The organism is Tessaracoccus luoxuelianae (assembly GCF_055326245.1).
Genome location: NZ_JBUZNO010000005.1, coordinates 288,358 through 346,028 on the forward strand (window position 1 = coordinate 288,358; position 57,671 = coordinate 346,028).

At 69.8% G+C, this 57,671-nt stretch carries 40 protein-coding genes (2 of these 40 only partly in view); 21 read left to right on the forward strand and 19 right to left on the reverse strand.

Annotated elements, in window-relative coordinates; translation table 11 throughout:
- On the reverse strand, positions 1-496 hold the start of the coding sequence (locus tag ACZK39_RS09670; protein ID WP_463613185.1) for an ABC transporter substrate-binding protein. It extends 740 nt beyond the left edge of the window; 496 of the gene's 1,236 nt are visible here — the first part of the coding sequence; it begins with the start codon at positions 494-496; its stop codon lies beyond the left edge, outside the window.
- A 783-nt stretch (positions 497-1,279) separates the two neighbouring features.
- On the opposite strand from ACZK39_RS09670, the gene ACZK39_RS09675 reads away from it, so the two are divergent.
- The gene (locus tag ACZK39_RS09675; RefSeq protein WP_463613186.1) at positions 1,280-1,765 is read left to right on the forward strand and encodes a pyridoxamine 5'-phosphate oxidase family protein; all 486 of its coding nucleotides are present in this window, start codon (positions 1,280-1,282) and stop codon (positions 1,763-1,765) included.
- A 24-nt stretch (positions 1,766-1,789) separates the two neighbouring features.
- On the opposite strand, the gene ACZK39_RS09680 is transcribed toward ACZK39_RS09675, so the two are convergent.
- On the reverse strand, positions 1,790-2,638 hold the full coding sequence (locus ACZK39_RS09680; protein WP_463613187.1) for a thermonuclease family protein: 849 nt from the start codon (positions 2,636-2,638) through the stop codon (positions 1,790-1,792).
- A gap of 315 nt (positions 2,639-2,953) precedes the next feature.
- Here ACZK39_RS09680 and ACZK39_RS09685 point away from each other — a divergent pair, with 315 nt between their 5' ends.
- Both ACZK39_RS09685 and ACZK39_RS09690 read left to right on the forward strand, forming a co-directional pair.
- Entirely contained in the window at positions 2,954-3,568 is a 615-nt protein-coding gene (locus ACZK39_RS09685) for a peroxidase-related enzyme (protein ID WP_463613188.1), read from the forward strand.
- Between the two features lie 285 nt (positions 3,569-3,853).
- The gene (locus ACZK39_RS09690) at positions 3,854-4,459 is read left to right on the forward strand and encodes a hypothetical protein (protein ID WP_463613189.1); all 606 of its coding nucleotides are present in this window, start codon (positions 3,854-3,856) and stop codon (positions 4,457-4,459) included.
- A 192-nt stretch (positions 4,460-4,651) separates the two neighbouring features.
- Here ACZK39_RS09690 and ACZK39_RS09695 read toward each other — a convergent pair whose 3' ends face one another.
- A complete protein-coding gene (locus ACZK39_RS09695; RefSeq protein ID WP_463613190.1) occupies positions 4,652-5,554 on the reverse strand; it encodes a polysaccharide deacetylase family protein in 903 nt (300 codons plus the stop codon).
- A 94-nt stretch (positions 5,555-5,648) separates the two neighbouring features.
- Here ACZK39_RS09695 and ACZK39_RS09700 point away from each other — a divergent pair, with 94 nt between their 5' ends.
- Both ACZK39_RS09700 and ACZK39_RS09705 read left to right on the forward strand, forming a co-directional pair.
- Positions 5,649-7,310 carry an NERD domain-containing protein gene (locus tag ACZK39_RS09700; protein WP_463613191.1) on the forward strand — a complete coding sequence of 554 codons (1,662 nt, stop codon included), beginning with the start codon at positions 5,649-5,651 and terminating at the stop codon, positions 7,308-7,310.
- Between the two features lie 344 nt (positions 7,311-7,654).
- Complete coding sequence (locus ACZK39_RS09705; protein ID WP_463613192.1) at positions 7,655-9,055, forward strand: N-acetylmuramoyl-L-alanine amidase; 1,401 nt, start codon at positions 7,655-7,657, stop codon at positions 9,053-9,055.
- Between the two features lie 45 nt (positions 9,056-9,100).
- Here the strand turns inward: ACZK39_RS09705 and ACZK39_RS09710 are convergent, their stop codons facing one another.
- The 5 genes from ACZK39_RS09710 to ACZK39_RS09730 all read right to left on the reverse strand — a co-directional run bounded on the left by ACZK39_RS09710 (position 9,101) and on the right by ACZK39_RS09730 (position 13,634).
- A complete protein-coding gene (locus ACZK39_RS09710) occupies positions 9,101-10,384 on the reverse strand; it encodes a class I SAM-dependent methyltransferase (protein WP_463613193.1) in 1,284 nt (427 codons plus the stop codon).
- Positions 10,381-11,772: an FAD-binding oxidoreductase gene (locus ACZK39_RS09715; protein ID WP_463613194.1), complete on the reverse strand. Its 1,392-nt coding sequence runs from the start codon at positions 11,770-11,772 to the stop codon at positions 10,381-10,383. Before ACZK39_RS09715 ends, ACZK39_RS09710 begins: the two co-directional genes overlap by 4 nt.
- 72 nt (positions 11,773-11,844) lie before the next feature.
- On the reverse strand, positions 11,845-12,297 hold the full coding sequence (locus ACZK39_RS09720; RefSeq protein ID WP_463613195.1) for a DUF309 domain-containing protein: 453 nt from the start codon (positions 12,295-12,297) through the stop codon (positions 11,845-11,847).
- Positions 12,298-12,392: 95 nt separating this feature from the next.
- Positions 12,393-12,872 (reverse strand): hypothetical protein, encoded by a 480-nt coding sequence (locus tag ACZK39_RS09725; RefSeq protein ID WP_463613196.1) that lies wholly within the window; start codon positions 12,870-12,872, stop codon positions 12,393-12,395.
- A gap of 102 nt (positions 12,873-12,974) precedes the next feature.
- The gene (locus tag ACZK39_RS09730) at positions 12,975-13,634 is read right to left on the reverse strand and encodes an SDR family NAD(P)-dependent oxidoreductase (RefSeq protein ID WP_463613197.1); all 660 of its coding nucleotides are present in this window, start codon (positions 13,632-13,634) and stop codon (positions 12,975-12,977) included.
- Positions 13,635-14,004: 370 nt separating this feature from the next.
- Here ACZK39_RS09730 and ACZK39_RS09735 point away from each other — a divergent pair, with 370 nt between their 5' ends.
- The 8 genes from ACZK39_RS09735 (at position 14,005) to ACZK39_RS09770 (ending at position 25,540) form a co-directional block, all read left to right on the forward strand.
- Positions 14,005-16,026, forward strand: coding sequence for an AAA family ATPase (locus tag ACZK39_RS09735; RefSeq protein ID WP_463613198.1), 2,022 nt, complete (start codon positions 14,005-14,007; stop codon positions 16,024-16,026).
- Positions 16,026-16,871, forward strand: a complete 846-nt coding sequence (locus ACZK39_RS09740; protein ID WP_463613199.1) for an HNH endonuclease family protein — start codon at positions 16,026-16,028, stop codon at positions 16,869-16,871. Before ACZK39_RS09735 ends, ACZK39_RS09740 begins: the two co-directional genes overlap by 1 nt.
- 2 nt (positions 16,872-16,873) lie before the next feature.
- Positions 16,874-18,757: a hypothetical protein gene (locus ACZK39_RS09745; protein WP_463613200.1), complete on the forward strand. Its 1,884-nt coding sequence runs from the start codon at positions 16,874-16,876 to the stop codon at positions 18,755-18,757.
- Between the two features lie 274 nt (positions 18,758-19,031).
- The gene (locus ACZK39_RS09750; RefSeq protein ID WP_463613201.1) at positions 19,032-19,574 is read left to right on the forward strand and encodes a hypothetical protein; all 543 of its coding nucleotides are present in this window, start codon (positions 19,032-19,034) and stop codon (positions 19,572-19,574) included.
- A gap of 149 nt (positions 19,575-19,723) precedes the next feature.
- Positions 19,724-20,857, forward strand: coding sequence for a lycopene cyclase family protein (locus ACZK39_RS09755; RefSeq protein WP_459055609.1), 1,134 nt, complete (start codon positions 19,724-19,726; stop codon positions 20,855-20,857).
- A gap of 185 nt (positions 20,858-21,042) precedes the next feature.
- Positions 21,043-21,990, forward strand: a complete 948-nt coding sequence (locus ACZK39_RS09760) for a hypothetical protein (RefSeq protein ID WP_459055610.1) — start codon at positions 21,043-21,045, stop codon at positions 21,988-21,990.
- 122 nt (positions 21,991-22,112) lie between these two features.
- Positions 22,113-23,981, forward strand: coding sequence for a dynamin family protein (locus tag ACZK39_RS09765; protein ID WP_459055611.1), 1,869 nt, complete (start codon positions 22,113-22,115; stop codon positions 23,979-23,981).
- Positions 23,978-25,540 carry a dynamin family protein gene (locus tag ACZK39_RS09770; RefSeq protein WP_463613202.1) on the forward strand — a complete coding sequence of 521 codons (1,563 nt, stop codon included), beginning with the start codon at positions 23,978-23,980 and terminating at the stop codon, positions 25,538-25,540. Before ACZK39_RS09765 ends, ACZK39_RS09770 begins: the two co-directional genes overlap by 4 nt.
- Here ACZK39_RS09770 and ACZK39_RS09775 read toward each other — a convergent pair.
- The 4 genes from ACZK39_RS09775 to ACZK39_RS09790 all read right to left on the reverse strand — a co-directional run bounded on the left by ACZK39_RS09775 (position 25,430) and on the right by ACZK39_RS09790 (position 31,356).
- Complete coding sequence (locus ACZK39_RS09775) at positions 25,430-26,062, reverse strand: hypothetical protein (RefSeq protein ID WP_463613203.1); 633 nt, start codon at positions 26,060-26,062, stop codon at positions 25,430-25,432. The two genes, ACZK39_RS09770 and ACZK39_RS09775, sit on opposite strands and share 111 nt — an antisense overlap.
- A gap of 23 nt (positions 26,063-26,085) precedes the next feature.
- On the reverse strand, positions 26,086-26,907 hold the full coding sequence (locus ACZK39_RS09780; RefSeq protein WP_459055614.1) for an IniB N-terminal domain-containing protein: 822 nt from the start codon (positions 26,905-26,907) through the stop codon (positions 26,086-26,088).
- Positions 26,908-27,019: 112 nt separating this feature from the next.
- Entirely contained in the window at positions 27,020-29,392 is a 2,373-nt protein-coding gene (locus ACZK39_RS09785) for a LuxR C-terminal-related transcriptional regulator (protein ID WP_463613204.1), read from the reverse strand.
- Between the two features lie 35 nt (positions 29,393-29,427).
- Entirely contained in the window at positions 29,428-31,356 is a 1,929-nt protein-coding gene (locus ACZK39_RS09790; RefSeq protein ID WP_463613205.1) for an Hsp70 family protein, read from the reverse strand.
- Between the two features lie 420 nt (positions 31,357-31,776).
- On the opposite strand from ACZK39_RS09790, the gene ACZK39_RS09795 reads away from it, so the two are divergent.
- Positions 31,777-32,019: a BRCT domain-containing protein gene (locus tag ACZK39_RS09795; RefSeq protein ID WP_182800289.1), complete on the forward strand. Its 243-nt coding sequence runs from the start codon at positions 31,777-31,779 to the stop codon at positions 32,017-32,019.
- A 20-nt stretch (positions 32,020-32,039) separates the two neighbouring features.
- Here the strand turns inward: ACZK39_RS09795 and ACZK39_RS09800 are convergent, their stop codons facing one another.
- A complete protein-coding gene (locus tag ACZK39_RS09800; protein WP_463613206.1) occupies positions 32,040-32,711 on the reverse strand; it encodes a LysR substrate-binding domain-containing protein in 672 nt (223 codons plus the stop codon).
- Between the two features lie 35 nt (positions 32,712-32,746).
- Here ACZK39_RS09800 and ACZK39_RS09805 point away from each other — a divergent pair, with 35 nt between their 5' ends.
- Positions 32,747-33,151: a DUF5997 family protein gene (locus tag ACZK39_RS09805; RefSeq protein WP_463613207.1), complete on the forward strand. Its 405-nt coding sequence runs from the start codon at positions 32,747-32,749 to the stop codon at positions 33,149-33,151.
- 65 nt (positions 33,152-33,216) lie between these two features.
- Here the strand turns inward: ACZK39_RS09805 and ACZK39_RS09810 are convergent, their stop codons facing one another.
- From ACZK39_RS09810 to ACZK39_RS09820, 3 genes are all read right to left on the reverse strand, one after another.
- Complete coding sequence (locus ACZK39_RS09810; protein WP_463613208.1) at positions 33,217-34,446, reverse strand: exonuclease domain-containing protein; 1,230 nt, start codon at positions 34,444-34,446, stop codon at positions 33,217-33,219.
- A 260-nt stretch (positions 34,447-34,706) separates the two neighbouring features.
- Positions 34,707-34,922, reverse strand: a complete 216-nt coding sequence (locus ACZK39_RS09815) for an alpha/beta hydrolase (RefSeq protein ID WP_463613209.1) — start codon at positions 34,920-34,922, stop codon at positions 34,707-34,709.
- A gap of 91 nt (positions 34,923-35,013) precedes the next feature.
- Complete coding sequence (locus ACZK39_RS09820) at positions 35,014-38,166, reverse strand: hypothetical protein (protein WP_463613210.1); 3,153 nt, start codon at positions 38,164-38,166, stop codon at positions 35,014-35,016.
- Between the two features lie 172 nt (positions 38,167-38,338).
- Here ACZK39_RS09820 and ACZK39_RS09825 point away from each other — a divergent pair, with 172 nt between their 5' ends.
- The 3 genes from ACZK39_RS09825 (at position 38,339) to ACZK39_RS09835 (ending at position 49,810) form a co-directional block, all read left to right on the forward strand.
- On the forward strand, positions 38,339-40,075 hold the full coding sequence (locus ACZK39_RS09825; RefSeq protein WP_463613211.1) for a sensor histidine kinase: 1,737 nt from the start codon (positions 38,339-38,341) through the stop codon (positions 40,073-40,075).
- Positions 40,063-40,719 carry a response regulator gene (locus ACZK39_RS09830; RefSeq protein WP_463613212.1) on the forward strand — a complete coding sequence of 219 codons (657 nt, stop codon included), beginning with the start codon at positions 40,063-40,065 and terminating at the stop codon, positions 40,717-40,719. Before ACZK39_RS09825 ends, ACZK39_RS09830 begins: the two co-directional genes overlap by 13 nt.
- Before the next feature lie 250 nt (positions 40,720-40,969).
- Positions 40,970-49,810: a SpvB/TcaC N-terminal domain-containing protein gene (locus tag ACZK39_RS09835; RefSeq protein ID WP_463613213.1), complete on the forward strand. Its 8,841-nt coding sequence runs from the start codon at positions 40,970-40,972 to the stop codon at positions 49,808-49,810.
- A gap of 78 nt (positions 49,811-49,888) precedes the next feature.
- On the opposite strand, the gene ACZK39_RS09840 is transcribed toward ACZK39_RS09835, so the two are convergent.
- From ACZK39_RS09840 to ACZK39_RS09850, 3 genes are all read right to left on the reverse strand, one after another.
- A complete protein-coding gene (locus tag ACZK39_RS09840; protein ID WP_463613214.1) occupies positions 49,889-50,854 on the reverse strand; it encodes a DUF4349 domain-containing protein in 966 nt (321 codons plus the stop codon).
- A 237-nt stretch (positions 50,855-51,091) separates the two neighbouring features.
- Positions 51,092-52,402, reverse strand: coding sequence for a DDE-type integrase/transposase/recombinase (locus ACZK39_RS09845; protein WP_463613215.1), 1,311 nt, complete (start codon positions 52,400-52,402; stop codon positions 51,092-51,094).
- 717 nt (positions 52,403-53,119) lie between these two features.
- Positions 53,120-54,724, reverse strand: coding sequence for a peptide chain release factor 3 (locus ACZK39_RS09850; protein ID WP_463613216.1), 1,605 nt, complete (start codon positions 54,722-54,724; stop codon positions 53,120-53,122).
- A gap of 296 nt (positions 54,725-55,020) precedes the next feature.
- On the opposite strand from ACZK39_RS09850, the gene ACZK39_RS09855 reads away from it, so the two are divergent.
- The 3 genes in view from ACZK39_RS09855 to ACZK39_RS09865 are tightly spaced (each overlapping or abutting the next) and all read left to right on the forward strand, a layout consistent with a single transcriptional unit that may run on beyond the window.
- On the forward strand, positions 55,021-56,073 hold the full coding sequence (locus ACZK39_RS09855) for an ABC transporter substrate-binding protein (RefSeq protein WP_463613217.1): 1,053 nt from the start codon (positions 55,021-55,023) through the stop codon (positions 56,071-56,073).
- On the forward strand, positions 56,070-56,846 hold the full coding sequence (locus ACZK39_RS09860) for an ABC transporter ATP-binding protein (protein ID WP_463613218.1): 777 nt from the start codon (positions 56,070-56,072) through the stop codon (positions 56,844-56,846). Before ACZK39_RS09855 ends, ACZK39_RS09860 begins: the two co-directional genes overlap by 4 nt.
- Positions 56,818-57,671 carry the 5' portion of an ABC transporter permease gene (locus tag ACZK39_RS09865; RefSeq protein WP_463613219.1) on the forward strand. The gene runs 34 nt beyond the window's last position, so 854 of the gene's 888 nt are visible here — the first part of the coding sequence; it begins with the start codon at positions 56,818-56,820; its stop codon lies beyond the right edge, outside the window. Before ACZK39_RS09860 ends, ACZK39_RS09865 begins: the two co-directional genes overlap by 29 nt.

Below are 57,671 nucleotides of genomic sequence, written 5' to 3' on the forward strand. Positions count from 1 at the left end.
GCTCCAGGCTCTTCTCCTCGAAGGCCGCCTTGTTGTAGTAGAGGAGCATCGGCTCGGCGTCGTACGGCAGCGCCCGGACAGATCCGTCCACGGTCATGCCCTGCATCATGGCCTCGTTGTACATAGAGAGGTCCAGACCAGCGTTCTCGGCCAGTTCGTCCAGGGGCGCGAGGAGCTGGGACAGCTCCTGTGCCCGCGCAGCCTGGGTGGTCATGATGCAGGGTGCGTCCGACGCTGACATCCTCGTCCGGACAAGGGTCCAGTACTCCTGAAAGCTTGGGCCCTCCAGCGAGAGCTCGAACTCGGGATCGTCAAACTCCTTGACACCGGCGATGAAGGTCTCCCACTGCTCCCGATCGGACTCGTTGGAAACCCACGTGTACATCTGGTTTGCGCGCTCGCTGCCTTCTGCGGACCCGTCCCCATCCTGACCGCAGGCCGCAAGGCTGAGCGCTAGAACGCCAGCCAGCAGGCCAGCCGAAAACTTTCTTGACATCAGAACACTCCTTCGTTTTCTGAGGGCCGGACCCGTGAAATCGGCCTCCGTCGTTGGAGTCCTGAAGGGGTGGCCTTGTGTGTCACACGCTAACATTCTTTGTTAGCGCTGCCAAACGACAGGACATTTCGTTATCAAACCGTGACATTCGAAGTGTGCGCAGACCCGTGCTCGACAGCCGCGACACCTCCACAGCGTCCCCTCCACGCCGCGCCAGTCGCGGCCACAGGTGCACGGCCCCGTGGGGCGCCAGTCGATCCCGCAGCGTCTCACCCATGTCCTACTCCGACGGTGACCCGCTTCTACCCGTCGCTCGGTCGGGGGGACGACGCCGGTTTCCTTGCATCGAGGGCGGGTCTATCAAAGGTTGGGGGTGGATCCTTGCATGGATGAGCCAGGATCCGACGGCCAGGCTGGACAATCCGTGCGCGGAGTCTCAGGAGGAGTTGGGCAGGACTCGCGCAACCGAGCGAAGGTGAGCCCGTCGTCGAGGAGCCGCGGCACGCCTCGGCCATGCCGTCGGCCGTGCCGGACCCTGGCCGGTCGAAGTGGCCGATGCAGATCGAACCCGCTACTGCGGCGCCCATCGATGTTCCTGGACCGCTTCCTCGGCCTCGGGCACTCGGGGTGATTCCGCTCAAACAGCGTCAGCCGACCCGTCGGCCGAGGCACCACGCAGCGGCTTCGAAGCCCACGAATGCGCGCCGACAGGTCCGACCTCCCGGGATGACCCAACCTCGCAGAACTGGCACGGAGTCTCCGTCCCAGCCTTACAGTCGGCTGATGGACAACCAGCAGACAAGCACCACCGAACACCTGGAGAATTTCAACGGACTGGTCAAGAACCAGCGCTTCGTCATGTTCACCACCCGCAGCGCCGACGGAACGCTGGTCAGCCGCCCCATGACCATCGCCGAGCGCGAGGACGACTTGTTCCGCTTCGTCACCCAGGACGACAACGACGTGGCGACCCAATCGGACGGACAGCAGGTCAACCTGTCCATCATGGACGGCAACACCTACGTCTCCATGTCGGGCACCGGCCGCATCGAGCGGAGCGTCGCGATGAAGCAGGAGCTGTGGAACCGCATCCAGGAGGCCTACGCCGGTGACGCGGAGGATCCGTCCAACGTCATCCTGGAGATCACCGTCGAGACAGCCGAGTACTGGGACGGCGGCAGCCAGGTAGCGGCCCTGCTCGGGCTGGCCAAGGCGGCGGTCACGGGCGAGCGCCCGAACGACGGCGAGCACGGCACCGTCCAACTCTGACCTGGGCCGAAGCCCACCGGGCGGCTACTCGCAGGCCAAGCCGTCGCTGTCGCCGTCGCCATGGTGGCCCGTGCCGAACTCGAACCAGTTGTAGATGTCCAACTCAGCCGGGTCGTCCACGCTGAACGGTCCCTTCGGATGCCCGACGGTGTTCTTCTTCAGCTTGCTGCACGACCCGTACTGCTCCCACCACGGTTCCTCTGTCGCCACCGGCGCCGCCAGCGGCGCAAGGCTCTCCCGAGGCTCCTCGCGACAGACGATCGTGATCACCGAGCCGTCCGGACCTGCCGTGGCTATCTGGGCGGCGCGGTAGTCGTCTTGACGGGGGTGCGCGGGATAGCCGTCCGACGAGTCGTACCGGGCGATCGCATTGCCGGCCTCCACCTGCATCTGGCCCAGGTCAACTCCGCTCTCGGTGATGACGTAGCGGAGGAGGCGCCCGTACGAGTCGCGGTCGTTCTGCCCCTCCGGCAGTTCGAGCGTCACCGCATCACCCACGGACACGACACTGGCGATCGCCATCGATGCCTCGTCGTGGCCGCACTCATCCCGTTCAGGCGTGTCAATGCCGATCAGGCGGACGGTGCCCTGGCTTGTCTCGACGGTGTCGCCGTCGACGACTGACGCGAACGTCACCGGCACCTGCATGAGTTCGCTGATGACGGGCTCGCTGGCCTTCGGAACTGCAGACTGCGACGGCGACGGCGAGATGCGCTCCGAGCCAGCTGCGGCCGACGGGGCGCGGGCCGAAGCGCTCAATCCCTCGGCATCAGCCTGATCCCCAGCCTGACGTGAGTCAGGTGTGCAGCCGCCCGCACCCAACACCAACAACGCCACCACGATCGCCAAGCACCGCTTGCGAGCGCTTCTCATCTTCGCCACCCCCGTTGAGAGGTCGCCGCCCACGGTCAGCCGCTGGGCGGGCCCCCTGTGCACTCGACAGTAGTTCACGCAGCATGTATGCACTCGTAGATGCGGAGAGATGCGCACCTGCAGCGCTCGGGTTCCCGACGTCCCCGCGCCTCGCAGTCTGGCCGGAGATGCACACGCGACATGCGCTCGCAAAACGGTGGCGGCCTTGCTCGTAAAACGGTCGCACATGTGCTCGGAATTCGGTGGACGAAACCCGCCCCGTGGCCCGCACCGTAGATCCGGTCCCATCGCACAGACGGTGTATGACAATGGGGGATGTTCATCGATCCCATCTCAGAAGACGAGGCCATGGGCCCCCTCGCCGAGTGGTACGCCTCCCAGCGCAAAGCCTGGGGCCTACTGCCCGACTACGCCGGCTGCTTCTCCACACGCCCCGACGTGGCCCACGCCTGGGCCACCCTGAACCTCACCATCCGCGGCGGCATGGACCGACGCCGATTCGAGCTGGCTACGATCGCGGCCGCACGTGCGTACCGCTCCACGTACTGCTCCGTCGCCCACGCGGGCTTCCTGCGCGACGTCTGCGGTGACGCCCACACCCTGCAGCAGCTTGTCGAACACCCGGATGGCGCTGCCCTGAGCGAGCAGGACGCGGCGGTCTACGCATTCGCGACGAAGGTGGCGACGGATCCCAGCACCGTGGAGCAGGAGGACGTCGACGCCCTCGAGGCCCTAGGGCTCTCGGACGCGGACGTCGCCGACGTCGTATTCGCCGTCGCCGCCCGGGCCTTCTTCACCACGGTCCTCGACGGCCTGGGCGCGCGCCTGGATCCGGAGATCGCGGCCCGGTTCGACGCGGACACGCTGCGGGCCATGACCGTCGGCCGCCCCGTCGGCAGCTCGAAACCGAGCGAAGCCCACCGCGACTGAGCATGCCATCAGGTAGCGACGGGTCGGCGAAGGACCTACGGGCGTAGCCCGCTCCTTGCCGATCCACGACGCCCCCCCTGCAGACCAAGTCCCGGGCTCCCCACGGGTGCGCCGGTGCCTGTCAGACCCTGTCGATAGACTCCGGGAACTGGATCAATTGAGTCAGGGCACCCGCCGAGCGGTGCCCACTGACCCGCGGGACGCAGGCGTCCCACTTTTGACTCATGAACTGGCTGGGCACCCGCCCGGTGTGCCCAGAACTCACGGGAGTTGGGGGACCTTCACATGACATCGCTCTCAAGGAAGATCGTCGCTTCACTCATCGTCATCACCGTGGTCGGCGCCGCTGGATGGGCCTTCGTCTCGAATCTCCCGAGCATGCTGGCGCTCGGCAGCGAGTCCGAGTCGACCGACACGCGCGTCATCCAGTCCATCACCCGGGAGGAGCAGGTGGTGCTCCTCAGCCTGGGCATCCAGGGCATCTCCGAGAAGACCGAGCGGATGACCCTCCTCGGCGTGGACGTGCCGGGGAGCGGCAGGGCGTCGTTCGTGCAGTACTCCTTCAACGCCAAGCTGGGCATCGACGGGCGCGACGTGCGGATTGTCCCCACCGGGGAGAAGAAGTACCGGATCTCCATCCCCGAGTACATCTTCATCGGCCACAGCAACGAGGACTTCCGGCTGGTGGCTGAGAACAACGGCGCGCTCAGCTTCATCACGCCCGAGAACGACCCGGTGGAGATGATCAACAGCATCCTCAGCGAGGACACGCAGGCGGAGTACATCGCCAACAACGAGGAGATCCTTCGGGAGCAGGCGGTCATGTTCTACTCCGGCATCATCACCGGCATCGACCCGGAGATCGACATCACCTACGACTTCCGCCAGTGATCGCGGCCCCGTCGCGACCCGACGGGGCCGTCGCCAGGTACTTGTCTGGGTCCCCCGCGTCACCTCGCACACCATCGGCGTCCTTGCACACCCACGAACCGTGGGCGACTCTTCGCATACCCTCGGCGGCTTCGCACACCACATTGCCTGAGCGAAGAGGCCTCAGGTGTGCGAAGACGCCTGTCTCTCGGGCTAGTAGCCCGTCGTGAGCACGTCGCGCAACCGGGCGAAGGTGAGCCCGCCGTCGAGCAGGCGGGGCAGCGCCTCGGCCATGCCGTCGGCCGTGCCGGAGCCGGGCCGGTTGAAGTGCCCGATGCAGATCGAACCCGCCCCGGCGGCGGCCATCGACTGCCGCACCTGCGCGGGGGTGAACGTGGCGCCGGCGTCGGCGTTGACGTCGAAGTTGACCACCCGCTGACGCAGCTCGGCGGCGATCTCCACCGCCACGTCGTCGACGTGGGCCGTCCCCGACCGGAACCACAGCGGCGGCGCGCCCGTCAGCTCGATCAGCCGGGCGTGTCCGCCCATCACCTCGTCGAACACCTCCCCCACTGACGCCGTGCCGGGGATCCCGTACGCCTCCGCCCCGCTGACGGAGAGCGGCTTGTGCGCGGTGCCGTGGTTGGCCAGCTCGAACAGGGGATCGTCGGCGAGCTCGCGCGCGATGCCCGGGTTCGCGTCGATCCACCGCAGGTTGAGAAACAGCGTGGCGGGCACTTCCAGCCGACGGAGCACCGCGATGAGCGCCTCGTCGTATCCCGAGCCGTTGCGCCCGCCGCAGGCATCGAGCGTGACGACGGCGGGTTGGGCGTCGCTGCGCAGCACCACCCCGTCGACCTCTAACCCCCACTGGGTGGGCGTGCGGTCGCTGTAGCGGGCGACGATGTCGTCGCGGGTGGGAAGCGCCGCAGGGGCCGGTGAGGGGCTGGGCGAGGGCTCCGGGCTGGGCGAGGCCGCCGCGCTCGGCGACGGCAGGGCAGCGGACGGCGGGACCGACTCCGCCGGGCTAGGCGACTCCACGATCGACGGCGCCGCCACACAGCCGGCCAGTCCGGCCAGGCCGAGCCCGAGCACCCCTCGTCGCGCAATCCGCATGCGAGATTGTGTCACGGCGGCCCACCCCTCCCCCAACGTGGAAGTCAGGCTGTCGGGGCGCCCGTGCGCGACCCGGCGGGCTAGCGTGTCTCCCATGACCCCACGGCTGGTTCCCCCCGACCCGCGGTTCACCACCGAGTCCGAGCGCGTCGTCTGGGAGCGTCTCCGCGACACTCTCAGCCCCTCAGACACCCTCATCGCCAACCTCCGCCTCACCGACGTCCACAAGGACCACGAGGCGGACCTGGTGGTGGCCATGCCCGGCGTGGGCGTCGTCGTCGTGGAGGTCAAGGGGTCCGGCATCGCCTGCATCGACGGCGCCTGGACCATGACCCACGACGGCGTGAGCCGCCCCGTCGAACCCGTCGGGCAGGCCCGCGACACCAAGTACGCCATCCGCGACTACGTGGAGTCCGACCGCCGCTGGACAGACAGCTCCCACCCGAAGGCCCGCTTCCTGCACGCCGTCGTCACCCCCTTCACCGAACTCCCCGCGGACCTCCACCTCCCCGACTGCCCACGCTGGATGCTCCACGACCGCCGCGACCTTCCCCACCTCGCCGAGCGCCTCGCCCACGTCCCGGCCGGTTTCGAGACCCACCGTCGCCCCCCCTCCGAGGAACACTGCGCCACCATCGTCGACATCCTCACCGCCCGCGGCACCAGCGCCGTCGCCTCCGTGATCGACGACGCGGACGAGCGCCAGGCCCGCGCCGACCGCCTCACCGAGGACCAGGCCCTCGTGCTGCGCGTGACCCGGCTGCTCCGGCGGGTGGAGATCCGCGGCGGCGCCGGCAGCGGGAAGACCGTCCTGGCTCTCACGCAGGCGCGGCAGCTCACCGCCGGGCGCAACGGCCACCAGGAGAGGGTGGCGCTGGTCTGCTACTCGCTGGGCCTGGCCAGCCACTTCAGCCGCGAGGTGGCCACCTGGCCGTACAAGCAGCGGCCGGCGTTCGTCGGCACCTTCGAGGCCCTGGCCAACCAGTGGGGCATCGCCTCCGGCGACCGCGACGACCCCGACTTCTGGGAGCACCGCCTCCCCCTGCTCATGGCCGAGAAAGCGGCCGAGCTGCCACCCAAGGCGCGCTTCGACTCGTTCGTCGTCGACGAGGCCCAGGACTTCGCCGAATCGTGGTGGAAGCCGTTGGTGACGGCGCTGCGCGACGAGGAGGACGGCGGCCTGTTCCTCTACTCCGACGAGAACCAGCGCCTCTTCCAGCGCTTCGGCCGCCCGCCGGTGCCGCTCGTGCCGCTGGTGCTGGACCACAACCTGCGCAACACCCGCCAGATCGCGGAGGTGTTCAAGCCGCTCGCCCCGCTGCGCATGCGCCTCCAGGGAGGCGAGGGCCCGGAGGTGGTGCACGTCCAGGCAAGCCCCGACGAGGCCCTGGGTGTCGCGGACGACCAGATGGACCTCCTCTTCGACGAGGGCTGGGCGCCCGGGCACATCGCTCTGCTGACCACCGGCCGACGGCACCCCGAGCAGGTGTCGCGGCAGGACGAGGACCCGCAGCAGAAGACGTACTGGGACTCGTTCTGGGACGAGGACCTTCCCTTCTACGGACACGTGCTGGGGTTCAAGGGGCTGGAGCGTCGCGCCGTGGTGCTGTGCATCAACGAGGACGGCACCAGGGAGCGGTTCAGGGAGCGGCTGTACGTGGGGTTGTCGCGGGCCACCGACCGCCTGATCGTGGTCGGCGATCTGGACGCGATCGCGCACGCGGGCGACGACGTGGTGCGCGCCCTCCGCGGCTAGCGGTGAAGGGGACTTCGACACCTCGTCAGGGGCCTCGCTGGCTGTGATGTGCGCCTCGTTGGGAGCAGGCCGCTCCGGACCCCATTTTCGGTGTCGGATCCCGGAGGGTAGACCGACCCCGAGACACCACCCTAAAAGGGGCCTCCTCCCCCGGAGGAGTCCTGAGACCCCCGCCTAGGGCTCACATCCGCCGCACTGACCACCCGAGTCGTTCCTGCCCTCCCGCCCTCACTCCAGGCTGGCCCGATACGCTGTCGCTCGGCAGCGCGACTGTGCTGCGGGTTGACTTGGGGGACCAGATGTCAGTTGCTCGTAGGTTCGTCGCTCGTGTGTTGGCTGTCGTGGTGGCCAGCACCGCCATGACGGTGGGGTTGGTCGTCGATCCGCCGCTCGCCACCGCGGCCGGTCACCACCGGACGCTCAACGACACACGGGCGTTCGGCTCCGCTCCGGTCACTCCAGACCACGCGATCGACTACTTCGGTCTGGTCGCAGACCTCGACTCACCCAACGGCAGCCTCGTTGGTCAGGGCGCCTCCCCGTTCGGTGAGGTCCGGTTCCTGGTGGACGGCCGCTGGACGGCCTGGCAGTCGCTCGATCTGGACGGCGCCCAGGCGGAGGGCCAGTTCACCGGGTCCCTGATCGCGGTCGATCACGCCACCGCCTACCAGGTTCGCAACCTCCCCAAGGGCGCCCACAACTGGCGCGCGGCGGCCATCAACACCACCGACGGCCCGGTCGAAGCCGCCCCCGCTCAGGCGGCGAGCGAGGCGCATGCCGTCGCTACCTGCCGCTCGCGGGCAGACTGGGGCGCCGACGAGTCGACCACTGGGTGGGAGCAGGGCGATGTCCGCGAGTTCTTCCCTGCGCAGGTGCTGACCGTCCACCACACCGCGACCTCGAACACCTCGACGCAGGACTATTCGGCGACGATGCGGGCCATCCTCACCTACCACGTGAAGTCGAACGGGTGGTCCGACATCGGCTACCAGTACCTCATCGACCGGAACGGCATCGTCTACGAGGGACGAAGCGCCGGGACCAGCCTTTCCTGCCTGGACGGTGGCGGCGACGGCTCCGACTTCGCGCACCAGGCGGGCACCGGCAACATCGTGACCGGCGCCCACGTCGGGACCTACAACAGCGGCAACATCGGGGTCGCGCTCATGGGCTGCTTCAACGACTCGGGAGGATGCACCGGCGACACGACGGTGCCCGCCGGCAGTGTCGCCGGGCTGGAGTCGCTGCTGGCCGATCTCGCCGATCGGCACTCGCTGTCCCCCATGGGTACCGTCAAGTACGTCAACCCGGTCAACCAACTCAAGGCGACCATGCCCACGATCACGACGCACCAGGACTGGCCGTCGGCGGCCACTGCCTGCCCCGGCGACAACCTCCACCCCCAACTCCCGGAGATCCGTGAGAACGTTGCCCTGTTGGTTGCACCCCAGGCGACGACGGTTCCCGCAGCCCCATCCACCCTGACCGCCGCGGCGATCTCGAAGAGCCAGATCAAGCTCACCTGGGCGGACAACGCAAGCGACGAAGACGGCTACCTGATCGAGCGCTGCAAGGGCGCCACCTGCACGAACTTCGCGCAGATCGCGGCGGTCGGCGCAGTCACATCATTCATCGACAACGGCCTGGCCGCCCGGACGACCTACCGGTATCGGGTTCGTGCGACCAACACGGCCGGGCCGTCGCCGTACTCCGACATCGCCTTCGCCGCGACTCCGAGGAAGTGACCCGCCGGACCCGGTCACCCCACCACGCCGTCGCCCAGCTGAAGCTCACCAGGTAGGGCGCAGCGGGAACCCGTTCGAGCCGTCCTCCGACGTCCTGACCGCCAGCACCTGGTGCAGCTGCACGTTGTTGCGCTCGAAGTTGAGCCGCGACCCCGCCATGTACAGACCCCAGGTGCGCGCCGTCGGCTCGCCCGCCGCGGCCACGCAGCGATCCCAGTTGTCGACGAGGTTGCGGCTCCACGCGGTGAGGGTCCGGGCGTAGTGGTGGCGGAAGTTCTCCTCGTGCATCACCTCCAGGCCCGCGTCCTGCGCGTCCTTGATGATGGTGCCGGAGCCGCTCATCTCCCCGTCGGGGAAGACGTAGCGGTCCAGGAACGGGCCCATGTCGGCGTGCCGGTTGTGGCCGACGGTGATGCAGTGGTTGAGCAGCCGACCCTCGGGGCGGAGACGGTCGCGGAGGAAGGCGAAGTAGGCGGGATAGTTCCGCACCCCGATGTGTTCGGTCAGCCCGATCGAGCTCACCGCGTCGAAGCCGTCCTCGACGACGTCGCGGTAGTCCGAGTGGCGGACCTCGGCGAGGTCACCGAGCCCGTCGCGGTCGATGGCCTGGGCGGCCCAGGACGCCTGTTCCCGCGACAAGGTCACGCCCAGTGCCTTGACGCCGTAGTGCGTGGCCGCGTGGCGGACCATCCCGCCCCAGCCGCACCCCACGTCGAGCAGCCGCATCCCTGCCCGGAGGCCGAGCTTGCGGCAGATCAGGTCGTGCTTCTCGGCCTGGGCCTCCTCGAGGGTGGCGTCGCCGGTGGGGTACACCGCGCAGGTGTAGGTCATCGACGGTCCGAGGATGTACTCGTAGAAGGCGTTGGAGACGTCGTAGTGGTGCGAGATCGCGGCGGCGTCGCGCGATTTCGAGTGGCGCAGGCCCTTGACGGCGCGCCGCCAAGCCGGCGGGTTCTCCACCGACGGCGGGGGCGGCGGCCTGAGGGAGCCGAGCCCCAGCGCGCGCACCAGTTGGAGCGCCTCGGCAGCGGTGGGGATCCGGAACCGGAGATGGTCCTGCATCACCTTGAGCAGCTCGTAGGGGTTGCCCGGGTGGACGCCTCGCAGCACCAGGTCACCGGTGAGGTAGGCCCTCACCATGCCCAGCTCGCCGGGGGCCGTCAGCAGGTAGGCCAGGCCGCGTGGGGTGCGCAGGTCCAGTTCGATCGCCGCGTCTGGGGACCCGGCGGAGCTGCCGTCGTAGGCCGTGAAGCGCACCGGCATGCCGTCGCGCACCAGCGACGAGATGGCGTCCGCGATCGGCATCCTGGAGCTCTGTGTCGGGGTCATCGTCTTCGCACCGCCTTGTCGTAGAGGCTGGTCAGCCGGTTGTCTGGGTCGTAGCGGGCCTTGACTGCCCTGAGGTTCGGCCCGCCGTAGAGGCGGTCGAAGGTGTCCGGGTCGTAGAAGGCCTCGGAGTACAGCGACTTGTGCCCGCCGAGGGCGTGCACCCGATGCTCGATCGCCCGGTTGAGCGGGCTCCGGCCGGCGTCGGGTCCCACGCGTACCCCACCCCAGAAACCGGCGTTGACGTAGGTGGTGTCACGCTCCAGCGGATAGGTCGGCCAGGGGCGGGGGCCGACGACGCCCGCCCCGTCCGCAGTCCTCAGCCGCAACGGGCACAGCCACACCGGACGCATGCCGACGGCGTCGTCGAACCAGGCGAGGAACTCGGCGAGCCGGTCCACGGGCACCTCGACGTCCTGGATCACCCGCTCCATCCGCGGGCGGCGGGCGAGGGCGTCGAGCCGGTCGGTGAGGCGGAGCCTTTGGTCGATCCTCACCAACCGGTGGTAGACGTCCGAGCGGCGCCACCGCCGCGGCCAGAGCCGGCGGATCACCGGACGCTGCAGACCGAAGGCGCCCGAGCACCAGAACCAGTCGGTGTCCCAGCGCCATAGGTAGTCGTACATGCTCAGCTGGTCCGTCGCCCGGGCGCGGAGGGACACGTAGTAGGCGTTCTGGCCCGTGTAGTCGCTGAGCGGCCCCGCCGGTCGGTCGGTCCAGGTGGCGAGCGTCAGGTAGTACTCGCCCGGCTCGAACGCCACGCCGTCGATGGCGTCCACCCGGGTGCCGTCGTGGGCGCCAGTGGCGACGATGTCCTCGACGGTGGCCGCCAGCTCCGCCGCGACGCTGAAGCGGACGTGGCGGAGGGCGACATAGCCCGGCACCTCCTCCAGTTCAATGAGCAGGCGGGTGGCGTAGCCGAGCGAGCCGTACGAGTTCGGGAACGCGTCGAAGAGATCCTCGCCGGGATGGGTGGTGACCACCTCGCCGGCGCCGGTGAAGATGTCCATCTCGAGCACCGACTCGTGCGGCAGCCCGCTACGGAAGCTGGTGGATTCGATCCCGAGCCCACTGACCGCGCCTCCGAGGGTGATCGTGCGCAGCTGCGGGACGACGAGCGGGATGAGCCCATGCGCCAGGGTCGCGTCGACCAGATCCTCGTAGGTGCACATTCCCTGGACCTCTGCCGTGCGCGCCACTGGGTCGACACCCAGCACCCCCGTCAATCCGGAGACGTCGAGCCCCCGCGAGGTGGTGGCGGCCCGGGGCCGGAAGAGGTTCGAGGTGGACTTGGCAAGGCGCACCGGGGCTCCGGCGGGGATCGCCTCGTGCGACGATCGGAGCCGCCGCATGGCCTGCTCGTGCTCTGCCCGGGCGCGTGACGCTGTCACAGGGCCCAACCTAACCCCGATCGGTCCCCAGCTGGTCGCCCACGCTGAAGTGGCGGACCTTCCTCGAGCGGCTCAGTCCTCAGTGCTCTCGGCTGCCTGCCGCAAGGCGCAGGCCACGACCTCGCCGAGGTCCAAGCCGTAGGACGGCCCCCCGCGGGTGCGGTAGGCATCCACCCGGGAGGAACCGCGCTCAAGGAGCCGGGCACCACCGACGTTGTTTCCGCGGGCGGTGTGGGTCAGGCCGACGCAGATCTGGGCGAGTCCCTGCCAGAGATCACGCTCTTCGTCCGGGCCGGCCTTCCAGCGGGCCTCGAGAACCTCGTGTGCAGCGAACGGCCGACCCTCCGCGACCAGGCTCCTGGCCAGCTCCACCGACTCCAACGGAGGCAAGGGCTCCTCGGACACCGGCTCAACACCCGCGGCCCCATAGGGCAGGGGCCGGCCGAGCGCGTCACGAGGGCGGGCCTGGCGGGGCCGACCGGCGTCGTCGCGGTCGCGGATCATCGCCTTGTTCCCCCGGAGCATCCCGCAGCCATCCCACTTCTCATGGGGACCATGCTACGAGGAGGTCACGACCTCCGTTGCGGGGTCGATGTGCCCTCCGCCACGTCCGCGGACGGCTAATCGGGTTCTGGCTCCATCAGGAAATCCCACGTCAGGCCGTGGGCGAGCACCACCAGCAGGACCAGCAGCACGCCCCCGACGATCAGCGGGGTGAACCCGGCGGCTCGCGCCAGTTCGGGCGCCACGCCGAGCACGAGGATGGCCAGGTAGAGCACGATGGCAACCCACCGGAACCGCCGAAACGTGCCGACGACGGCGGCCGAACGCTCACGGCGGAGCAGCCCGACGGTGGACCACAGGCCCACCAGCGCGCAGCTGCCGAAGCTGATGCGCCACAGCAGCGGGGTGTCGGGGCTGATCTGCGCGAGGGTGGCCATCAGTCCGGGGAGCAGGAACGAGATGTAGGTGCCGGCGGCGAGGCGGCGACGGTCGGCGTCGGCCCTCCAGGCAGGGCGGCTCTGGACGACGACCCACCACAGGCCCACCAGGGTGAACGAGGTGCCGGCCAACAACGAGTAGAACGCTGACAGGTCCATGGGCGCGCCCTCCGGGTAGCAGTTGGTCCCAGTGTGAGCCAACAGGTCGCCTGAGGATGCGGCAAGCGTCGGATCCGCGCGGGGGGATGGCGCACCAGCCGGTCAGGCGAAGTCCGCGGCGAGCACCCTCGCCTCGTCGCGCTCGACGGCCTCCACCACACGCTCCGCGACGACGGCGGGGTCCAGCCCGCGCGGCATGGCCGGCGCCTGCCCGGCGAGCGGGCGGGTGGCCAGCCCCGTCTCGGTGTGCGGCGGCTGGGCGTCGCACACCAGTACCCCGGACCGTCGGACCTCCCGGCCCAACGCCGCGAGCCCTGCGGCCACGGCTGCCTTCGACGCGGAGTAGGCGGCCATGCCCGCCATCGGCTGCGACGCCACAACCCCGCTGAGGTGCGCCAGGAACCCGCGGGTCTCCATCAGCGCCGGGATCACGCGGCGGGCCAGCCACAGTGGCCCGATCGCGTTGGTGAGAAAGACCTCCTCGATCACCTCGTCGTCGGTGTCGGTCAGCGCACCGAACGTGACGACGCCGGCAGCGATCACCACCCCGTCGAGGCGGCCGTGGCGGTCGCGGGCGTAGGCGACGAGGGCGTCACCCGAGCCGGCGTCGTGCAGATCAACCACCACGTCGACGGCGTCGCGGCGACGGCCCGCCCGGACGACGGTGGCGCCACGCGAGGCGAGCACCCGGGCGATCTCAGCGCCGAGGACGCCCGTGGAGCCGACGACCGCGACGACACGGCCGTTCAGGGATCGGGCCATGAGCACTCCTTGTGGGTCGCGACGAGGTATGCCGATTGAACCACGACCCCGCCCGCCGCGGACCCTGCGCGGCGGGGTGTGCGTTTGAGCAAATGGCAAGGGTCGCGGGCACCTCCCCGCGGGAGCTGAGCGTGCCCCACTTCGCGACCCCTGCCATTTGCTCAACTCCCTTCCCCCGTCCCCGGGAGCAGGGAGCAGGGGGCGACGGGGTAGGGCCGAGGGCCGCACAGAGTGTCGGATCCTGGACGGTCTGTCCTCCGGAATCCGACGCTCACCGGGCCCTCGCCCCGCGACGCGTGAACCCTCGCCGTTCGACCCCTTCCCAGCGGGGCCCAACCCGGCAATAATCGCGGCAACAAGGGGGTACGCCATGTGGCTCCGCAGACCCGCCGAACCCGAGGTCCTCAGCGCTGACAAGGCGCGGCTCACCGAGGAAACCGCGCACGCCTGGCGGCAGAAGCGCTCGCGAGGGCCCGAGACCGACGCCCTCCTCCACACCCCGGAGATCCTCGATTCGTTGCTCGGCATGACGAACGGCACCTGCGCCTACTGCGAGCGCCCCCTCGAGGCGCAGGGCCCCGACTCCGCCGTCGTGACCCACCACCGCCCCACCTGGGGTGCGGTCGGCAGCGACGGCGACGTCGCGCTCCAGGCCTACTGGTGGCTCAGCTACGAGTGGGACAACCTCTACCCCGCCTGCGCCGACTGCGTCCGCTCCCGCGGCACGCGGTTCCCCGTCGCCGGGCCGCGCGCCACCGGTCCCGACGGTCTCCCCGACGAGCAGCCGCTCCTCCTCGATCCTCTCCTCGACGACCCCGACGAGCACCTGCGCTACCAGGCCGACGGCACCATCAGCGCCCTCACCGAGCGCGGCCGGGTCACCTGCGACATCCTCGCCCTCAACCGCGACTCCCTCATCAAGGCCAGGCTCGCCGCCCTGAACGCGGCCCCCGACAATGCCTTCCCCACACTTCACCGCCAGCTCGGCGGCTACGCCGAGTCCGCGCCCCCGGAGGCCGCCGCTCCCCCTCCGCCGCCCCCGCGACCCTCCGGCCCCGACCTCCCGCCCATGTCCGGCGCGGAGCCGGGCGCCCCCGCCTACGACCTCAACGCCACCCTGGGCGGCGCGGACCGCGGCAACTACTACCAGGCCACCCAGTGGATCGAGCGGGTGGTGATCAAGAACTTCCGCCCCATCCGCGAGCTCGAGATCGACCTGGCGAAGTCGACCAGCGAGCGCGGCCCGTGGACCGTCCTGCTCGGCGAGAACGGCTGCGGCAAGAGCTCCGTCCTGCACGCGATCGCGCTGACCATGATGGGCGGCGAGCAGCGCCGGGCGCTCGGCATCGACGCCCGCAAGTTCCTCCGCGACGGCGCCCGCAAGGGCTTCGTCGAGGTCTACCTTTCGGGCCGCACCGAGCCCCTCCGGCTCGAGTGGGCCAAGGGCGACCAGGAGTTCACCGGCCCCGAGCCCGTGGCGGCGCTGATGCTCGGCTACGGCGCGGTCCGGTTGCTGCCGCGCACGCCGGCGCCCCACAGCGACGACCGCGTGGTGCGCGTCGACAACCTCTTCGACCCCGTCGCCCCCCTCACCGACCCCACCTCCTGGCTGCTCACCCTCGACGACGACACCTTCGACGACGTGGCCAGCGGCATCCACGAAATGCTCGCTCTGGACCAGGACGCCCAGTTGCTCCGCGACGACGACCAGGTGCTGCTCAGGCAGGGCCGCACCCGCTCCGACATCGTCACGCTGAGCGACGGCTACCAGTCGATGGTGGTGATGGCCTGCGACATCCTGCGCTCCACCATGCGGCTGTGGAGGCAGTCGGCGCTGGCGGAGGGGATCGTGCTGATCGACGAGATCGGTGCCCACCTGCACCCGCGCTGGCGGCTCCGGATCGTCACCGCGATGCGCAACCTGATGCCGCGCATCCAGTTCATCGTCACCACCCACGACCCGCTGTGCCTGCGCGGGATCGTCGACGGCGAGGTGGTGGTGATGCGCCGCAACAGCGAGGGCGACGTCGTCTCGATCTCCGATCTCCCTCCCGTCACCGGGATGCGGATCGAGCAGCTCCTCACCTCGGAGCACTTCGGCCTGGGCTCCACGGACGACCCCGAGGTCGCCGAGCTCTGGGAGAACTACTACCGGCTGATGGGGCTCAAACGCCCCACCGGAGAGCAGACCGAGCGCCTCGCACGGGTCCGCGCCCGCCTCGACGAGCTGGAACAGTTCGGCACCACCGAGCGGGAACGGCTCCTGCTCACCTCAGCCGCCGACTACATCGCGCAGCGCCGCGAGACCGGCGACGCCGTAGCCCCCAGCAGCAAGGAGATGACCGCCAAGCTGTCGAAGCTGTGGGGCAAGTACCTGCCCGGGAGCTCGTGATGCGACGGGTGCCGCGGCCCAAGGAACCGCCCAGCCTTGCGGAGGAGAAGACCCTGAAGGAGCGCCAGGCCGCCCTAGACTTCTACGCCGCCTGGGACGGCGCAGCCAAGTACGACGGCTACAAGGCCTACAAGAACCCCGACATCCGCACCGCCCTCGAGGCGGCCTTCGGAGGCAAGTGCGCCTACTGCGAGACCTTCTACGCTGCCACCCAGCCCGTGGCCATCGAGCACTACCGGCCCAAGGGGGAGGTGACCATCGACGGCAAGCGCGTGCCACCCGGCTACTACTGGCTGGCCAGCGAATGGACCAACCTGCTGCCGTCGTGCACCGACTGCAACAGCCCCCGCAGGCAGGACCTCCCAGGCGAGGAGGCCAAGACGGCCGGCAAGGCCAACGCGTTCCCACTGGCCCCGGGATCCCCACGCGGCGCAACCCCGGGCGCGGAGAAGAGCGAGAAGCGGCTGCTGCTGCACCCCTACCTCGACTTCCCGGACAAGCACCTCGAGTTCGTGTGGGGCACCGGCACCGTCGACGACGGCTGGGTGACGCCGAAGCGCGGCAGCGCCAAGGGAGCCGCGACCATCACAGTCTGCGCACTCCAGCGCCGAGGCCTGCGCGCCGCCCGCCGCGACCGCCTCCTGGACCTCATCGCCCACCTGGAATCGGTGGTGGAGGCGCAGAACAACGCGGTCCGGCACCCCGACGACCCGGACCTGCTCACCCAACTGGAGCGACGGCTGGCCGAAGTGAGCCGGTTCGTCGCCGACCACGCCCCCTACAGCGCCATGTGCCGCCAGGTGGTGGCGAGCTACCACGCGAAACTCTTCGGACCCCAGGAGTGACCATGACCACAGCAGCGTCCACCAGCCCCTACGCCTCGCCGTCGCTGCGCTGCGACATCGTCATGAAGGGCGGCATCACCAGCGGCGTGATCTATCCCCGCGCGGTCTCGGAGCTGGCCAAGACCTACACGCTGACCTCCGTCGGCGGCGCCTCCGCCGGGGCCATCGCGGCGGCCGCCGCCGCGGCAGCCGAGCTCGGCCGTCACTCCGGCGGATTCGAGGGGCTCGACGAGATGCCCGACGAGCTGGCCGCCCTCGCGCCGGACGGTCAGTCGAAGCTCGCCTCGTTCTTCCAGCCGACGAGGACCGCCGCCCCGCTGTTCCGCCTGATGTTCTCGGTGGCCGGGAAGGAGGGCGGGAAGATCGGCGCCCTGGTGGCCGGCCTGCTGCGCAGCTTCTGGAAGGAGGCGCTCGTGGGAGCCCTGGTCGGGCTGGTCCTGATCGTGCTGAGCGCGCTCGGCGAGGGGATCGCGTCCGCGGCGGGCATCGTCGGGGGACTGCTGCTGCTGGTGCTCGGGGCGGCGGTCGGGGTCCTGACGGGCGCGCTGCGGACGTTCGGCCGCGTCGTGGAGGACGGCTTCGGCATGTGCACCGGCATGGAGGGCTACGGCGCCGGCGGCGCCAAGCCGCTCACCCCCTGGCTCTACGAGAAGATTCAGACGCTGGCAGGCCGGGCCGCCGGGGCCCCGCCGCTGACGTTCGGCGACCTCCGCAGTGCCGGCGTGACGCTGCGGGTGATGACCACCAACCTCACCCGACACCAGCCGATGGCGATGCCGTGGAGCACCCGCGAGTTCTACTTCGACGCCGACGAGATGCGCCGCCTCTTCCCCGCCGACGTGGTCGACTGGATGATGGCCCACCCGCCGGCCGGCGACGGCGGGGTTCCCATTCAGACGCGCAGCGACCGAGGGCGCACGCTGCATCCCTGGCCCGCGGCCGACGACCTTCCGGTGATCGTCCCCACCCGGATGTCGCTCAGTTTCCCGGTCCTCATCTCCGCGGTCCGGCTCTACGCCGTGGACTACACCCGCCCCGAGAACCAGGGGCCGGACGGCGCCGTCGGCCAGGCATCGGCCACCGGAGGGCCGAGCTTCTCCAGCGTATGGTTCACCGACGGCGGGCTCTGCGCCAACCTGCCGGTGCACTTCTTCGACTCCCCGCTGCCCAAGCACCCCACGTTCGCGTTCAACCTCGGGCCGTTCCCACCCGGGCGGGAGAAGTCCGAGGACCAGTCCGAGAACAGCTACCTGCCCACCACCAACCAGGCGGGCCTCCAGCGCCCCTGGTTCCCCCTGCCGACGAAGGGGCTCGGCGCCTGGGCGTCGTTCGGACTGCTCATGGTGCACACCGCCCGCGAGTGGGTCGACGGCGCCCAGATGGTGATGCCCGGGTACCGCGACCGGATCGTCACCGTGCACCACGACCACGCCGAGGGCGGCATGAACCTGTCCATGCCCCCGAAGGTAGTCACTGACCTCGCCGAACGCGGGAGGCTTGGAGCGGTCAAGCTGGTCAACGCCTTCGCGGGGCCTCAGCCCGGTACCCAGCCCACGTGGGGCTGGGACAACCACCGCTGGCTGCGGTTCCGCACCGCGACCTCCGGGCTCGCCGGATGGCTGCAGGGCTTCCGCTCCAGTTACCTGGACACGACCTCAGGCGGCACCCCCTACCCCGACCTCGCCGGGCCAGGCGCCGACGCTCCACTACCCTCGTACCCGCTCTCCGGAGTCAAGCGCGAAGCGTTGAACGAGCGCACAGATGGGCTGATCGGCCTGGCCGGAAACTGGGGCGGAGGGACGATCCCCCCGGCCCCCAAACCCGCACCGCGCCTGCGTCTGGTGCCCGACGACGGCACGGCCGCCGGCCTCGACCTCCAGGACTAGCTGGTCCTGGAGGTCGCGGTCTCAGACGCCGTTGGTGGGCTCAGTTGCCGGTCTTCGGCAGTCCCACCACGGCTTCTGGGCGGTCGGGCGGTGGTGCAGGTCCCAACGCCTGGCCGGCTGGCTGCGGGGTCTTCCCCTATATCAAATGCCCATCAGCTCAGGTAGTTTCTTTAGTTAGTGATGAGCCTTGGCCGGCCCGGAATTTCCGGGCATGGCACGGCCGCGGCGTGGGGGTCGCCGAGAGTCGTCGACCTGGATCAGGAGGTAGAGAGTCATGAAGAGCAGGACAGGAATAGCAGCCATATCGGCCGCGGGACTGATCGCGGCGCTGGGACTCTTGGGCGGGCTGACCGCCCAGGCCGACATCCCAGACGGGTCGGCTGCGAACCACCCGGAGGCGTGGGAACAGTATTTCGGCGTGGCAGGCATCGACTGCTACAAGGATGAGCCGGTCAAGACGCCCTTCACCGTCCCCAAGGCCGGCGAGGGCCGGGTGTGGTACGCCGTGATCTTGAAGGCGGGTTCAGAGAACTCCACCGACGAGCCCAGCGAGGTTTTCATGTCGGTGGCTGCCGGAACGAAGCTGCGACACTCCTCTGACAAGGACATTTCCCACGTCATCCTGTGTTCGGTGCCCAAGGTGACGACCAAACCCTCTCCGTCGGTGAGTCCCTCTCCGTCGTTGAGCCCGTCCCCGTCGATGAGCCCGTCCCCGTCGATGAGCCCGTCCCCCAAGCCGTCGCACAAGCCGACGACCTCCACCACCGCCCCGCCCACCAAGAAGCCCGTGGTGGGGCTGCCCAAGACCGGCAACTGACACCTGCACACGGGATCACGGCTGACGCTCCCGCCCTGCCTGCGGTTGTTGTTCCTCCAGATCAGGTCTCGAGCCCCCAGGGCATTCGAGCATCGGTCTGGAGGAACAGCAACCGCGGAGCCCTTCCGCGACATGGAACGATAGGACCCGTGACCGCCACCTCCTTCGACGTCGCCGTGGTCGGGCTCGGTCCCGCCGGGCGCTCCCTCGCGTCGCGGTGCGCGGCGCACGGGATGCGCGTTCTCGCCGTCGACCCCCGCCCCGAGGCGGTCTGGGGCCCCACCTACGGCATCTGGGGCGACGAACTGGGCGCGCTGCCGGAATCAGTGGTGCGGTCCCGTATCCTTCGCCCCGAGCTGAGGGCCCATGGCGCCTACCCCCTCCCCCGCGACTATCTCGTCCTCGACAACCCCGCCCTCCAGGCCGCCTTCCCTCTCGACGAGGTGGTGCTGCGCCGCGGCCGGCTGACCGACGACGAGGTCTCGGACCTGCGATCCGAAGCCCGCGTCGTCGTCGACGCGCGCGGCGCGAGGCCCGAAGGGATCATCCCCCGGGACCCCTCGCCGGCCCAGACTGCGTTCGGGATCGTCCTGCCTGCCGAGGTCGCGGCGCCGGCGCTGCAGGGTGCGACGGCGCTGCTGATGGACTGGCGCACCGACTGGTCCACGGATCCCCAGCCGCACGACACCCCCACCTTCCTCTACGCCATCCCCCTGGGGGGTGGCGAAGTGCTGCTCGAGGAGACCTGCCTCGCGGCCGCGCCCGGCCTACCCATCCCTGAGCTGAGGGCGAGGCTCCGGACGCGGTTGGTGTCGCGGGGGGTGGCCGAGTCCGCCGTCGAGCATCCGCTGAGCAGGGAAGTGGTGCGCATCCCGATGCGCGGGCGGGGCTGGAGCGCCGCCCCTGGGACGACGGCGGTCGGCACCGCCGGGCGCGGGGGGAACCTGGTGACGGGCTACTCCGTGGCCCATTCGCTGCTGCGGGCCGACGGCCTGGCCCGTGACCTGACGGCCGGTCGACCCATGACGGCCGACCCCCACACCCCCGCTGACCTGTTCCGCGAGATGGGCCTGCGTGCCCTGCTCCGCCTCGACGTCGACGGCACGCTGGCCCTGTTCGACGCCTTCGGTCGGCTCCCCGGCCAGGCTCAGCGCGACTTCATGTCGCGGGACTCCACCGCCACCGGGCTGGCCGCCGCCATGTGGGGGATGTTCGCCCGGATGCCGATGTCGGGCCGGGGGCAGCTGATCGCCGCGACGCTCGGCCCCGGGCGCCACGTCTGAGCCCGATCGGCGCGGGTTGTGAGGGCTTCGACTCCGGACCGATCCCCTAGCCAGTCGGGCATCCGCCGCGCGAATCCCCGTCAACCCCTATGGGGTTTGCGGGGTCACCCCCGATGCCCGGATCCGCAGTCGGATGAAGACTTACCTCAACACGCCAGATCGGCGGCCAGAGAAAGGTAAGGGTCATGCCCAACGACAACACCAACACAGCCGGCTTCCAGGCAGTTGCTGAAGAATCCTTCAACGACAACTCCACCAACACCAACCTCGACGCCGACCTCGAGGTCGAGATCGAAGACTCGCTGAACGACAACTCGGACAACTCCACCAACACCGAGATCGACACCGAGGTCGAGGTTGAGGACTCCTTCAACGAGACCGAGACGGACACCGAGATCGACGATTCCTACAACGTCGACAACTCCTTGGAGCACGAGGATTCCTACAACGACAACTCCGAGAACCTCGATGTTGAGGTGGAGATCGACGACTCCTTCAACCGCGATGAGTCGGTGAAGACGCAGGACTCGTTCAACATCACCAGCTCGTTCAACGAGCAGACGCTCAACGACAACTCCACCACGGTGGGCGTGCGCCAGTACCAGACCAACGTCGGCGACCTGAACCTCGGCGGCATGGGTGGGATGCTCGGCGGCAAGGCTGCCTACGGGCACGGCGGCGGCGCGGACCTCGAGCTGGACAACCGCTCGATGAACGTTGACCAGTCCGTCAACCAGATCATCAACGCCGGCGACGACGTGGATCAGGACTTCAGCCAGACGGCCAACGTGGCCTTCGGGGATCACTCGATGGCGGCCGGCGACGACATCGACATCGACAACTCCTCCATGAGCGTCGAGCTCGGCGACATCTCCATCGGCAACACCTGGATCGACACCCGCATCAACGACTCGTTCCAGGACAACTCGGTGGACAACGACTACGACTGGGAGATGGAGATCGACGACTCCTTCAACGACCAGTCCACGGACCTGGACGTGGAGGTCGACATCGAGGACTCCTTCACCAACGAGGTCACCGAACTCAACTCCTTCGAGTGGGAGAACGAGGGCAACGTCTTCAGCCCCGGCGCTGCCACCACCGGCGGCGAGGTCATCGACGTCGAGCTCTGATCCTGATCACACCCTCACACGGCGGTTGCCCGGTCACCTTCCACGGTGGCCGGGCAACTGGCGTGTGACCCGGGGAGGCCTACGATGAAGAAACCGACGATCGATCGCGGGAAGGAACCCGAATGAGTGATCCTGCTGGTGTCGTGGAGGGTGCAGTGGTGCTCCCCAATCAGAAGACGCTGATCGGGCTCGTGGAGGCGATGGGCACGATGGCCGCCAACGGCGGCCGCACCGATCTCTCCGAGCGCCTCGTGCAGACCAACGCCCGCCTCCGCGACCCCGAGGTGCGCGTGATCGTGGTCGGTGAGTTCAAGCAGGGCAAGAGCAAGCTGATCAACGCCCTGGTCAACGCGCCGGTCTGCCCCATTGACGACGACGTCGCCACCAGCGTCCCCACCGCCGTGGGCTACGGCGAACAGCCCGCCGCGACCATCCTGCTTCGCTCGGAGCCCCACGCCGGGAAGTCAGAGATCCAGCGGCAGCCGATCCGCTTCGAGGAGCTGGCCCAGTACGTCTCGGAGCTCGGGAATCCCGGCAACGAACGCCATCTCGTCTCAGCCGAGGTGGTGCTGCCGCGGGAGATCCTGCGGGGCGGCCTGCGCCTGGTGGACTCCCCCGGGATCGGGAGCCTGGACTCGTCCTCCGCGCTGACGACGCTGTCCGCGCTGTCCTCGGCCCACGCGGTGCTGATGGTCTCCGACGCGTCACAGGAGTACACCGAACCCGAGGTACAGCTGCTCAAGCACGCGATGCGCATCTCGCCCAACGTGGCGGCGGTACTCGCGAAGACAGACCTGTATCCGGACTGGCGCACCATCGAGGGCATCGACAAGGGACACCTCGAGGGGATCGGCGAGCTCCCGCTCTTCTCGGTCTCCAGCGACCTGCGGCTGCTCGCCGCCTCGGAGCAGGACCGCGAGCTCAACAACGAATCCGGCTTCCCGGACCTGGTCTCCCACCTGCGCCTCGACGTGCTGCGTCGCGCGGAGGTCATCAACACGCGCAGCGCAGTGCATGATCTTCTGTTCGTGGTGGACCAGATGACGATGGCCGCCCGCACCGAACTCACCGCCCTCCTCAACCCGGAGGACACCCCGCAGCTGATCCTTCAGCTGGAGGAGGCGAAGGCGCGCGCGGACGAGTTCCGCGGCCGGTCGTCGCGCTGGCAGGTGGCCCTCGGCGACGGTGTCGCGGACCTCATCTCGGACATGGAGCACGACCTGCGCGACCGCCTCCGCCGCGTTCAGCGCGAGGCGGAGGACGCCATCGATCAGGGCGACCCAGGGCCGATCTGGGAGCAGATCGCCGAATGGATCGACCAGCGCGTCGCCGCCGCCGTGTCGGAGACCTTCGTCTGGACCGACGAGCGGGGTAAGGCGCTCACCGAGGAGATCGCGGAGCTGTTCATCCAGGACGAGACGTCGCTGCCCGTCATCGCCGTCGGCGCCACGGACGGCGTGCTCGACGCGGTGGAGGAGATCCCTGACTATCACACCGGCCAGCTCGGCGCCGTGGAGAAGATCTACATCGGGGTCCGCGGCTCCTACGGCGGCGTCCTCATGGTGGGTCTCGCCACCGGCCTGATCGGGATGACTCTGATCAATCCGCTGTCGCTGCTCGCGGGCGTCCTCGTCGGCCGTAGGGCCTACCGCGAGGACATGAACTCCCGCCTCCTGCGCCGCCGGTTCGAGGCGAAGGGCATCGTGCGCCGCTACATCGACGAGGTGACATTCCAGGTGGGCAAGCAGCTGAAGGACCGCCTGCGGATCGTCCAGCGCACCGCCCGCGACCACTTCGGGGCCATCGCGGATCAGCTGCACCGCTCGCTCACGGAGGCTGTCATGTCGGCCAAGCAGTCGGCCGGCACCTACTCGGAGAAGCGCGACAAGCGCGTGCTCGAGCTTCAGGCCCAGCTCCGCCAGCTCGACAAGGTGCGCGCGCAGCTGCCGGAGCTGCCGCAGATGCGGGTCAAAGAGGTGCTCGGCCGGTGACATCGGGGGCATACGAGGATTCCGTCGCCCTCCTGGCGGCGGCGCGTCGCCTGCACGAGGGCGACCACGCGGCCGTCGAGACCATCGACGGGTTGAGCACGCGCCTGGCCGAGCCCCTCCGGGTTGCAGTCGCCGGGATCGTCAAGGCAGGCAAGTCCACGCTGCTCAACGCGATACTGGGCGAACAGATCGCGCCCACCGACGCCGGCGAGTGCACCCGGGTGGTCACCTGGTACCGGTACTCGGACACGCCGACGATCACCCTCCATCCGCGCTCCGGCGAGCCCCGCAGGCTGCCGATCGCCCGCGCCCACGGCAAGCTGGTCCTGGACCTGGGCGAGCTGCGCCCGGACGAGGTGGAACGCATCGACGTGGGCTGGCCCTCGCGGGTCCTGCGCTCGCTGATCCTCATCGACACCCCCGGCATCGAGTCCCTGTCCCACGACGTGTCGGCCCGGTCCGCGGCCTTCCTCACGCCGGACAACGCCCCGTCGTCGGCGGACGCGATCGTCTACCTGCTCCGCCACCTCCACCCGTCGGACCTCAAGTTCCTCGAGGCCTTCCGCGACACTGCTGCGGGCGCCTCGAGAACCGTCAACGCCGTGGCCGTGCTGTCGCGGGCCGACGAGATCGGCTCCGGACGGATCGATTCCCTCCTCTCCGCCCGCAAGGTGGCCCGCCGCTACGAGCAGCACGGGGATCTGGCCTCGCTGGCTCTGGCGGTGCTACCCGTCGCCGGACTGGTGGCCGAGGGTGCCCGCACTCTGAGGGAGGACGAGTTCGCCGCGTTCCGGGCGCTGGCCGATCTTGAGCGCGGGCAGCGGGAGAAGCTCCTGGTGTCGGCGGACCGTTTCGTGCGGCCCGAGCAGGTGGCCTCCCCCAGCGAGGACGTCAGGCGCCGCCTCCTGGGCCGCTTCGGCATCTTCGGCGTGCGCCTGGCCATCTCGATGATCAGGGCGGGTGCTTCCAACTCGGCCGAGCTCACCGAACGGCTCGTGGAGTACAGCGGACTCGACGAGCTCGGCAGTTTCATCAGCCTGCACTTCGGCGCCCGCGCCGAGGCGTTGAAGGTGCGCGCTGTCCTCGACGGCCTGGCCCAACTCCTGCGCGCGAACCCGCACGACGGCGCCTCCCCCATCCTCGGCGGGATCGAACGGATCCAGGCCACGGCGCACGGACTACGCGAGCTGTCGCTGCTGTCCGAGGCCAGGGTGTCCGGCCTCCCGCTCTCCGCGGACGAGGCGGCCGCGGCCGAGCGGATCGTCGGGGCCAACGGCACCACCACGACGGCGCGGCTGGGGGTGTCGGATGACGCGGACGGGGCCGCCCTGTCCGAGCGGCTCACGCAGGAGCTGGACAGGTGGCGGGCCAAGAGTCACTCCCCGCTCACCGAGCGGGCCGGCGTCGAGGTGTGTCGGGTGGTGATCCGGAGCCTGGAGGCGGTGGCCTCAGACCTCGGCTCCCGGGGAGGCGACGACGCCCTTGCGGACGTCGTGCTTGCGGGCGGTCCAGCGCAGGGCCCCGGGGAAGGTGCTCACCAGGATGGCGAGCAGCACTAGCCCGCCCTGCACGGCGAACATCTGCCGCAGGATCTCTCCGTGCTCCCCCTCGGCGACGAGCTCGTTTGCCACCAGGTACAGCGCCGCCTGACCGAGGACGGTGAAGAACATCCACCACCTCGCCCCGTCCTTGCGGTTCATGAAGGACACCAGCAGCGTGACCTGGATGAGGAGCAGAGCGACCAGGCCCCAGAAGGCGGACCAGTAGATGATGTCCGCCGCCGTGGCGTAGGTGCTGTCCTCGCGGGAGCCGTCGACGCCGCGGACCGCCTCGATGATCAGCGGCAGCTGGTCTTCGCGCACCACGAAGTAGTAGACCACCGCGACGGAGCCGGCCACGAGGCCCAATACCCACAGCAGCTGGGTCACCCGGATCGAGAAGGGCGGGGGCTGCTTGACGATCACGGGGGCGGCATTGGCGTTGTCCAGGGCTGGACGCTCGGGGCGCTTGCGCCCTGAATCAGCCTTTGGCCCGTCCGTTCCGGTGGGGAACGGGCGGGCCGTGGGGCGTTCGTCGGTCATGCGACTCAATTCTAGAACCCGTCTCAGATGTCGTCGTAGGCCGGTTCGAATTCCTCTTCATCAGGCGAGTAGTCCTCGTCGGTGGGCTGCTCCTCGTACTGCTCCTCCACGGCGGCGGCCGCCATGGGCTCGGGCTCGGGCTCGGGGGCCGCCATGGCCGCAGGTGCAGGAGCCTCGACCGAGGTGGTCGTGATCTCGGTCTCGACGACGGTGGTCTCCGTGTTCTGGAACGAATCGTCGACCTCCGTGGCCACCTCGACGTTGACGGGAGCCTCGTTGAACGAGTTTTCCGCCGACTGGTTGAGTGTCACGTCCGCGGTCATCGACTCGTCGTTGAACGACTCGTCGATCTCGACGTTGGTCTCCTCATTGCCGATGGAGACATCGCCGATGGTCGTGTCGTTGTGCGAGGAATCGACCGTGGCGTCGTTGCCGGCTGCCATCGACGCGTCGCCCACGGCGAGGACTGTCTCCTGGTCGAAGACCTGGAGCACGTCACCCTCCGCCCAGATGCTCTGGTTGACGGACTGGTCCACGATGGTGGACCGGTTGTCGACGTGGAAGTTGTTGGCCACCCGGGTGATCTCCTCCACCACTGTGGGCGGGCGCGGGTTGACGATGACGACGGGGGGCTCTGGGGGATGCGGCCGGGGCATGACGTCTGGGTGGTCCACGATGACGGGGACCACCTGCCTGACGTCCTCTCCGCAGATGTCGCCGAGACCACTCCTCTCGAGGGTCTCTTCGGGTGCTGCGGCGAACTCCGCAGCTGCGTTCGGGTCTCGCAGCAGACTGAGGATGAACTCAATCAGCGCGTCAGCGATGGTCACCAAAGGGGTTGTCATGGCTGTCTCCTCAAGGGTCGGATGGCGCTGGCTTTCAAACTACGGGGTGGGATGGTGGGAAGGCATCGGGGCTTTCCCCCACTCCCGGAGTAGGTCATTAGGGGGTGTGTGGTCATCGGTGCTCCGATCGGACCTGGTGCCATGACGGGTCGATCACGACGCGCAGTTTGGCGATCAGATCTGAGCGGCTGGTGACCGAGAGGCGTCGCTTGATGTGCGACACATGGTGCTCGACGGTGCGCGGGGAGATGAAGATGGCCTGCCCGATCTCGGCGTAGGTCTTGCCCTGCATGACGAGCAGGGCCACGTCCAGCTCGCGGTCGCTGAGCGGCGATCCCTCGGCGGCACTCGGCGCATCCTTGGGGGTCTGCGAGGCCGGCTCGGATCGCCGAGCCTCCTCCGTCGTCGGGTGAAGCTGGCGGGCGACGGTGAGCAGCCGGGCCGAGACCCGGCGGTCGGTCGCGCGACCGGCGCCATGGGCCGCGAGGCGGGCCCCGTCCCAGGCCAGCCCGATGGTGGACAGCGCCTTGGCCGCCTCCTCCACACTGTCCGGCTCCACGTTGCCCGACAGCACCGCTACCCAGATCCCGCCGGCATGGGCCATCACCTCTGCCACCCGGCAGCTCGACGACGCGGCCACCAGCGCCTTGGCGTGCGGCCCGAGCAGCTCGGGCCTGTCGAGCAGGATGCCCTGCTGGATCGCGGCCCACCTGAGCTGCAGCGACCACAGCGGCGGCGATCCGAGCCGACCGAGCAACTCCAGGCCCTGGGCGAAGTGCGACGACAGGGTGGTGGCGTCACCCACGCGCGCCGCAGCGCACACCAGCGCGCCCAACGGGAGCAGCGTGTAGAGGTCCACGTCGATGTGGCGGACGCCCTCGTGTGCCTCCGACCAGGCGGCCTCGAGGGCGGCGAGGTCCTGGTAGCGCCGGGCCAGCGTCACCAGGATGGTCTGCCGCAGCAATTCGTCCCGCGGCGAGACCGGGGTGGGCAGCGCCATCGCCTCCTCGAGCGAGGCCCGCGCCGCCGACGGCCGCTCGCCCTGGAGCGCCACGAAGGCCTGCCACAGGAGCAGTCTGCGCCTAGCCCACCGGCCACCCTGTCCGCCGGCGACGGCCGCGTCGATGACGTGCTGGGCAGTGGACAGTTCACCGGCCCCGAGCGCCACCGACGCCGCGATCACGGCCGGCAGCTCCGGGAGCGGATCGGTGGCGTGCGACGAGGTATACAGCTCAGAGGCCCGCACCAGGCGGGTCACGGCGGACGACGGTGGGGCGGGCTGCAGCGATGCCCGCAACCCTTCGTCGAGCAGTTGAAGTGCGATGTCGAGGGTGCACGGCGCGGAACGACGGGACTCCTGCCGGCCGGGCCCCGCCGTCGTCTCGGGTTCGGCCAGCTGATCGGAAGCGCCGGCGCCGACGTGTGCGATGGAGGCCCTCACCGCCGCGGACGGGCCGTCCGGCGGGAGGGCGGCGTAGACGCTGCTGCCGGTGGCCATCAGCCCCCTGGCTGCCCACACCGCGGCCGCGACATCCGCGGCCCCGGCCGGGACCGGGTCTTCGGCCAGCAGAGCGTCCAGGAGAGTGGACGCCTGGTCCAGTGCGCCCGCATGCCAGGCTGCCTGGGCCCGCCGCAGCACCATGTCCGGGCCCACCACGCCCTCGGTGTTTGGGCCGACGGCGCCCAGGGCCGCGACCCGGTAGGCCGGGAGCGCGCCCCGCACGGCCGAGCGCACCACCGGCACCGGGCTGCCGTTGCGCAGCAGCAGGCCCTCGGCGTATGCCTCGGCGATGCGGTCCTCCGCCGACACGTCGTCGCTGAAGAACCCATCACCGTAATCCCCGACGCAGCTCAACTCGACCCACCGTCGGAGCGGCTCCTCCGCGGTGTCCAGGCGGTGCAGGATGCGGGACTCCAGGTCCCGGACCAGGTCCTGATGCTGCGGGTCCTTGCACGGTGCGGACTCATGGATGGCGAGGGCCTTGGACACCAGCCACCCCACGCCGCCGGTGAGGGTGAGGATGTGGTCCAGGCACTCCTGCTCGACGGACCGCCCTCGACCTCCCAGGTAGGCGATGACATCCGCGAGCGTCACCAGACCGAGCACGATGGGGGGCGCGCTGCGCTCCAGGTGGCGGGCGATGTCGGTGGCAAGACTGGAGTGTCGCCACGGCCGGCTGGCCACCACGACGGACGCGTCGCGGGTGGCGCACCGCTCCAGGAGCGCCTCGGCGCGCTCGTCGTCGACGAGGTGGAGGTCGTCGACCAGCAGCACGTCCGTGGGCGGGAGTGCCGAGATGTCCGCGGTGGCATCCAGCTGGGTGCTGGGCAACCCCCTGAGGGTGAGGAGCTCCTGGAGCTGGCTGAGCAGGGTGGACTTGCCGGAGCCGGCCGTCCCCACCACGAAGGCGCGTACCGGCCCCGACGGGTTGGCCAGCGCAGCCGTCTCACGCCAGGCATGTTGAGCGCCGGTGAAGTGCGTCACGGAGTCGATGGGCTCGCCCGGAGCCCCCGCCTGGATCACAGCGCTGTGGCTGGGTCAGGCGAGGCCGAGAGCGGGGACTCCGGCGAAGACGCGGGAGTGGGGTCCTCCGTGACCGGGACGGGTGCCGGGTCTTCCGTGGTAGGGACGGGATCCGGGGCCTGGGTCGTCGGATCCGGTGCCTGGGTGGTGGGGTCCGGTGCCTGGGTGGTGGGGTCCGGCGCCTGGGTCGTGGGGTCCGGCGCCTGGGTCGTGGGCGCCGGCGCCTGGGTCGTGGGCGCCGGTGCCTGCGTTGTGGGCGCGGGCGCCTGCGTTGTGGGGGCAGGTGCCTGCGTGGTGGGGGTGGCCGTCGTCTTCGTCGGCGTCGGCATGGTGGGCGCCGGCCGCTGAGTGCTGGGTGCGCCGGCAGGCGGAGGTGCGGTGACGGTGGTGAAGGTCTCGGTGGTGATGAACTTCTCCACCGTCTCGGTCTCTCGCTGGATGATCGGATCCTGTTGGGCGACTGGCTGTTGCTGCGGTTGCTGTTGATCCTGAGGGGCAGCGGGCGCGGGGGTTTGCCCCGCCACGGAGGTGGATGTCTCGGGCGCGGCCGAGCTTCCGCTGGGTCCCAGCGTCACTGGCGCCTGGAAGGCCGCGGCCCGCGGGGAGGACCCCTCCTCACCGGCCGTGAGCTCACTGAGCAGGGTGCCGCCGATCATCACGAGGCCGGTGACCGCCACCGCCGCCAGCGCCAGGCCTGACCACCATCTTGCCCGCGGAACGGGCTCCGCCGCGGCAGCCTCGTGGACAGCCACAATCGCGGTGGTCTCGTTGTCGTCATCCGCGAAGGTGGCCACTTCGCCGTCGGGGCGTATGGCGAGCGCGGTCGACGGGTGGGCCAGCGCGACATGACTGAACAGGGACCCCCTCGCGGCGCCCATCGCGGTGGAGGACTTCGGGTCCTGGTCCACGACGATGGGACGGTCGAACAGTTCGGAGAGCCGCTGCGCCACCCGGGGGATGCGGGAGGATCCGCCCACCAGCACGATGGCATCCACGTCCGAGATGTCCACGCCGGCGCCCTCGACGGCGTCGTCCAGCGCGCCGACGGTCCGCTCCAGGTGCTCGTCGATCATGGACTCGAACTCGGAGCGGGTCAGGCGGATCTTCGTGGAGACCCGGGGCAGCAGCACCGGGATGGTGACCTCGGTGTCGAACGAGAGCGCCTCCTTGGCGTCCACGCACTCGCGCCTCAGCTGGATCAGCGCGTCTCGAGTCTCAGAGCTGCTCAGATCCATCCCCTCGGCCCCGGCGCCGCGGAGGACGTGACGGAAGACGAGGTCGTCGAAATCCGCACCGCCCAGGTTGTCCAGGCCGAGGGGCTGGCCCACGAGCGAGAGCGAGCCGTCCCTGCCCTTCCGGGTGACGGCGGTGTGGAAGGTGGTGCCTCCGAGGTCGTAGACCACGACGGATCGGCCCGGCTCCAGCGGATGCGTGGCCTCGAAGTTGCGGGCCGCCGCCTCCGCCTCGGACATCAACGCCACATCCCGGAGACCGACCTCGCTGAGGGCCGAGCGAATCAGGCCGGTGCGGTGCGGGCCCCAGGAGGAGGGGTAGGTGACGGTCACGCCGGCGGGCTCCGTGCCCTCGGACTCCGTGGCCGTCGAGACGACGGAGGCCACTGTCTGGGCGAGTAGATGGGGGGCATCTACGCTGTGACCGCCCACTGACAGTGGCACGTCGTCGCCGACGTTGCGGGTGAACTCGCGCACGAGGTGTTCGGGCTCGGCGACGCCGCGGCGCTCGGCGGTGTCGCCGAAGAGCAGGCCGCCGTGGGAGGTGACGAACACCACCGCGGGCGCGTTGTCGTTGCGGTGGCCCAGGGGCACATGGGAGACGACCACGCTGCCGTCGTGGGTGGGCCGCGCTGTTGCGGCAGCGACGCGGGCCGTGCCCACGTCGATCCCCAGATAGTACGACTCGGCCATGAGTTGGTCCCCCCCCGGGTGATGAAACGCGACCTTCGGTTCGGGTCCCGGCCACGACAGGAACCCGATTTCGACGCTAACAGGGGAGGGGCCACTTCTGAAGATCAACTATCGGCCAGACATTCGAGGGCCACGTGGAACCCGCGCTCCTGCCTGGGTCAGCGGAATGACTAAAGCCTTCTGACTACGGGGTTCGTGGCGTAGTCGTCCCCATTGATGGTCTTCTCGCCGCGGCCCGCCGGGACCCTCTGGACACGTCCCGAGGCCTCTCTTTGTTGCGCGGAGACGCGATCTGCCCCCTGCGCCAGGGCCCTCGGCGGCGTTCATCGATGGACACCGCGACCGTCTCGCCCGAGGTGCCGACGCGCCCAGTTCGGGGCGCTGGCCCCTCGATCCAAAGCTCTGGTCGACAATGTGGACATGAATATCGAAGAGTGGTGGCCCAAGCTGCGGCGCGAGACGCGCGATTACCTGATCGCCAACAACGGCGACGTGGTGCCAGCCGCCCTCGTGGCCGAGATCACGCGGGCCGGCGGCGACAGCGACTCCGACGCGTGGCGGGCCGGTGACAGCGGCGCGGACGGGTTCTATCTGACCGACGAGGCGATCGACTGGATCGACGAGGTCGCCAACGGGGAGACCCCGCCGCCGCGTCGCCGCTGACCCCCTGGTGCCGGTCGAGGTCAGCGACGGCGGGGCCTGCCGCCCCTCCCCGTCGGGCGTCCCGCTCTGCCCGCGACCCCGCTCTTCCGCGGCTGCGCCACCTTCTCGGCAGGTTTCTGCTCGTCACCGCGCTCCTTGGCGCTGCGCGAGCTGTTCGGGGTCCGGCCGCGGACGATGCCGATGAACTCGTCGATCCACTCGTTGCCGCTGTCGGTGCGCCAGGCCAGGGCCACCGTCGTGGATGGGGCATCGACGAGGGGCCGGTAGACCAGGTCACGGCGGCTGTGTGACCGGGCGATCGACATCGGCACGTGCAACACGGCCGCCGAGTAGGTGGCCAGCTCGACGCTGGCGGGCTCAGCGTCGGCGATCACCCGCACGTCGACCAGATCCGTCGCCGTCACCTCGTCGAGCAGCGACAGCTCGTGGTCCTTCGACATCCACACCACCGGCAGCTCGTCGTACAGCGGGATGACGTGCAGGCCTTCGCCGTCGATCGGTTGCCTGACGAAGCACATGTCGACGGTGTCGCCCAGCAGTGCGCGTCGCTGGTCCGCCTCGGCCACCTCGACCACGCTGAGCGGTGTCCGCGGAAACCGCTCCTCCCAGATCCGCCGCCACTTGGTGACGGTGACCCCCGGCACAAAGCCCACGCGCAGGGAGGCGGGGCCGGGGTCGCGGGGAGTGGTCACGGGCGCAGGGTACCCCACCCGGATAGGCTGCGGGCATGAGCCAAACCATGAAGCCGGCCACCGCGGCCGCCAAGCTCGGCATCTACCTGCCGGCCGCGCCTGAGGAGTTCCAGAACACTCCGATCACCCGGGACGACCTGGACGCCCTCCGCGAGGACCCGCCGGCCTGGCTCGTCGAACTGCGCCGCAACGGCCCGTTCCCGCGCGACGTGGTGGCCCAGAAGCTGGGCATCTCGCGTTCCGGGCTGGCCCGCGCGGGCGTCAGCGATGCGATGACCTCCGACGAGATCGGCGAACTGATCGCCGATCCGCCCGGCTGGCTCGTCGAGGAGCGGGAGACGCACAAGAAGGTGTTGAAGGAACAGGCCAGCGAGCCGCAGCCCGCCCCCGTCAAGAAGCCGCGGACGACTGCACCGAAACCGCGCGGCCGCTGGCGCTGACCGCGGGGTCGAAGTTTAGGTGCTGCCCGCCTAGGCGCGGTGACGAAGGACTGGCCGTGGCGCCGTCAACTCTCCAGTTGGCGCATCAACTTGTCGAAGGCCACCTCGTCGACGATCGGAACGCCGTAGGAGCGCGCCTTCGATGCCTTGCCGCTCAACGAGTCAGGATCACCTGCGACAAGGACCTTCGTAGACTTGGCCAGTCCTGCGGCATGCAAGCCGGCATGCCGGACCCGCGCCTCCCACACTGAACGCTCCGCCGACATCTCGCCCGTGAAGGTCACCCGGTCGCCTGGCTGCAGCGTCAGCCCGGTGATGGCCAGTCCCCCGGTCCCACCCTCCGCCGCCGCACCTTCGAGGGCTCCCTCGACGTCGTGGGGGGCCAGCCCCAGGCACGACGCGGCACGGTCCAGGTCAGCGTGCTCTTGCGGTGTCACGACGCCGTCCTGCAGCGCCACCACGGCCATCGCGTGCAGGTACTCCGCGTGCAGAGCCAGGACTTGCGGCCTTGTGAGTGAGGCCGCCCCAGCGATCTCCACCAGCTGGTCCTGCTCGTGAAGCGAGAGGTACCCGCCGAGCATCGCCATCTCGAGAAGCGCTAAGTACGAGTCCACCTGAGAGTCTGCCGACCGGGGCATGCGCGCGACGATCCTTTCCAGCCAGCCGTCGGGACGCACGGGGGTGTTGTCTGTGCGGGACCTGAAGAGCACACCACTTGTGCCGGAACGGTGGCCAGGCCACCTGAACTTCCGGGCGGCTTCGATGGTCTCCTCCCACAGCGGCTGATGATGACAACAATCCAGGTACCTGGACAGGAGTTGAGCTGTGGCAAACGCGTCACCGAGTGCACTATGCGCACCGTCGAGGTCCACGCCGGCGCAGACGCAACAGTCCCGTAGTCGGCGGCTGGACTCGCGGTAGAAGGCAGAGGACCATGCCATCGTGCAGACCGCGGGCACGGCGATGTCCTCAACCGCGTAGCCGGCACGGCGAAGTTCGGCAGCGAGAAACCTGGTGTCAAAGCTGGCGTTGTGGGCCGCAAGGATGCGCCCATCCAAGGCGTCAAGCAGCGAGGGTGCCACTTCGTCGAACGTAGGTGCGCCCACCACGTCCCGAGCCGTGATGCCGTGGATGCTCGAGGCGCCAACATCTCGCTGCGGGTTCACGAGCGTGCTCCAGGCGTCGTAAACCTCGCCCTCATGACTGACCTTGACGACGCCGATCTCCACAATCCGGTCGCCGTGCCGTGGGCTGAGCCCTGTGGTCTCAAAATCGATGACGGTGTACCCGGCCATTGGCCCCCCCTAGTCCGCTGGTGGACTCAACGTATCGGCCGGGTGTGACGCCTCGATCTCGGGGTCGTGAACGGGGTGGATTCATCGGGCTGCCTATGTGCCCTTCCGGGGTTGTGGAGTCCATCAGGCAGCACCGCGATCCAGGTGTTGAACGACGTCATCGACGGTGTCCGCGGTGTGACTGTCCGGGGGACACAACCACTGTCGACAACCACCAGGCCTCCGGCCCAACTTCACGCGCCCGGGTGCCTCTGACGACCTCACCAACCGCCGGGCTCACCGCCGATCACGATCCGGGCTGGGTCGATTCCGAGGCGCTCGGCGAGATCATGCAGCCATCGCAGCGCGGCCAAGCAGTCCTTGAGCGAGGCAGGGCGAGTCGTGCGGGACACCGGCAACGGCCGGGCCGCGGAGACGGTCCCCCAGTGGCGGTGTTCCCGCGTGGCCCTGGGTAGGGACACCCGCACTTTCGGCACGTCTCCGCGAACTCAACCCGGGGAATCCCTGCGGGCTGCTCCTCGACTGTCGTCGCCAGGTCAGAGCGTCTGCAACCGACGCCCGCATCGGTCAGGGGCTGACGAGGATTGTGCCCCCCTGCTCGAGATCGAGGGTAACCGGCGTCGAGGAGGCGAAGACTCCGGGCCCGGTCAGGATGACCTGGTCGTGGGCGTCCGTCTCGCAGTCCACCGCCACCAAAGCGAACTGCTGGTTGCCCACAGTCTCGCCGTCGAGGGTGTAGCTGGACTTCCCGTTGAACGCGGCTGTTGTGCACTTCCCACCCGCAACGGTCTTCTTCCCGAACGTCAACCCGCCGAGCGCGTTGCTCTTCAGGACCGCCGAGTGGGACCCTGTCGAGTCCGCCCACGAGCGCACCAGTATGAGGCCGCCCTGGACGGTGGTGCCCTTCCGGTTCAGCTGGGCGCCGAAGGCAACGGATCCCGTGCCGCCGGACGGCCACGCGAACGAGCCGGCCCCCTCAACGTTGCCCTTCGCATCGGGGTCGTAGATCGCCAATCCGGCGTATCCGACCCCTGTGAAGTTCCCGGCCATCCCCTCCGTGGCCGCCACCGCCGAGTACACGTCCAGCGGGAGACCGATGGTCTCCTCCGAGCAGACGTAGGTGGCCGAGTCGCCGGACGAGGTCCGCTCGCACGCCAGCGTCGCGCGGGCGTTCGTCACCAGACCGGTCAGCTCCACGCGCAGGTCAGCGTCGTTGGTGAGGCCCGACGGCGCCCTGCTGCTCACCTTCATCGTGACCGGCCCGACGTAGTCGCCACCGCCGGTCCAGGACATGGCTGGCGCCGCTCCGACGAAGACCGCAAGCTTGGCCGCCGTGACCGTCCATTGCCCTCGGACCGAAGTCACGTCGAAGTTCGAGGCCTCGTCGGTGCCGTAGTCCATCACCGGTGCCACGACGCCGGAACCGGCGCTCAGACCCACCGTGGACGGGTCGTTGGTGCACGACAGGGCGCCGATGTAGGTCCCGGTGACGACGCAGCCGGACACCGCATGCGCGGAGCCGTCGAACTGACCGGAGTAGCTGCCCGCTGTCATCGTGACCGGCGCCGGGGTGATAGCGAACGTCTCCGACACTCTGACGTCCTCGTAGTTGTCGTCGCCAGGAATGAAGGCGGACGCGGTTGCGGTGCCCACGTCGACGTTGTCGGAGTAGCTGAGGACCACCAGCTCAGGAACCGGGGTACCAGCGTCGTAGGACCCCGTGCAGGGAGCCACTGCCTCACCGCGATAGGAGATGCTCACCGGGCAGTCGATGGTCACCGGGATGGTGGCCTTGCCGATGTCGAACGTCGCCGACCCGGTGACGCCGGCGTGGGTGGCCGAGGCCGTGGCGGTGCCGGCGGCAGTGTTGTTCTGGTAGGTGACGCCCACCGCTACCGGCGGAAGCCCGCTCTGCGTCGCCACAGCCGAGCACGGCGTGATCGGCTCTCCCGTGAAGGTGAAGGGACCCGGCTCACAGCTCACCGACACCTGGACCGGCGGCAGCTGGATCGTGAACGTCGCCCACCCGCTGTTGGTCAGGTGGTTGTCGTCGCCGTCCCACGTTGCTCGCGCAATCGCGGTACCCGGAGCGGAGTTGTCGGAGTAGGTGACCTCCAGGTTCTCCACGTCGTCCATGCCGACGCCCGACGCCGACGCGGAGCAGGGCTCGAGCGGCGACCCGGTATAGACCGCCGACGCGGGGCAGTCCACCGTCACTCTGGACGACGCCTTGATGATCGTGAACGGGGACTCAATGCTGGCGCCGGTGTGGTTGGCGTCACCCTCCCACTCGACCGTCGCGCTGGCGGTTCCGACGTTCACGTTGTTGGCGTAGACGGGGCTCAGCGGCACGTTGTCCATGCCCGGGCCGTAGGCGTAGGCGTTGGAGCAGGCCTCTAGCGGCAGACCGGTGTACGCCAACGTCTGGGCACAGTCCACAGAGATGCTGGACTGTGCCTCCGCGATGGTGAACGCCGCCGAGCCCGTGCTTCCATGGTGGTTGGCGTCGCCCGCCCAGATGGCCGACGCCATGGCCAGGCCCGCGTTGACGTTGTGGGTGTATTCCACGCCCAACTGGGCGACGGCCCAGCCCTGGTATCCGACGGCGCTCGCCTTGCAGGGCGTCTGCGGGGCACCCGAGTACACGGGCGCGCCGCTGCAGGTGACCCGCACGGATGACGCGGCCTTGTCCACGGTGAACGGCACGGTTGCCGAGTTGCCGCTGACATCCGCGACGGTGACCGAGTAGTCACCGGGACGCGTAGAGTGCCCCACGGAGAACGAGCAGGACGTCGCGGTGCAGCCGAGGACGCCGGCGCCGGGGATGGTGGTGGTCAGGGTGGGCACCTGCCCAAAGTGCTGGTGGCTGACCTGCACCGTCGTCGTGGTGGGCGAGTAGATCCCCGAGGACGGGGTCAGGTCGATCCGCGGTGCCTCGGTGAGGACGATCGTCTGCACGCGGCTCGACGAGCCGCCGTACTCGGTGCTCGCCGTGTGCGACGCGAGGAAGCTGTCGATCAGCGTGCTGGTGGGGGTGAAGATGGCTGAGGCCTGCCCGTCCGCATCAGTCTGCGCCGTTGCGACGGCGGCCCACGGGGCGTCGATGGGGGCCTCTGCACCGAAGAACCTCACCTGGCGGCCCGCGATGGGCGCCCCGGAGAGAGCGTCGGTGACCGTGGCTTCGAGTGAGATCGGATCGCCGACCTTCGCGGCGCTCGGGGTCACCGTGAGGGAGATGGCCGTCATCCGCTTCTCCACGTACTCGACGGTGACCTGGAGGGTCGCGCCGTCCGCGGGCGCGGTCCCGCTCCCCTGCTGCGACATGGGTACGTACCGCGCGGTGCCGCACGGCACGTCGCTCACCGAGTAGGAGAACGCGGTGGTCGGCGCAACGGAGAAGGACTGCGGGAGCGTCAGGCCACCCACCTGCTGTGACACCCCGTCGGTGCCCGTGTAGGTGACCTGGTGGAGCACACCCGGGCACTCCGTCGGAGTACCGGTCGAGGCGAAGGAGACCACGGCGGTCGGGGTGGTGACCGTGCCCCCTCCGCCGCCACCACCCACTCCGCCCCCGCCGTCGTCGATCACCACGGCGCGGCTGGGCAACGCGAACGCCTGCAGGGAGACCGCCACGGTCATCAGCAGTGCAACCCAGAGCCTCGGGAGGCGGTTCACCGCCCCCCGCCGTCGCGAACGCTGTTCGGAGCTGAATCCACTCATCACGGTCCTCCTGGTGTCCCCGGCCAGCGCGGGCGGACAGTCCTCCCACGGCCTGTTTCCACCCTGTCGATCCGTCGCTTTCCGAACCATGGGCCTAGGTCCCCTATCCGCCGCGACGGCGTCGACACCCGCATCCCCGGGACTAATGTGAGCGCCGACAGAGGGGGACGACGTGACGGAGCAGCCGGACCGGCCGCGGGACGCGAGGCCGCAACTGGTGGATTCGCTCCGCGCTGCGCTGCTCGCGAGCCTGGTGACCGGCACCGTCGCGGCGCTTGTGCAGGGGGCGTTGATGGTGACGCTCCCGAACTTCTACTGGCCCACCCTCGCCTACCCGGCGGGCGTCATCGTCTACGTCGTGGCCGGCGTGGTGGCGTGGCAGCGACGGCCCGGCTCGTTGATGGGCGCACTGATCATGCTGGGCGGCCTGGCGCTGTTCGCCGCCGGCTTCGCGAGCGTCGAGATTCCGGCACTCATGCTCGTCGGTGCCCTGGCCGGCACGTGGATCCTGGCCGTCATCGTCCATCTGCTGCTGGCTTTCCCGGGCGGCCGGCTGCGGCACTGGTTCCCGAGGGCGATCGCTGTGGCGGCCTACATCAACTCGACGGTCTTGCAGCTGCCCAAGGCACTCCTCACACCCGAGCAGGCCCAGGTGTGGGCGGTGGCCCAGTCCGCCGTCGGTACCGCGGTGATGGTCTCGCTCGCCGGTGTGCTGATCATCCGGTTGCGTCGCACCACCCCGGCGAAGCGCCGGACCCTGATCCCGCTGTACGGCTACGGCATGGCCGTGGCCGCACTGATCCCCACCTCCGCCCTGCTGCTGCGAGACCTCCTCGGTATGGACCCGGTCCACGTCTGGATGGTCCAGATGGCGGCCATCGCGGGAGTCCCGATCGCATTCCTCGCGGCCTCGATCCTGGGCAGCTTCGCGCCGACGGCGGAGGCCGAGGCCCTTGCGGCGTGGCTCGCCTCCGGTGCGGAGCGGCCGCCCGTCGGCGAGGCCCTCGCCAAGGCGCTGGGTGACCCCTCCGTCCGCCTCGCCTACTGGGTGCCCGGGCGCTCGGAGTTCGTGGACCAGACCGGCGCCGCCGTTCCCCTCCCCCCGCCAGGTTCGCCGGAGCAGGAGGCCGTGCACGTCACTGTCGGCGACGAGTTGGCGGGGGCGATCGTCTTCGACCCCCGCACCACCACCAGGCGCGCGGTGCAGGAGGCTGCCGGTGTGGTGGCTCTCGCCGTGGACGGCGAACGGCTCACTGCCGCCCTGCGGGCCAGCGAGGCCTCACTGCAACGCTCGCGGGTCCGGCTGGTGCAGGCGGCCGACGATGTCCGAAGCGCCATCGCGCGGGACCTGCACGACGGGCTCCAGGTGCGGCTGGTGCTCCTCGGTGTGGAGGCGCAGCGGCTGGCCAACGCGGCCGCCTCCCTCCCGGACGCGCCCGGGGTCAGGGCGGATGCGACGAAGTTGCGGGAGGGCATCGATGAGGCGGCCGGCGATCTGCGGCGGCTCGCCCGACAGATCATGCCGTCGGCGCTGGAAGAGCGCGGCCTGGCCCTCGCCGTCGAGGATCTCGCCGACCGGATGCCGATCCCCACCCGCTTCGACCCCGACGCCGTCCCCGACGGCCTCTCCCCCGCGTGCTCCCTCACCGCCTACTTCGCCGTCGCGGAGGGACTCACCAACGCCGTCAAGCACGGGCGGGCCTCCTCCGCGTCGGTGACGCTGCACCTCGAGGACGGCCACCTCAATGTTGAGGTCAGTGACGACGGCGTGGGCGGAGCGACGCCCCGGCCGGGCTCCGGGATCGGCGGCCTGCGGGACCGGGTGGACGCGATGGGCGGACAGTTGACGATCCTCAGTCCCGAGGGTGCGGGCACGAGGCTGAAGGTGGTGGTCCCGTGCGGGTCGTGATCGCCGAGGACGAGGCCCTGCTCCGGCAAGGGCTGACGTTGGTGCTCGCAGACGGCGGCATGGATGTGGTCGCCCGCGTGGGCGACGCGGAGGCCCTCCTCGACGCCGTGATCGACCAAGCCCCTGACCTGGTCATCACCGACATTCGGATGCCGCCGTCATTCACCGACGAGGGCCTCAAGGCGGCGCTGCGGATCCGCCGGGAGCACCCAGAGACAGCCGTGGTGGTGCTGTCGCAGTATGTGCAGCGGCGGTACGCGATCGAGTTGATGAGCGGCGACGGCGCGGGCGTCGGCTACCTGCTGAAGCAGCGGATCGCGGACATCGGACAGTTCCTCGAGGATCTGACGAGGGTCGCGGAGGGCGGCACCGTCCTGGACCCTGAGGTGGTGGGTCTCATGCTGAGCCGCGCCGAGAACACCAGCGGAGCGGTGCGGCAGCTCACACGCCGCCAGCGCGAGGTGCTCACGCTCATGGCTGAGGGCCGCTCGAACGCCGGGATCGCGGGCGCGCTCGTGCTGACCGAAAAGGCCGTGGTGCAGCACACCTCGCACATCTACGACGCGCTCGGGATCCCCGTCGCCGCCGACGACCACCGGCGTGTCCTGGCGGTCATTCGCTACCTCGAGGGGTTGGCGGGGTAGAGGCGCCGTCGACCGCGGTCTCAGGTGTCGCGGTGCGGTCAAGATCCGATTGGCACGCTCCTGACATAGGGAAACGCTGATTTAGTCGCACGGCGAGTCAGATACGGAGCGTTCCACGCGCCCCGCAGACTCACAGGCGACCTAGGTCCATTGCCATCGCATACCGGCCGCGGCGAGAGTGTCGCTCGGCTCTCTACTCCATTTCGGTGGGGAGGCGGTCTCCGGAATCCCCCCGTCCTTGGAGTTCACAATGAAGCTGCTCCCCCGCCTCTCCGCCCTGACCCTGAGTGTGGTGCTCCTCAGCTCGGGTACGCTCAGCGCCCCTCTGGCCCAGGGTGACCTGTTGTCGGGGGCCGAGCCGGGCAGCTTGGCACGGCCCGGCCAGATCACCCCGGCCGACCTCGGCGAGGATGCCCTGGACGGCCTGAAGTTCGCCGATCCGACGGAGGGCCTTGACCTCATCGCCCCACCCGAGCCCGATCACCAGGGCGGGGCGAGCGTGTCCCACCCCCTCACCGTCCCGGCCGGCCGGGCCGGGGTGGAGCCGTCCCTCTCGCTGGTCTACGACTCCACCGGGGGCAACGGCTGGGTGGGCACCGGCTGGGATCTCGGGCTCGGCAGCGTCGAGGTGGACACCCGGTGGGGTGCCCCGCTGTTCTGCCCCGCGGCCGACGACCTGTGCGCCACCGATGCCGGGACCAACGTGGAGAGCGAGACCTACATCCTCGACGGCGACCAGCTCAGCCCCACTGCGGTCACCTATCCCTTCGTGCCCCGCGAAGCCGACAAGGCGGACTGGACCCGCCGCGTGGAGACCGAGTGGGAGCGGATCATCCGCCACGGCGACTCGCCCACGAACTACTGGTGGGAGGTCACCGACAAGAACGGCACCACCCGCTTCTACGGCGGCACGCCTGAGGGCCAGCGCGACGAGCAGGCCATCCTCAGCGACGACGCAGGCAACGCGGTCCGCTGGGGGCTGTCTGGCGTCCGCGACATCTCCAGCAACGTCATGCGCATCAGCTACGACAAGCCCGCGGGCACCGGCGTCGGCTCCGGCAACGCCACCCTCGGCACGGGCTTCTACGTGAGCTCCATCCTCTACACCGGCTCGCTGGGCGCCGGAAACGCCGACGACCCGGCCTACGAGGTGTCCTTCCTCCGCGACGGTGACCTCTCCCCCGCGCCCGCCCGACGCCCCGACGTCATCGTCGACGCGGGCGCAGGCGCCCTCGAGGTGACCTCAGACCTCCTGCGCCGAATCGAGGTCCGGCACGGCACGCCCAGCGGCGGCTCCCGCACCTACGACGAGCTGGTCCAGGGCTGGAACCTCGTCTACGCGCCCGAGGCACCCTTCGGTAAGTCGATGCTGGAGAAGGTCGAGCAGTTCGGCCGCGACGGCGCCGTCGCCGGGTCGCACACCTTCACCTACTACGACGACGTGGCCTTCGCGTCTGGCAGCTACGACGGCTTCGCGGCCGGCGAGGCCTGGAACTCCGGCAGCGACCTCAACCAGTCCCTCCTCAGCCCGGTGGGGCTCAGCGCGCTCGGCGCCTCCGAGACCAACAGCGGCGGCGGCCACGCCTATCTCGGCTTCAACCTCTCCAACCCCACCAAGACGGGGTCGTTCGGCGGGGCCCTCGCCATCAGCGGCAGCGGCACCGGTGGCCTCATCGAGATGCTCGACATCAACGGCGACATGCTCACCGACAAGGTGTTCCGCACGAACATCACCGGGGCGGGCGTCAAGTACCGGCTCAACAACGGCGACGGAACCTTCGGCCCCGCGAAGGACGTGGTGGGCATCGGAACCCTGTCCACCGAGGCCAACATCGGCGTCTCCGGCGGCCCCGAGGCGTACTTCGGCGTCTCGGTGCAATTCAACATCGCGGCGGACGTGACCATCGGCGAGCAGTACTTCACCGACGTCAACAACGACGGCCTGCCGGACTACGTCAGCGCCGGGCAGGTCTACTTCAACACCCCCACCGCGACCGGACCCGAGTTCCGCTCCGACAGCGCCGACACGCCCGTGCCGATCGACAACGGCACCGTCAACCTCGACGACATCGAGAAGCTGGCCGAGTTCGAGGAGCTGCAGCGCGCGAACTCGCCGCGCCAGGACGTGGTGCGCCGCTGGGTGGCGCCCTACGCGGGGACGGTCAGCATCGAGGGAGCCGCCACGCTCACCGACAGCCACGTGGGCGACGGCGTCCGGCTCGCCATCCAGCACGCCTCCACCGAGCTGTGGGCGGCCAACCTGCTCACCGCCGGTTCCACCGCCACCCCGCCGGCGCTCAGCCGGTCGGTGCAGCGCGGCCAGGCCGTCTACTTCCGCGTCGGCTCGGTTGACGACGGAGCCACCGACAGCGTCGCCTGGGCACCCGTGATCACCTACACCTCGCTGGGCACCCTGCCGACGGATGCCAACGCTCTGAGCCAGACACAGTTCGACGCCGCGGCCGAGTTCACGCTCGCCGGCCGCCCCGACACCCCCGTGCTCATGCCGCTGCGGGGCACCGTCACGGTGGAGGGGACGCTCACCAAGACCGCCGCCACCAGCGACGACCTGACCCTCCTGGTGCTGCACGACGGCGCCACCGTCGCCTCAGTGCCCGTGCCCGCGGGCTTCGTGGGCGACATCGACCTCGACGAGAGCTTCCCCGTCGCCGCGCCGTCCGGGGACACGGCGGACAAGGTGGTGGTGCGCATCGCGGCCGACTCGCCGATCGATCCCACCGTCCTGTCGTTCGCCCCCCGGCTCTACTACACCGAGGCCTTCGACGGGACGACCCCCGTGGAGGTCCTGGCCGATCTCGACGACGACGGCCAGGTCGACGACCACACCCTCGAGCTGAACCTTCCCTACGACATCGACCTCTACCCCACCACGGACGAGACCGCCCCCCGGACCCCGTGGACCTCCACCATCGGCCGCGAGGTCACGGTGGAGGCGTCCGTCGGCGCCCTGGATGCCGAGCCGGGCCAGGTGACCCTGACCGTCAAGAAGCGGGTCGCGTCCGGCCTCGGTGAGGTGGTGGCCAAGCAGACCTTCGACGCCGGCGCCCTGGGCGGCAGCACCGAACTGACCGGCGTCACCCTCGAAACCGGCTCCGACTACTGGTTCGACCTCTCCGTCCGCAACCCCGACCTGTCCGAGCGCATCATCAGCAACGACGTCATCCTGGCCTGGACCGACGGCGGCACCGACGAGACCCTCGACGTGCCCGAGACGCTCAACTCCGCCGGCCGGCAGGGCATCTTCCCGATCGCCCACCGCGGCTGGGCCTACGCCGGCTACAACGCAGACTACGAGGGGACCAACCGCTCCACCGTGCCCCTCGACGAGCAGGCCTTCGTCTTCCAGCAGGCCAACTACCCGACGTCGGCGCCGACGGGCTTCAACGACTCCAGCTACAAGGATCCGGCCCAGGGCGAGTCCTACCCCTATGTCGCATACCTGCTCCGCACGCCCGGCGGCAGCGACCCCGTGCCCGTCTGGCGCGGACTGAAGGACAACCTGGTGGGCGGCGCGGACTTCGCGTCGAGCTCGCGCACCGGGTCCGACAGCATCGGCGTCGCCGGTGCCCCGGGTGCCGGCGACAGCGTGCGCGCCGTCCGCCGCGTGGGACTGACCGCGCCCGTGTTCGGCCTCGTCGCCGGCATCGGCCCGCTGTCGGCCGCCTTCGGCGCCGGTCCGAGCTTCGGCCTGCTCGACTACGTCGACGTCAACGCCGACGGCTTCCCCGACATCGTCGCCCCCGGGCGGATCACGTACACCACCCCGCTCGGCGGATTCCTCCCCGGCTCCGGCTCCGGGCCGGACGTGGTGGGCCAGGACACCACCTTCGCGGTCAGCGGAGGCTTCAGCGGCACCGCCATCGACATCAAGGCCAACTCCAAGGGCGATGCGAACACCGCGCAGGACACCGCCACCACCAGCGGCACCTCGAAGAAGGCCACCACCTCGGGCTCCGCGCAGCAGGGTGAAGCGGCCGACACGCAGGAGTCCGGCGCCAACGTCGGCGGCTCCCTCGGGGTCACCGCCCAGTTCACCAACCCCGGCGGCGGCGTGAACTCAGACTGGGGCGACTCCATCTCGCAGATGGACCTCGACACCTCCGCCCCGCTCGAGCGCGAGCTGGCCGACGTCAACGGCGACTCGTTGCCGGATCTGGTGCTGGCCGGCGGTGGCGGCGTGCGCGTCCGCTTCAACCTCGGCCACAGCTTCTCCGCCACCGAGGTGCAGTGGTCCGAGGGCGGATTCGAGAACGGCGAGTCCTACTCCGGCTCCGTCGGCCCGCTGCTCGGCTTCAACTACAACAACAAGGAGTTCTCCGGCGGCCTGTCCCTAAACGAGGGCATCGACCAGGCCCGGTACTCCTGGGTCGACGTCGACGGCGACGGCGTCCTCGACCGGGTCCGCAAGACCGACGACGGCACCCGGGTGGCGTTCGCCTCCGGCAGCGGCGCCCGGTCCGAGGTGGACTACGGCACCATGGTCTCCGGCGAATTCGATCTGATCGGCAGCATCCCGCTGGGTGAACAGGCCTCCCAGGACCGCAGCCGCGGTGTGGGCGGCGGCTTCGACTTCACCATCCCGATCGGGCCGCTGTGCCTGGCCGGCTGCTACATCATCGTCAACCCGGGCGCCAGCTTCGACCGCAGCCTGTCGTCGAGCCAGGTGCAGCTCACCGACGTCGACGGGGACGGCAACCCCGACTCGGTGCTCAGCACCGACGACGGCGAGATCACCGTGCGCGCCAACAACCGTGGCCGCACCAACCTGCTCAAGAGCGTCACCAACCCGCTCGGCGGCCAGATCCGCCTCGGCTACACCCGCGACGGCAACACCACCGAGCAGCCCCTGCCGCTGTGGCTGATGACCAGCGTCGAGGTGGACGACGGCCGCCCCGGCGACGGCCCGGTGCACGCCAGCACCTTCGGCTACGAGGGCAACCGGTTCGACAAGGTGGAGCGTGAGCTCATGGGCTACGGGACCGTCGTGGAGGAACAGCGCGACGGCCCCGGTGGGGCTGTGCTGCGGCGCACCGTGAGCACCTTCGGCAACGACACGGTGTTCGACTCCGGACTGCTGGAAAGCCAGGAGATGCAGGCGCCCGACGGGACCCCGGTGAGCCGGACAGCGTCCACCTGGGTGACCATCGGGCTCGACTCCGGCGGAGCCACCGTCCCGGCCGCGACACCCGATCCGGTCACCATCCCGGCCACCGGCGCGGAGGCCCTCGCCCTCCTCGACGACCGCCGAGGCGTGGTCCGCACCCAGGTGCTGCAGTCGTGGTTCAACTCGGCCGGCGCCCTCGGCACGTCCATGAAGAACTCGTTCTTCTACGACGCGCTGGGCAATCCGGTGCGCCAGATCGACCACGGCCAGCCGTCCGACCTGGCCGACGACCTCGAGGCGCTCACCACCTATGCCGACTGCCGCAGCTCCTCGTGGGTCAGCACCGTGGCCACCTTCACCGTCCTCGATCACGCCGGAGGCGTGCTGCGGCACCGCGACGGGTCCACCGACCTGTGCCTCAACGCCGTGCCCATCCACATCGAGGAGCGCATCGACGACGACACCGTCGCCGTCACGGACCTCACCTTCGACGCCTGGGGCAGCTACAACCAGGTGGCCTACCCCGAGAACGCCGACGGGGACCGCTACGTGGTGGACTACGTCTACGACGCGGACCGGCACACCGACGTGGCCGAGGTGACCGACAGCCACGGCCTGACCGCCCGCGCGGCGTTCTCCGCCGCCGGCCTGGTCACCGACCGCATCGACGCCAACGGCAACGCCACGCGCTACACCTACGACGCGTTCAACCGCCTGGCCACCGTCCGCAGCCCGAACGAGCAGGACCCGGCGGGGCCGCCGACCGTGGCCTACGAGTACGCGCCCACGGCCGCGGCCTACGGGTACGCCGTCGCCCGCCACCACGACCGCTTCAACCCCGGAGACACCATCGACACGGTGGCGTTCGTCGACGGTATGGCGCGGATCACGCAGACCAAGCGCGACTACACGATGATCCAGGACGACTCGTCGCTGCCTGCCCTCGACCAGGTGCTGGTGGCAGGGGCCATCGAGTACGACGCCCTCGGCCGCGAGATCAAGGAGTGGTGGCCCACGATCGAGCCCCTGGGCACCTTCACCGCCTACCAGGCGGCCACCGACCCGTATCCCCCCACCCTGACCTCGTACACGCTGCTCGACCAGGTGGAGAAGGTTGAGCTCCCCTACGGCGAGGGCAACTCCGATCCCATCATCACGACGATCGACCACGGCTTCGGCACCACCCAGGGGGTGCCCGACGGCCTCTTCGTCACCACCATCACCGACCCGATCGCCCACGACTCGGCGCTGACCGGCGGCGGCACCGCCACCGAAGGCAAGCAGCAGGTGACCTACTCGGATGTGCGCGGCAACCTGCTGGTCAACGACGACATCCCGGCCGCGGCCAGCGCCATCCGGACCCGCTACCGCTACGACGTGCTCGGCCAACTGACCGCCGTCGTCGACAACGCGGGGAGTCAGACGAGCCACGCCTACGACGGCCTCGGCCGGCGCCTGTGGACCGACACCCCGGACGGCGGGAAGCGCGAGATGACCTACGACCCCGCGGGCAACGTCGTCAAGGAGACCACGCCCAACCTGGCCGCCGACGGCCAGCACATCGCCTACGGCTACGACATCGACCGGCTCACGACGATCGACTACCCGGACGACACACCCGATGTGGCCTACGCCTACGGCGCGCCGGGGGCACCCGACAACGGCGCCGGCCGTGTCGTCGGCGTCGAGGACGGGGCCCGCATCCAGACCCTGGCCTACGACGCTCTCGGCAACGTGGCCACCGAGGTCACCACGATGAAGGCGCACAACCTCAGCCCCAGCACACGGGACAAGCTGACCTTCACCACCGGCTTCAGCTACGACTCGCTGGGCCGCATCGACCAGCTGACCTACCCCGACGGGGAGGTGCTCTCGCACGATTACGACAGCGCCGGGCAGCTCACCGCCATGCTGGGGGTCAAGGAGTGCACCCAGCTGGGGGCGCTCACCGTCGCCATCAACGCGGAGGCCACCACCATCACGGTCACCGAGGTGGCCGACTCCGCCCCCGCGCTGCCATTCACCATCCGGTTGGGTGACGAGCAGCTCCGGGTCACCGACAGGGTGGCCACCGGCACGCCGGGCGAGTGGCTGTACACCGTGGAGCGCGGGATCAACGGCAACCTGCTGTTCCCGACGGCCGTGGGGCACACGGCGCGCACCAAGGTGATCTCCGACGAGGCGCTCACCTGCTCCTACAGCTACCTGGAGCGCCAGGAGTACGACCAGTTCGTCGACCGACGGCTGCGCGACACCGGCAACGGGGTCTCCACGCAGTGGGCCTTCGACTGGATCGGCCGCCTGGAGACCATCGCCACCGACACTCCCGTCCGCAACGTCCAGAACCTGACCTACGGCTATGACAAGGCCAGCAACGTCGTCTCGATGGATAACGACGTGCCCGCGGCCACGCCCAGCCTCTATGTGGGGCCCAGCTCGCAGGCTTACACCTACGACCCCCACTACAGGCTGAGCAGCGCCACGGGGCGCGCCGACGTGGCCCCCGACAAGGTCCGCCGGTTCACCCTGGACCTCACCTACGACGAGCACGGCAACGTCACCCGTAAACAGCAGGGCGACTCCATCGGCAAGGCGAACGGGAAGGGCAAGCTGCTGCTGCCCCCCGAGACGAACTACACCTTCTCGATGGAGTTCGACGGCGCCGGGCCGCACCAGCTCACCCGGAACGGGCCGAGGTCCTACACCTACGACCTCAACGGCAACCTCGCATCGTGGGTCGACACCGTCACCAACGAGACCCGGACCATGACGTGGGACGCCGAGGACCGGATCACCCGGTTCGACGACGGCAGCGACACCACCGAGTACACCTACGACTCCGACGGCAGGAGGGCGATCGAGCGCGGACCCGACGGCGAGACCTCGTTCGTCAACCGCTGGTACACCGTGCGCAACGGCGCCGTCCCGTGGAAGCACATCTGGGCCGGCGACGACCGGATGGCCACGAAGCGCTCCTTCGACGGCGACTTCGAGCATCAGCAGTACTACCTGACCAAGGACCTCCAGGGCTCCACCCATGTCGTCACCGACGACATCGGCAAGGTCTTCGAGCACTGGGAGTACTTCCCCGGTGGCGAGCCGTGGATCCGGGAGGACTCGAACGTCCATCGCACGCCGTACCTGTACGTGGGCGGCTACCTGGACGAGGTGCGCGACCTGCTCAACCTGGGAGCGCGTTGGTACGAGCCGCGGGAGGGCATGTTCTACAGCCCGGACCCGATGCTCTACACCGACCCGTCCGCGGTCCAGGGCGACCCTGCCCTGCTGCCGGCCTACACCTACGCCGAGTCCAGCCCGCTGCGGCTGGTGGACCCGGGAGGCCTGGCGCCGAGCGTCGCCGGTGGGGGCCTGTCCTCGTCGGGCGTGACCGCCAGCACTCCGTCGGCCAGTGATGCCGGCGTGCAGACGGACGCAGACCGCGGCTCGCGGCTGTGGTTCCCGCTGGCCCGGATGGCCGGCTCAGCCGAGGCCAAGAGCCTTCAGGCGTTCTCCGAACGCTACGAGATGACGCCGTTGATCCAGGTCAACATGGTGAAGACCTCCGACGGCTGGCAGCTCCAGGACGTGAAGGCGTCGGCCTTCATCGGCCTCACCCAGAAGACCGTCTACACGGGGGCCGGGGACAGGAACGGCGCAGACAGCAGCGACGATTCCACCAACGCCGGCCTCGGCGGTCAGACGGGCCCGCAACCCGGAGCGGGGACGCCCGCGCTCGACGTGGGGCCGGCGGCCCTCGGCGCGGGCGGTTCGGCCGACGACGCGGGCGAGGGGTCGCTCGGCGACGGGGTCTCGGCGACGGGCTCCTCGGGGCTGTCCGATGGGACGCGGAGCCGGGCCGACAGCCTCAGTGACGGCGGCGGCTTGAGTCGCAGCGCGAGCAGTTCGTCGTTGGGCGGGGCCGACGCCGGCTCAGTCGACGGGCCGGCAGACTCCTCCGGGGCCTGACGCATCGCCGGTGGTCCGCCCGTCCGGCGGGCCACCGGGCACCGCCGTCGACCTTTCGCTAGTGCGAGGGGCAGGCGATCATTCGCTATCGCGAAGTGCCGACGGGGTGGCGCCGTCGGCCGGCGGCGGGGGTGTCGCGGCGGGGGTTGCCCGACGTCGGCGGAGCATTGCCCGCATCGGGAAGAACAGGATCAGCGCGGCCAGCCAGAGCGGCGACGTCGCGATGATCACCGTCAGCGCGCCGGTCAGCAGCTGCGCGGCCCCACGGATGCCGCTGGTGACTGCCGCGACGAAGCCCCACGACCCGCCATCCGGCCGCACCACTGCGCGCGGCTCGGTGAGCTCCACCGACACCGTCGCCATCGACGCCTGCCGCTCCAACCAGGTCACCTGCGCGTCCATGGACTCGATCTCACCGCGCACCCGGCCCAGCTCGGCCTCGATGGCCAGCATCTCCTCGACCTTCACGGCCGCATCGAAGAACTCACGCAGCCGCACCTCCTGGGCACGTAGGTTCTCCAGGCGTGCGGACAGGTCCACGTGCTCCTGGGTGACGTCGTCGGTGGCCTCGGACTGGAACTTCACCACCCCGATCTCCGCGACATCCGCGACGAAGTCCTCGTACGAGTCCGTGGGCACCTTGACCGTGACCCAGCCGCGCAGGGCGGTGCCGTCGCCGATGGGGTTGCCGGTCTCGTCGTAGTGGTAGATCCACTCGTCGGTGTCTGTCGCCACCTGCATGTTGACGACGGTGCCCTCATAGCTGCGCGCGAGGTCCTGGATGCTGGTCACCGCGTCGGCGGTGCTCTCCACCTCCAGGCGAAGGGTCTTGGACCGGATGATCATGCGGTCGCCGTCGCCTGCGGTGTCCTCCTGGCCGTCCTTCTCGGGGAGTGCCCCGCTGTCGCCACCGACGGCCGGTGCGGGTTCGACGCCGGGCATCTCCTCCGAGCTGGACCCGGATCCGGAACAGCCGGCGATCAACACTGCCATGAGGATCGCGGCGAACGCCGCCAGACCTCTCCGCAACCACACCTTCAGCATCGTCGTGCCTCCTTGCCGGACGTGAGCCGGACGAGGGCGGATGCCGCAGTTCTGCGGTGAACACCGGCCTCGCCGTCGGTGCATCGAGCCTACACCGGGGCACATCACCGCCCCGCCCGAGGAACTGAGGACCTGAGGGGCGAGCTCGGCCCTCTAAATGTCATGCTCAGAGTCGAGTACGACCCTGTCATGTCTCAGGCCTTCGTAGACAGTCCTGTCTCACCGGGTCGTTGACGGTTATGTCTCACTGGTGTCGGGTCGCCAGGGTCGGATTGTGAGCAGTTTAACGGTGCCGGGGGGGACGGTGCCGGGGTGGGACACGTGACCGAGGAACACGCCGTCGGGGTCGAAGATCTCGATGGTGGTGGCGTCGAACATGACGTGCAGGGTTTGGCCGGCGAGTCGTTTGCTGACGTAGATCTTGGCGCGACAGATGTGGATACGGCCGTCGGTTGCGACGCGCCGGTCGGCCCATCGAGCCGTGTCGGAGGGGTCGGTGGGGGTGCGTTCGCCCATCATGCGGCGAGCGGCACCGGAACGGACAGTTCTCCGGCCGGGGTCGCGGGTCGGGGCCACGACCGGCGGCGCCACCTCCGGCGTGGGTGGGCCGGGCACGGCTTTCGCTTTGGCCTGGTAGGCCTCGGCTGGGGTCTGATCCGGGTCGAGTGCCTGATGCGCCCGCTGGGTGTTGTAGTACTCGTCGAACTCGTCAACGAGCTCAGCGAGCCGCTGCGCGGTGCGGATCGGGCGGTGGGCGTCGAGGAACTTCTGGATGGTTCGGTGCAGCCGCTCATTCTTGCCCTGGGTGGTGGGTTTGCCGGGACGGCCGGTGATCGGTGCGACGCCTTGATGGCGCAGGTAGACCTCCAGCTGTGAGGTTCCGCCGCGTCGGGCCTGGTTGAACGCCGTGCCGTTGTCGGTCAGGAACCTCGCGGGTGCGCCATGACGGCCGATGGCGGCGGCGACCACGGTGATCGCCGCCTCGCTGGTCTCCGACCGCGCCACGAGGGAGGCCAGGATGAACCGCGAGTGGTCGTCCTCGACCTGCAGCACGCACCGCTTCGACCCGGCCTCGTCATCGAGGCGGTACTCGAACCCGTCGAGTTGCCAGCAGCCATTGGGATCGGGGTACCGGAACCGGCGGTAGGACGCCCTGGGGCGTTTCGCCGGCTCGGGCGTGACCACCCCGTGACGGGTGAAGATCCTCGCCAGCGTGGCCCGTGACGGCGGCGTCACACCTTGCCGGCGCATCACTGCCGCCACCGACAACGGTCCATGATCCCAGCCAGCCCGCTTCAGATCGGCCCGGACCTGCAAAGCCAGCACTTCCAGCTCGTCGCTGGTGCGTCGCGCCACCGACCTGGCCACCGGCTGCCGGGCAGTGACCGCGGCAAGCTTGCCCTCGGTCTGCGCCCGCGACCTCACCTTGTAGAACTCGGCCCTCGAAATCCCGTGCTCACGACAGAACCGAGTGACCTCACCCCGACGAGGCTGGTCAGGGAAATTGATGATCAGGTGACGAACACGAACGTCGATACGGGCAGCCATGCCGATGACCCTCGCCGCCGACCACCGCGCCAGGGCGATCGTCCACGAAGGCGTGAGACAGAACCGTCAACACCCACCGTCCACGAAGGTTGAGACACATCTGTCAACGAAGCACTGAGACAGCACCGTCTACGAAGGTATGAGACTTCGCAGAGTCGAGTACGACCCTCAGCATGACATTTAGTGGTGTGGGGACGGTCTCGACGGGTCGAGAACCCGGACCTGCCAGCGAGGGTGGGGGACGTCAGGGCGGCACTGCGCAGCGGTGCCCAACCCGACGATCACCCAACCGGCATCCCGCCCAAGCAGACCCAGCCCCAACGCCGCCCTGCCGGCCCACACCCGGACAGACAGCGCCACAGGAGGACCGAGTGCGGGGAGACGGGGGCGATGCCCGGGCGGCCTAGCAACCCGACCACAGACCCCGGCCGCGACGACCTCCAGAGCATGGACAACGGCCGCCCGGGCATCGACTCACGCCTCACCGCACCCGACCACAAGAACTGCGTGAAGGTGGTAGTCACGACCCTTCGAGACGGCACCCGCGCCTTCGGCGGCGCGCCTCCTCAGGGAGCGAAAATGGACCGACGCCGTTACGCGGTCGACCCTCCTCAGGGAGCGAAAGACGGCCACGCCGCTCCTCGGGCGGCCCTCCTCAGGGAGCGAAAGACGGCCACGCCGCTCCTCGGGCGGCCCTCCTCAGGGAGCGATGGGACGCTAGGCGGACGGGAGGGTGTCCTCGACGTCCGTGCTGATGGACTCCAGAACCACGTGGGGATGCAGGCGCCGGAACGTCGACACCTGCCACTTCCCCGTCAACAGGGCGAGCGACGCCCCATCCTGGCGACGCTCCACGCCCTCCACTCCGGTCACCGAGTTGATGTCTCGGAGGTCGTCCGCCTTGGCGCGAAGCGCAAGCGTGTAGGGGAGCTGATCGAAGCGCACCGGCGCGTTGAACTCGTGCTCCATCCGGTGGCTGGCCACCTCGAACTGCATCGGTCCCACCGCGGCCAGGATCGGCGTCTGCCGCGACCTCGACTCCGAGTCCAGCACCTGCACCACGCCCTCCTGGTCCAGCTGCTCGATCCCCTTCTGGAACTGCTTGTGCTTCGACGGGTCGGCGGCGCGCACCACCCGGAAATGCTCGGGCGCGAACGACGGGATGGGCGGGTAGTCGACGGGGTCCTCGCCGTACAGGGTGTCCCCGGCCCGCAGGGTGCCTGCGTTGACGAGGCCGATGATGTCGCCCGGGAACGCCTCCTCCACCGTCTCCCGGTCCCGCCCGAAGACGCTGCTGACGTATTTCGTCGTGAAGGACCTGCCCGTCGCGGCGTGCGTGATCACGTCGCCGCGATAGAACACCCCAGAGCACACCCGCGCGAACGCGAGCCTGTCGCGGTGGGCGCGGTCCATGCCGGCCTGCACCTTGAACACCTGGGCGCTGAACGACGCCTCGACGGCGCGCGGCTGGCCCTCCACGTCGCGCCTGGCGGTGGGCGACGGGGCCATGTCGGCCACCACGTCGAGCAGGTGCCCGACGCCGAAGTTGGACACGGCGGCCGTGAACAGCACGGGGGTGGTGGCCTGCGCCAGGAACAACTCCTGGTCGTGGACGTAGCCGTCCGCGGCGAGCAGGTCCAGCTCCTCGCGGGCGGCGTCGAAGTCCGCCCGGTCACGCTCCCCCACCGCGTCGGCGGTGAAGCGCTCCTCGATGGCCTTGGTGCTGCCGCCGGGGGTGCGCGTGAACCGGACGAACTCGTCGCTCCACTGCTCGATCACGCCGTGGAAGTCGCCCGCGACACCCACAGGCCAGGTCCACGGCGTGGGCACCATGCCGGTGCGCTTCTCGATCTCGTCGAGCAGCGCCAGCGCCTCGTGGCCGGGGCGGTCCCATTTGTTGATGACGGTGATGATCGGGATGCGGCGCGAGCGGCACACCTCGAAGAGCTTCATGGTCTGGGTCTCCATGCCCTTCGCCGCGTCGAGCAGCATGATCGCGCTGTCGACGGCGGTGAGGACTCGGTAGGTGTCCTCGGAGAAGTCGGCGTGGCCGGGGGTGTCGACGAGGTTGATGATGCAGTCGCGGTAGGGGAACTGCAGCGCCGACGAGCTGATCGAGATGCCGCGGTCCTTCTCCATATCCATCCAGTCGGACACAGTGCCCTGGCGGCCGGCCTTGCCGTGCACGACGCCGGCCTGCCCGATCGCCCGGGCGTGGAGGAGAAGTGCCTCCGTGAGCGTGGACTTGCCCGCGTCCGGGTGGCTGATGACGGCGATCGTGCGACGGCGGGCCGCCTGCGCGGACACCTCCGCCGGGCTCACCACGGGGCACCTCCGCGGCTCATTCGCGGGGCGAGGCGGGGCAGGCGGGCGCGCGCGGGGGCGCTCAGGGTGGAAAACATCTCGGTCGAGGGTACCCGGCGCCGACGGCGGGGCCGACATCGGCGGCGTCGGAGCGGACCGCCCGAGCGTGGGCCACAGCCAGATATTCCCGTGTTCAGCAGTCAGCGAAAGACCGCGCTCCCCCACGCTCAGGGCCCGTCTCACCAAGGGGGGGCGCGTTGACTGCGCCTGTGGGGGCGCTTAGCTTCCTTGTAACCCGCTCACCAGGAGACCCCATGGCCCACCGCAGCACCCGGCTGTCGCGGCGGACGGCTGCCGCCGTCGGCCTGCTGACGGCGTGCGGGCTGCTGGCCGGCTGCGCCTCCACCGCCTACGCCGACGACACCGTCACCATCGGATACTTCGCCAACGTCACCCACGCGCCCGCGCTCATCGCCGACGGCGCGGGCCTCTTCGACGCCCGGCTGGCACAGGCCGGGGCCACCGCATCCACGCAGTCGTTCCGGGCGGGACCTGAGGCGCTCCAGGCGGTGCTCGCCGGCTCCGTCGACGTGGCCTACATGGGCCCCAACCCCACCGTCACGGCCTACCTGCAGTCGCGTGGCGAGGCCGTGCGCGTCATCGCCGGCTCCAGCTCCGGCGGCGCGTCGCTGGTGGTCCGTGCGGGCATCGAGTCCCCGGAGGACCTCCGCGGGAAGCGGCTGGCCACCCCGCAACTCGGAAACACGCAGGACATCGCGCTGAGGCACTGGCTCGGCACCCAGGGCCTCACGGCCACCGACGACGGCGGGGGCGACGTGAGCGTGCTCCCCCAGCCCAACTCCGCCGCCGTGCAGGCCTTCACGGCCGGCGGGATCGACGGCGGCTGGCTGCCCGAGCCCTTCGCCACCCGGTTGGTCGAGGCAGGCGGGGTGGTGCTCGTCGACGAGCGGGACCTCTGGCCCGAGGGCCTGTTCGTCTCCACCACCGTGATCGCCAATCCGCGGTTCGTCGAGGAGCGGCCGGACCTGCTGCGCGCCTTCCTCGACGCCCACCTCGATGCCATCGCCATGATCGACGAGGACCCGGCCGCCGCGCGCGACACCGTCGCCGCCCAGATCACGGCCCTGACCGGGCAGGTGATGGACCCGGAGACGCTCCGCGCCTCCTGGGAGACGCTCGAGTTCACCGTCGAGCCGCTTGCCGACCCGCTCCGGGCCGCCGCCGCCCACGCCGACGCCGTTGGCCTGCTGCCGGACAAGCCAAACGACGACTTCGCCCGCCTGTGGGACCTGACCGTTCTGAACGAGGCGCTGGACGCCCGCGGCATGGCCGAGGTTGTCTCGTGACCGCGACAGCGCCCGCCGGGGGCCTCCGGCTCCGGGGCGTGACCAAGTCCTTCGGGCACGGCGAGCAGCGCGTCACGGCCCTCGGCGGCCTGGACCTCGACGTGGAGCCAGGCGAGTTCGTCGCCCTCGTCGGCGGCTCAGGCTGCGGCAAGTCGACGATGCTCACGCTGGCCGCGGGCCTGGAGACCCCCACGTCGGGCACCATCGACGCCGGCGGCAAGGTGGCCCTGATGTTCCAGGAGTCCACGCTGTTGCCGTGGCTCACCGCTGCCGGCAACGTGGAGCTCGCGCTCCAGCTGCGCGGCGTTGACAAGGGCGAACGCGCCGCCCTCGCCCGTCAGCTCCTCGGGAAGGTGCGCCTGGGTCGCCACCTGGACAAGCGTCCGCACGAGATGAGCGGCGGCATGCGGCAGCGCGTGGCGCTGGCGCGGGTGCTGGCGCAGGACGCCGCCGTCGTGCTCATGGACGAGCCGCTCGGCGCCCTCGACGCGATGACCCGAGACCAGATGCACGACCTCATCGAGGACGTCTGGCTCGACGCCGGCTTCAGCGTGGTGTTCGTCACCCACAACGTACGCGAGGCGGTGCGACTGTCGGACCGCACCATCCTGATGGGGTCGCGGCCGGGGCGGATCATCCACGAGCAGCGCATCCAGCTCCCCCGGCCCCGGGCCATGGAGTCCGCGGCGTGCGTCGCGTTGGCCGCGGACCTCACCCAACGACTCCGCGAGGAGGTGGCGCGCCATGACGAGGCCGACTACTTCGAGATCTGATTCCTCCGCCACGGACCCCCTCGAGCCCATCGACGACGCCCCGGCCGGCGCCCCCGTCGAGCGCAAGGCGCTGCCTCGGTGGCGGCGCGCCCTCCCCATCCTGCTGGCCACCTTGTTCTTCCTCGCGCTGTGGCAGGTGGTGGTGTGGACCGGCTGGAAGCCCGACTACCTCCTTCCGGGCCCCCTCGTCGTCCTCGGTGAGCTCGCACGACTGGCCGCCGACCCGCAGTTCTGGCAGGCGCTCGGCCGGACGCTGACCCGCGCGGTGCTGGGCTTCGCCCTTGCGCTGGCCATCGGCACCGCCATCGGGCTGGCGACGGCGAAGTCGCGGCTGCTGCGCTCGGCCATCGGGTCGCTGGTCACCGGCCTGCAGACGATGCCGTCGGTGGTGTGGTTCCCGCTGGCGATCCTGCTGCTGGGTCTGGGCGAGCAGGCGATCATGTTCGTCGTCGTGCTCGGCGCGGCACCCAGCATCGCCAACGGCGTCCTCACCGGCGTGGACCAGGTGCCGCCCGCCTACCACAAGCTCGGCGACGTGCTCGGCGCGAACGGCTGGACGCTCTACCGGCACATCATCATCCCGGCGGCGCTGCCGTCGTATGTCGCGGGGCTCAGCCAGGGCTGGGCGTTCGCGTGGCGATCCCTGATGGCTGGTGAGCTGCTCGTGGTCATCCCGGGCTCGCTCGCCCTGGGCAACCGGCTGTCGTCGGCGCAGGAGTTCGGTGACGCCACCGGGCTGATGGCGTACATGATCGTCATCCTGATCGTCGGGATGCTCGCGGACACGGCCTTCACAGCAATGTCGCGGCGGATCCGACGGCGCCG

Coding starts and splice junctions, on each gene's coding strand:
- ACZK39_RS09675 (WP_463613186.1), top strand. CDS start 1,280: ATGGACAACCAGCAGACAAGCACCACCGAACACCTGGAGAATTTCAAC.
- ACZK39_RS09680 (WP_463613187.1), bottom strand. CDS start 2,638: ATGAGAAGCGCTCGCAAGCGGTGCTTGGCGATCGTGGTGGCGTTGTTG.
- ACZK39_RS09685 (WP_463613188.1), top strand. CDS start 2,954: ATGTTCATCGATCCCATCTCAGAAGACGAGGCCATGGGCCCCCTCGCC.
- ACZK39_RS09690 (WP_463613189.1), top strand. CDS start 3,854: ATGACATCGCTCTCAAGGAAGATCGTCGCTTCACTCATCGTCATCACC.
- ACZK39_RS09695 (WP_463613190.1), bottom strand. CDS start 5,554: ATGCGGATTGCGCGACGAGGGGTGCTCGGGCTCGGCCTGGCCGGACTG.
- ACZK39_RS09700 (WP_463613191.1), top strand. CDS start 5,649: ATGACCCCACGGCTGGTTCCCCCCGACCCGCGGTTCACCACCGAGTCC.
- ACZK39_RS09710 (WP_463613193.1), bottom strand. CDS start 10,384: ATGACCCCGACACAGAGCTCCAGGATGCCGATCGCGGACGCCATCTCG.
- ACZK39_RS09720 (WP_463613195.1), bottom strand. CDS start 12,297: ATGCTCCGGGGGAACAAGGCGATGATCCGCGACCGCGACGACGCCGGT.
- ACZK39_RS09725 (WP_463613196.1), bottom strand. CDS start 12,872: ATGGACCTGTCAGCGTTCTACTCGTTGTTGGCCGGCACCTCGTTCACC.
- ACZK39_RS09730 (WP_463613197.1), bottom strand. CDS start 13,634: ATGGCCCGATCCCTGAACGGCCGTGTCGTCGCGGTCGTCGGCTCCACG.
- ACZK39_RS09735 (WP_463613198.1), top strand. CDS start 14,005: ATGTGGCTCCGCAGACCCGCCGAACCCGAGGTCCTCAGCGCTGACAAG.
- ACZK39_RS09740 (WP_463613199.1), top strand. CDS start 16,026: ATGCGACGGGTGCCGCGGCCCAAGGAACCGCCCAGCCTTGCGGAGGAG.
- ACZK39_RS09745 (WP_463613200.1), top strand. CDS start 16,874: ATGACCACAGCAGCGTCCACCAGCCCCTACGCCTCGCCGTCGCTGCGC.
- ACZK39_RS09750 (WP_463613201.1), top strand. CDS start 19,032: ATGAAGAGCAGGACAGGAATAGCAGCCATATCGGCCGCGGGACTGATC.
- ACZK39_RS09760 (WP_459055610.1), top strand. CDS start 21,043: ATGCCCAACGACAACACCAACACAGCCGGCTTCCAGGCAGTTGCTGAA.
- ACZK39_RS09765 (WP_459055611.1), top strand. CDS start 22,113: ATGAGTGATCCTGCTGGTGTCGTGGAGGGTGCAGTGGTGCTCCCCAAT.
- ACZK39_RS09775 (WP_463613203.1), bottom strand. CDS start 26,062: ATGACCGACGAACGCCCCACGGCCCGCCCGTTCCCCACCGGAACGGAC.
- ACZK39_RS09780 (WP_459055614.1), bottom strand. CDS start 26,907: ATGACAACCCCTTTGGTGACCATCGCTGACGCGCTGATTGAGTTCATC.
- ACZK39_RS09790 (WP_463613205.1), bottom strand. CDS start 31,356: ATGGCCGAGTCGTACTATCTGGGGATCGACGTGGGCACGGCCCGCGTC.
- ACZK39_RS09795 (WP_182800289.1), top strand. CDS start 31,777: ATGAATATCGAAGAGTGGTGGCCCAAGCTGCGGCGCGAGACGCGCGAT.
- ACZK39_RS09805 (WP_463613207.1), top strand. CDS start 32,747: ATGAGCCAAACCATGAAGCCGGCCACCGCGGCCGCCAAGCTCGGCATC.
- ACZK39_RS09810 (WP_463613208.1), bottom strand. CDS start 34,446: ATGGCCGGGTACACCGTCATCGATTTTGAGACCACAGGGCTCAGCCCA.
- ACZK39_RS09820 (WP_463613210.1), bottom strand. CDS start 38,166: ATGAGTGGATTCAGCTCCGAACAGCGTTCGCGACGGCGGGGGGCGGTG.
- ACZK39_RS09835 (WP_463613213.1), top strand. CDS start 40,970: ATGAAGCTGCTCCCCCGCCTCTCCGCCCTGACCCTGAGTGTGGTGCTC.
- ACZK39_RS09840 (WP_463613214.1), bottom strand. CDS start 50,854: ATGCTGAAGGTGTGGTTGCGGAGAGGTCTGGCGGCGTTCGCCGCGATC.
- ACZK39_RS09845 (WP_463613215.1), bottom strand. CDS start 52,402: ATGGCTGCCCGTATCGACGTTCGTGTTCGTCACCTGATCATCAATTTC.
- ACZK39_RS09855 (WP_463613217.1), top strand. CDS start 55,021: ATGGCCCACCGCAGCACCCGGCTGTCGCGGCGGACGGCTGCCGCCGTC.